Annotated in this window: 51 protein-coding genes and 1 pseudogene (2 of these 52 cut by a window edge); 27 read left to right on the forward strand and 25 right to left on the reverse strand. The window is 65.4% G+C overall.

The features are described from left to right. Both CAL26_RS26680 and CAL26_RS26685 read right to left on the reverse strand, forming a co-directional pair. A protein-coding gene (locus CAL26_RS26680; RefSeq protein ID WP_094849595.1) for an aldehyde dehydrogenase family protein crosses the window boundary here: on the reverse strand, positions 1-1,325 show its 5' portion. Its footprint begins 64 nt before the window's first position; only the first 1,325 of its 1,389 coding nucleotides appear in the window; the start codon lies at positions 1,323-1,325; its stop codon lies off the left edge, out of view. Positions 1,326-1,344: 19 nt separating this feature from the next. Next, entirely contained in the window at positions 1,345-2,730 is a 1,386-nt protein-coding gene (locus CAL26_RS26685) for a glutamine synthetase family protein (RefSeq protein ID WP_094849596.1), read from the reverse strand. 188 nt (positions 2,731-2,918) lie between these two features. On the opposite strand from CAL26_RS26685, the gene CAL26_RS26690 reads away from it, so the two are divergent. Further along, the gene (locus CAL26_RS26690) at positions 2,919-3,689 is read left to right on the forward strand and encodes a DeoR/GlpR family DNA-binding transcription regulator (protein WP_094849597.1); all 771 of its coding nucleotides are present in this window, start codon (positions 2,919-2,921) and stop codon (positions 3,687-3,689) included. A 47-nt stretch (positions 3,690-3,736) separates the two neighbouring features. Here CAL26_RS26690 and CAL26_RS26695 read toward each other — a convergent pair whose 3' ends face one another. The 7 genes from CAL26_RS26695 to CAL26_RS26725 form a co-directional block, all read right to left on the reverse strand. After that, a complete protein-coding gene (locus tag CAL26_RS26695) occupies positions 3,737-4,744 on the reverse strand; it encodes an asparaginase (RefSeq protein WP_094849598.1) in 1,008 nt (335 codons plus the stop codon). Continuing rightward, positions 4,737-5,654, reverse strand: a complete 918-nt coding sequence (locus CAL26_RS26700; protein ID WP_094849599.1) for a ParB/RepB/Spo0J family partition protein — start codon at positions 5,652-5,654, stop codon at positions 4,737-4,739. The genes CAL26_RS26695 and CAL26_RS26700 overlap by 8 nt, the downstream gene beginning before the upstream one ends. Before the next feature lie 33 nt (positions 5,655-5,687). Beyond that, positions 5,688-6,479: a GNAT family N-acetyltransferase gene (locus tag CAL26_RS26705; protein WP_256988595.1), complete on the reverse strand. Its 792-nt coding sequence runs from the start codon at positions 6,477-6,479 to the stop codon at positions 5,688-5,690. Between the two features lie 4 nt (positions 6,480-6,483). Then, complete coding sequence (locus CAL26_RS26710) at positions 6,484-7,284, reverse strand: ParA family protein (protein ID WP_094849600.1); 801 nt, start codon at positions 7,282-7,284, stop codon at positions 6,484-6,486. Continuing rightward, positions 7,281-7,973 carry a 16S rRNA (guanine(527)-N(7))-methyltransferase RsmG gene (gene rsmG, locus CAL26_RS26715; protein ID WP_094849601.1) on the reverse strand — a complete coding sequence of 231 codons (693 nt, stop codon included), beginning with the start codon at positions 7,971-7,973 and terminating at the stop codon, positions 7,281-7,283. The genes CAL26_RS26710 and rsmG overlap by 4 nt, the downstream gene beginning before the upstream one ends. Beyond that, complete coding sequence (gene mnmG / locus CAL26_RS26720) at positions 7,970-9,886, reverse strand: tRNA uridine-5-carboxymethylaminomethyl(34) synthesis enzyme MnmG (protein ID WP_094849602.1); 1,917 nt, start codon at positions 9,884-9,886, stop codon at positions 7,970-7,972. Before mnmG ends, rsmG begins: the two co-directional genes overlap by 4 nt. 1,051 nt (positions 9,887-10,937) lie before the next feature. Further along, the gene (locus CAL26_RS26725; RefSeq protein WP_066641842.1) at positions 10,938-11,144 is read right to left on the reverse strand and encodes a cold-shock protein; all 207 of its coding nucleotides are present in this window, start codon (positions 11,142-11,144) and stop codon (positions 10,938-10,940) included. A 396-nt stretch (positions 11,145-11,540) separates the two neighbouring features. On the opposite strand from CAL26_RS26725, the gene CAL26_RS26730 reads away from it, so the two are divergent. Both CAL26_RS26730 and CAL26_RS26735 read left to right on the forward strand, forming a co-directional pair. After that, the gene (locus CAL26_RS26730; RefSeq protein ID WP_094849603.1) at positions 11,541-12,707 is read left to right on the forward strand and encodes a pyridoxal phosphate-dependent aminotransferase; all 1,167 of its coding nucleotides are present in this window, start codon (positions 11,541-11,543) and stop codon (positions 12,705-12,707) included. Positions 12,708-13,799: 1,092 nt separating this feature from the next. After that, a complete protein-coding gene (locus CAL26_RS26735; RefSeq protein ID WP_094849604.1) occupies positions 13,800-14,081 on the forward strand; it encodes a hypothetical protein in 282 nt (93 codons plus the stop codon). Positions 14,082-14,137: 56 nt separating this feature from the next. Here CAL26_RS26735 and CAL26_RS26740 read toward each other — a convergent pair whose 3' ends face one another. Beyond that, positions 14,138-14,596, reverse strand: coding sequence for a MarR family winged helix-turn-helix transcriptional regulator (locus CAL26_RS26740; protein WP_094849605.1), 459 nt, complete (start codon positions 14,594-14,596; stop codon positions 14,138-14,140). A 181-nt stretch (positions 14,597-14,777) separates the two neighbouring features. Between CAL26_RS26740 and CAL26_RS26745 the strand changes: the two genes are divergently transcribed. Next, a complete protein-coding gene (locus CAL26_RS26745; protein ID WP_256988597.1) occupies positions 14,778-16,151 on the forward strand; it encodes an MATE family efflux transporter in 1,374 nt (457 codons plus the stop codon). Between the two features lie 40 nt (positions 16,152-16,191). Here the strand turns inward: CAL26_RS26745 and CAL26_RS26750 are convergent, their stop codons facing one another. Further along, a complete protein-coding gene (locus CAL26_RS26750) occupies positions 16,192-17,406 on the reverse strand; it encodes an MFS transporter (RefSeq protein ID WP_094849607.1) in 1,215 nt (404 codons plus the stop codon). Between the two features lie 77 nt (positions 17,407-17,483). Here CAL26_RS26750 and CAL26_RS26755 point away from each other — a divergent pair, with 77 nt between their 5' ends. Further along, positions 17,484-18,479 (forward strand): AraC family transcriptional regulator, encoded by a 996-nt coding sequence (locus tag CAL26_RS26755; RefSeq protein WP_094849608.1) that lies wholly within the window; start codon positions 17,484-17,486, stop codon positions 18,477-18,479. Between the two features lie 9 nt (positions 18,480-18,488). Here CAL26_RS26755 and mnmE read toward each other — a convergent pair whose 3' ends face one another. Continuing rightward, positions 18,489-19,847, reverse strand: coding sequence for a tRNA uridine-5-carboxymethylaminomethyl(34) synthesis GTPase MnmE (mnmE, locus tag CAL26_RS26760; protein ID WP_094849609.1), 1,359 nt, complete (start codon positions 19,845-19,847; stop codon positions 18,489-18,491). A 106-nt stretch (positions 19,848-19,953) separates the two neighbouring features. On the opposite strand from mnmE, the gene CAL26_RS26765 reads away from it, so the two are divergent. The 7 genes from CAL26_RS26765 (at position 19,954) to CAL26_RS26795 (ending at position 27,701) form a co-directional block, all read left to right on the forward strand. Beyond that, positions 19,954-21,555, forward strand: a complete 1,602-nt coding sequence (locus CAL26_RS26765) for an ABC transporter substrate-binding protein (RefSeq protein WP_094849610.1) — start codon at positions 19,954-19,956, stop codon at positions 21,553-21,555. 78 nt (positions 21,556-21,633) lie between these two features. Further along, on the forward strand, positions 21,634-22,608 hold the full coding sequence (locus CAL26_RS26770) for an ABC transporter permease (RefSeq protein ID WP_086067568.1): 975 nt from the start codon (positions 21,634-21,636) through the stop codon (positions 22,606-22,608). Beyond that, positions 22,605-23,537 carry an ABC transporter permease gene (locus CAL26_RS26775; protein ID WP_094849611.1) on the forward strand — a complete coding sequence of 311 codons (933 nt, stop codon included), beginning with the start codon at positions 22,605-22,607 and terminating at the stop codon, positions 23,535-23,537. The genes CAL26_RS26770 and CAL26_RS26775 overlap by 4 nt, the downstream gene beginning before the upstream one ends. 9 nt (positions 23,538-23,546) lie before the next feature. Further along, a complete protein-coding gene (locus tag CAL26_RS26780) occupies positions 23,547-24,578 on the forward strand; it encodes an ABC transporter ATP-binding protein (RefSeq protein ID WP_373454509.1) in 1,032 nt (343 codons plus the stop codon). Beyond that, positions 24,575-25,636, forward strand: a complete 1,062-nt coding sequence (locus CAL26_RS26785; protein ID WP_094849612.1) for an ABC transporter ATP-binding protein — start codon at positions 24,575-24,577, stop codon at positions 25,634-25,636. The genes CAL26_RS26780 and CAL26_RS26785 overlap by 4 nt, the downstream gene beginning before the upstream one ends. Before the next feature lie 5 nt (positions 25,637-25,641). Then, positions 25,642-26,502 carry an N-formylglutamate amidohydrolase gene (locus CAL26_RS26790; protein WP_094849613.1) on the forward strand — a complete coding sequence of 287 codons (861 nt, stop codon included), beginning with the start codon at positions 25,642-25,644 and terminating at the stop codon, positions 26,500-26,502. Then, complete coding sequence (locus tag CAL26_RS26795) at positions 26,499-27,701, forward strand: M20 aminoacylase family protein (RefSeq protein WP_094849614.1); 1,203 nt, start codon at positions 26,499-26,501, stop codon at positions 27,699-27,701. The genes CAL26_RS26790 and CAL26_RS26795 overlap by 4 nt, the downstream gene beginning before the upstream one ends. 34 nt (positions 27,702-27,735) lie before the next feature. Here the strand turns inward: CAL26_RS26795 and CAL26_RS26800 are convergent, their stop codons facing one another. After that, a complete protein-coding gene (locus CAL26_RS26800) occupies positions 27,736-28,170 on the reverse strand; it encodes a winged helix-turn-helix transcriptional regulator (RefSeq protein WP_094849615.1) in 435 nt (144 codons plus the stop codon). A 96-nt stretch (positions 28,171-28,266) separates the two neighbouring features. On the opposite strand from CAL26_RS26800, the gene CAL26_RS26805 reads away from it, so the two are divergent. Further along, positions 28,267-29,112, forward strand: a complete 846-nt coding sequence (locus tag CAL26_RS26805) for an SDR family oxidoreductase (protein ID WP_094849616.1) — start codon at positions 28,267-28,269, stop codon at positions 29,110-29,112. Between the two features lie 23 nt (positions 29,113-29,135). On the opposite strand, the gene CAL26_RS26810 is transcribed toward CAL26_RS26805, so the two are convergent. The 8 genes from CAL26_RS26810 to rpmH form a co-directional block, all read right to left on the reverse strand. Beyond that, on the reverse strand, positions 29,136-30,293 hold the full coding sequence (locus CAL26_RS26810; RefSeq protein ID WP_094849617.1) for an acyl-CoA dehydrogenase family protein: 1,158 nt from the start codon (positions 30,291-30,293) through the stop codon (positions 29,136-29,138). 115 nt (positions 30,294-30,408) lie between these two features. Further along, entirely contained in the window at positions 30,409-32,487 is a 2,079-nt protein-coding gene (locus CAL26_RS26815) for an acetate--CoA ligase family protein (protein ID WP_094849618.1), read from the reverse strand. 16 nt (positions 32,488-32,503) lie between these two features. Then, positions 32,504-33,859, reverse strand: a complete 1,356-nt coding sequence (locus CAL26_RS26820; RefSeq protein ID WP_094849619.1) for an MmgE/PrpD family protein — start codon at positions 33,857-33,859, stop codon at positions 32,504-32,506. Between the two features lie 138 nt (positions 33,860-33,997). Further along, positions 33,998-34,882, reverse strand: a complete 885-nt coding sequence (locus CAL26_RS26825; protein WP_094849620.1) for a LysR family transcriptional regulator — start codon at positions 34,880-34,882, stop codon at positions 33,998-34,000. Between the two features lie 22 nt (positions 34,883-34,904). Then, positions 34,905-36,608, reverse strand: a complete 1,704-nt coding sequence (gene yidC / locus CAL26_RS26830; protein WP_094849621.1) for a membrane protein insertase YidC — start codon at positions 36,606-36,608, stop codon at positions 34,905-34,907. Between the two features lie 48 nt (positions 36,609-36,656). After that, entirely contained in the window at positions 36,657-36,929 is a 273-nt protein-coding gene (gene yidD, locus CAL26_RS26835; protein ID WP_094849622.1) for a membrane protein insertion efficiency factor YidD, read from the reverse strand. A gap of 22 nt (positions 36,930-36,951) precedes the next feature. Further along, positions 36,952-37,329 carry a ribonuclease P protein component gene (locus CAL26_RS26840; protein WP_094849623.1) on the reverse strand — a complete coding sequence of 126 codons (378 nt, stop codon included), beginning with the start codon at positions 37,327-37,329 and terminating at the stop codon, positions 36,952-36,954. Positions 37,330-37,397: 68 nt separating this feature from the next. After that, the gene (rpmH, locus tag CAL26_RS26845; protein ID WP_057654304.1) at positions 37,398-37,532 is read right to left on the reverse strand and encodes a 50S ribosomal protein L34; all 135 of its coding nucleotides are present in this window, start codon (positions 37,530-37,532) and stop codon (positions 37,398-37,400) included. A gap of 362 nt (positions 37,533-37,894) precedes the next feature. Here rpmH and dnaA point away from each other — a divergent pair, with 362 nt between their 5' ends. From dnaA to gyrB, 3 genes are all read left to right on the forward strand, one after another. Further along, positions 37,895-39,436, forward strand: coding sequence for a chromosomal replication initiator protein DnaA (dnaA, locus tag CAL26_RS26850; RefSeq protein WP_094849624.1), 1,542 nt, complete (start codon positions 37,895-37,897; stop codon positions 39,434-39,436). 2 nt (positions 39,437-39,438) lie between these two features. Further along, positions 39,439-40,548 carry a DNA polymerase III subunit beta gene (gene dnaN / locus CAL26_RS26855; protein ID WP_179283492.1) on the forward strand — a complete coding sequence of 370 codons (1,110 nt, stop codon included), beginning with the start codon at positions 39,439-39,441 and terminating at the stop codon, positions 40,546-40,548. A 103-nt stretch (positions 40,549-40,651) separates the two neighbouring features. After that, positions 40,652-43,105, forward strand: coding sequence for a DNA topoisomerase (ATP-hydrolyzing) subunit B (gyrB, locus tag CAL26_RS26860; RefSeq protein WP_094849625.1), 2,454 nt, complete (start codon positions 40,652-40,654; stop codon positions 43,103-43,105). Positions 43,106-43,114: 9 nt separating this feature from the next. Here gyrB and CAL26_RS26865 read toward each other — a convergent pair whose 3' ends face one another. Beyond that, positions 43,115-43,501, reverse strand: coding sequence for a mobile mystery protein B (locus CAL26_RS26865; RefSeq protein WP_094849626.1), 387 nt, complete (start codon positions 43,499-43,501; stop codon positions 43,115-43,117). Between the two features lie 314 nt (positions 43,502-43,815). On the opposite strand from CAL26_RS26865, the gene CAL26_RS26870 reads away from it, so the two are divergent. Then, a complete protein-coding gene (locus tag CAL26_RS26870; RefSeq protein ID WP_094849627.1) occupies positions 43,816-44,628 on the forward strand; it encodes an SDR family NAD(P)-dependent oxidoreductase in 813 nt (270 codons plus the stop codon). Here the strand turns inward: CAL26_RS26870 and CAL26_RS26875 are convergent. Continuing rightward, positions 44,625-45,548, reverse strand: coding sequence for a LysR family transcriptional regulator (locus CAL26_RS26875; protein ID WP_094849628.1), 924 nt, complete (start codon positions 45,546-45,548; stop codon positions 44,625-44,627). The two genes, CAL26_RS26870 and CAL26_RS26875, sit on opposite strands and share 4 nt — an antisense overlap. 311 nt (positions 45,549-45,859) lie before the next feature. On the opposite strand from CAL26_RS26875, the gene CAL26_RS26880 reads away from it, so the two are divergent. The 3 genes from CAL26_RS26880 (at position 45,860) to CAL26_RS26890 (ending at position 47,838) form a co-directional block, all read left to right on the forward strand. After that, complete coding sequence (locus CAL26_RS26880) at positions 45,860-46,543, forward strand: hydrolase (protein WP_094849629.1); 684 nt, start codon at positions 45,860-45,862, stop codon at positions 46,541-46,543. Between the two features lie 28 nt (positions 46,544-46,571). Further along, on the forward strand, positions 46,572-47,276 hold the full coding sequence (locus tag CAL26_RS26885; protein WP_094849630.1) for a pirin family protein: 705 nt from the start codon (positions 46,572-46,574) through the stop codon (positions 47,274-47,276). Positions 47,277-47,517: 241 nt separating this feature from the next. Next, positions 47,518-47,838, forward strand: a complete 321-nt coding sequence (locus CAL26_RS26890) for a DUF4148 domain-containing protein (RefSeq protein WP_179283493.1) — start codon at positions 47,518-47,520, stop codon at positions 47,836-47,838. 253 nt (positions 47,839-48,091) lie between these two features. Here CAL26_RS26890 and CAL26_RS28775 read toward each other — a convergent pair. Beyond that, positions 48,092-48,472 (reverse strand): annotated as a pseudogene (locus CAL26_RS28775) (MerR family transcriptional regulator); the annotation flags it as partial. A 278-nt stretch (positions 48,473-48,750) separates the two neighbouring features. Here CAL26_RS28775 and CAL26_RS26900 point away from each other — a divergent pair. The 5 genes from CAL26_RS26900 (at position 48,751) to CAL26_RS26920 (ending at position 53,553) form a co-directional block, all read left to right on the forward strand. Next, positions 48,751-49,074 (forward strand): DUF4148 domain-containing protein, encoded by a 324-nt coding sequence (locus tag CAL26_RS26900; protein ID WP_179283494.1) that lies wholly within the window; start codon positions 48,751-48,753, stop codon positions 49,072-49,074. Between the two features lie 192 nt (positions 49,075-49,266). Continuing rightward, entirely contained in the window at positions 49,267-50,145 is an 879-nt protein-coding gene (locus CAL26_RS26905; protein WP_094849633.1) for an FAS1-like dehydratase domain-containing protein, read from the forward strand. A 42-nt stretch (positions 50,146-50,187) separates the two neighbouring features. Further along, positions 50,188-51,345, forward strand: a complete 1,158-nt coding sequence (locus CAL26_RS26910) for an acyl-CoA dehydrogenase family protein (RefSeq protein WP_094849634.1) — start codon at positions 50,188-50,190, stop codon at positions 51,343-51,345. A 19-nt stretch (positions 51,346-51,364) separates the two neighbouring features. Further along, complete coding sequence (locus CAL26_RS26915) at positions 51,365-52,531, forward strand: CaiB/BaiF CoA transferase family protein (RefSeq protein ID WP_094850108.1); 1,167 nt, start codon at positions 51,365-51,367, stop codon at positions 52,529-52,531. 92 nt (positions 52,532-52,623) lie between these two features. Beyond that, entirely contained in the window at positions 52,624-53,553 is a 930-nt protein-coding gene (locus CAL26_RS26920) for a LysR family transcriptional regulator (RefSeq protein ID WP_094850109.1), read from the forward strand. Here the strand turns inward: CAL26_RS26920 and CAL26_RS26925 are convergent. Then, entirely contained in the window at positions 53,528-54,433 is a 906-nt protein-coding gene (locus CAL26_RS26925) for a LysR family transcriptional regulator (RefSeq protein ID WP_094849635.1), read from the reverse strand. The genes CAL26_RS26920 and CAL26_RS26925 overlap by 26 nt on opposite strands. A gap of 116 nt (positions 54,434-54,549) precedes the next feature. Between CAL26_RS26925 and CAL26_RS26930 the strand changes: the two genes are divergently transcribed. Both CAL26_RS26930 and CAL26_RS26935 read left to right on the forward strand, forming a co-directional pair. Then, positions 54,550-55,716 carry an iron-containing alcohol dehydrogenase family protein gene (locus tag CAL26_RS26930; protein ID WP_094849636.1) on the forward strand — a complete coding sequence of 389 codons (1,167 nt, stop codon included), beginning with the start codon at positions 54,550-54,552 and terminating at the stop codon, positions 55,714-55,716. Between the two features lie 17 nt (positions 55,717-55,733). Then, positions 55,734-56,545, forward strand: partial view of a TauD/TfdA dioxygenase family protein gene (locus CAL26_RS26935; protein ID WP_094849637.1) — the 5' portion only. Its footprint extends 76 nt past the window's final position; only the first 812 of its 888 coding nucleotides appear in the window; its start codon is at positions 55,734-55,736; its stop codon lies beyond the right edge, outside the window.

Raw genomic sequence — 56,545 nt, forward strand, 5'->3', positions numbered from 1 at the left:
GATACGCCGCGACCGCTGTCCTTGACGCCGGTCCAGGCCAGGCCCGGGTCCAGGTAGTCGCAGCGATTCATGAAAATGGTGCCCGCGTGAACCTGCCCGCCGATGGTCACGGCGGCATCGCGATCGCGTGTGTAGATCGCGGCGGTCAGGCCGTAATCGCTGTCGTTGATCAATGCGACCGCGTCGTCGTCGCCATCCACCGGCATGATGCCGACCACCGGCCCGAAGCATTCCTCGCGCATCACGCGCATGGTGTGGTCGACGCCGGTCAGGACAGCCGGCGCGACGTAGGCGGTGTCGTCGCGCGCGGCGGGGAAGTAGGCAGCGTCGGCCGCGTTGCGCGCACCCATGTCCAGTGCGTCGGCGACCACGTCGCGTACCGACGCCGCCGCCGATCGCCGCACCACCGGACCCAGCGTGGTTTCGGCCGCCCGCGGATCGCCGAGCACATAGCGGTTCGTCAGGTCGGCCGCCTGCTCCACGAAAGCGTCATACAGGCGGCGGGCCACGTAGATACGCTGTATGCCGCAACACGACTGCCCCGCATTGAAGAACGCGCCATCGACCAGCGATTCCACCGCGGCTTCGATATCGGCGTCGCCGCGCACGTACGCCGCGTCGTTGCCGCCGAGTTCCAGGCCTACGCCGATGAAGCGGCCGCAGGCGCTATCTTCCACCGCGCGGCCGCCGCGCACCGAACCCGTGAAGGAAACGAAACGGACCGCCGGCGCGCGCACCAGTCGCTGCGTGGTGTCGTGGTCGGCATGCACATAGGAAAACAGGCCTTCCGGCAAGCCCGCGTGCACGAACGCCTGGTGCAGCAGCTCCGCGCACAAGGGCGTCTGGTCGGAGTGCTTGAGCACCACCGCGTTGCCCGCCATGAGGGCGGGAACGATGCTGTTGACGGCCGTGAGCAACGGGTAGTTCCATGGCGCGATGGTGAGGGTCACGCCCAGCGGTTCGCGGCGGATGAAGCGATCGTGTTCGGTGCCGGGTTCGGCCGCGATGGGACGCAGCGCTTCGGGTGCGATGGCGATCATGTGGCGCGCGCGTTCGGCGAAGCCATCCACTTCCGACGGCGCATGCCGCGCGGGCCGGCCCATCTGCACAGTGATCGCCTGCGCGATGTCCTGTTTGGCGGCAAGCACCTGATCGACGGCGGCGCCAAGCAGGCGCGCGCGTTCGCCCAGATCGGCGTCGCGCCACTGCCTCTGCGCGCCCTGCGCGGCCTGCAGCGTGCGCTGTATCTGCGACTCCGTGGCATAGGGCCTGCATACCACTTCGCGGCCGTCGATGGGACTGATGGTGATTAGTTCGCTGGACATGCCTGGAGCTCCAATGGCCTCAGATGATTTCGAAGTAACGCGCCAGCTCCCAGTCCGTCACATGGCGCCGGAACATGCGTTCTTCCCACTCGCGCGTGGCGGCGTAATGATCGACGAAGAGATCGCCGAAGCAGGCCCGTGCCGCCTCGGATTGCTTCAGGCGCTGCGCGGCTTCCCATAGCGTGGTGGGCAGCTTCAAGTGATCGGGGAACTGCTGTTCATAGGCATTGCCCGTGACGGGCGCTTCGGCCCGCAATTGCTCTTCGATGCCGCGCAGCCCTGACGCAAGCGCCGCCGCCACGGCCAGATAAGGATTCGCATCCGCCGCGCCGATACGCAGCTCCACGCGTTGCGACTTGTCGCTCCCGGGAATGACGCGCAATGCCGTCGTGCGGTTTTCGACGCCCCAGGTCGCATCCAGCGGCGCCCAGAATCCGGGCACCAGGCGAGAGTAGCTGTTGATGGTCGGCGCGTACAGTGCCATGAATTCCGGAAGATAGCGCTGCAGGCCCGCGACGAAGGCGCTCTGGGTGGCGCCGACGCCGTGCGGCTGCGCGGGATCGAGGAATGCCGACTTGCCGGTGGCGCGGTCGCGCAGCGATAGATGGATGTGGCCGCTCTGGCCGGAATGGTGATGCGACCATTTGGCCATGAAGGTCGCCATCAGCCCGTTCTGCTGGGCCAGCGCCTTGGTGAAAGTCTTGAACAGAAAGCCCTTGTCCGCGGCCGCCGCGGCGCGGTCCACGGCGAGCGCGGCTTCCAGCACGCCCGGACCCGTTTCCGTATGCAGGCCTTCGATGGGCATGTTCATGCACTCGGACAGTTCCAGCAGCTGGCGATAGAAGTCGCTATTGACCGTGCTGCGCAACATGGAATAGCCGAAGTTGCCGGGCGTCCAGGTCCGCAGGTCGCGATAGCCTTTTTCGCGCGCGGACTGCGGGGTTTCCTGGAACATGAAGAATTCGTATTCCAGTGCCGCATATGCGTCGTAGCCCATGTCCTCCGCGCGCTGGATGACCCGCTGCAGGAGTTGCCGCGGACAGACTTCCGCCGCCGGGCCGGTGAAGTCCGCCAGGAACAGCAGCATGTCCTCTCCGCCATATCCCTGTTCCAACGGCAGCCGGCGGCAGGTGGCCGGATCGATGCGCATCTGCGCGTCCGGGTAGGCGGTGTGCCATCCGGTGTAGCGCCCATTGTCGTAGAGCTGGTCTTCGACGTCCCAACCGAACACGACGTCGCAGAACGCCAAGCCGGAATTCAGCGCCGACAGGAATTTTTCCTTGCGCAGATACTTGCCGCGCATGACCCCGTCGATATCCGAAAGACCGACCTTGATATGGGTCAGCGCGCTGGACTGGACCAGCCGTGCGGCGTCGTCCGCGTTTTTTACCCCTTCTGCCTGCATGGTGCGACCCTCCCTGGCTGAGTCGAAACCATAAGCGTCGCGGCGACGAGGCGGCACTGGTGTGGCCGTCTGTGGCCTTGTGTGAAGCTTTGTGTATCGGGCGTCCGGCGGGCGGCCGCCCGCGATCGAGTCTGGACACCTCGCCGCAAGTTTGCAAACATAGCCCCGACGCAATGAGACGGGTCATCATGTGGCAGGAAGAACGGTATCAGCGGATACGCAAAATGCTCGAGGCCATGCGTAGCGTGTCGACGGATCGCATCATCGATGAACTGGGCGTATCGCGCGAAACCGTGCGGCGCGATCTGATCGCATTGGAAGAACTGGGTGCATTGCGTCGGTCCCACGGCGGCGCGGTACTGCCGGAGGACGTCGCACCGGGCACCGGCCCGCGCCCGACGGATGGCCGTCATGCGCGCAGTATCGCGCGCGCGGCGGCCGCCAGCCTGTCCAACGAGCAGACGGTGTACATGGAGGCCGGCCCCATGGCGGCGCAGCTGGCCGACGCCCTGGGCGTCCTGCATGGCATCACGCTGATCACGAACTCCTTCGAAGCCGCCACGCGGGTGGCAACCGGCGAGGACCATGCCGCGCACGGCAACCGCGTGTTCGTGCTGGGCGGCGCGGTATTGCCGACCCTGGCTGGAACGCAGGGGGACCGCGCGATCGCGGAAATCCACCGTTACACCGCGGACGCCGCCCTGCTCTTCCCTACGGGCTTCGACGCCCGGCATGGTGCAACGCACGCCGACCTTGCGCACGCGGAGCTGGGACGCGCGATGGCGGCCAATGCCAGCCGCATCCTGGTGATCGCCGAAGACGCCAGCATCGCCATCAACGCGCGGGCATCCTATTGCGCGGCCGATCGCGTCGCCATCCTCATCACCAACCGCAAATCCGAGGCCAAGGAAGGCTATGACATGCTGGCCGGCGCGGTCGGCAGCGTCGTGCTGGCGTGACGCCGTGGCGCCGAGCGCCTGTCAACCGGCCCCTGTCCTGCCGGGCCTCAGGCGTCTTCGAAGCAGCGGCATAGCGCTGCGCGGTCCGAGGTGGTCATCAGGGCCAGCATCAGCAGCACGCGCGCTTTTTCGGGATTCAGATCGCCCGCGGCGATGAAGCCCAGGCTATCGTCGTTCACCTCGACGTTGCGGGCCACGCGCCCGCGCCGGGTGCGGGACGCGCGCACGACCGCGACGCCCCGCGCGGCCGCCCTGGCCAGCGCTTGCAAGGCCGCCGCGCTGGCGTTGCCGTCGCCCACGCCGGCCATCACCAGTCCCTGGCAACGATCGGCCATGAAGTCGATCACGTCCACCTGCATATCGGCATGGGCGTAGACGATGCCGACGCGCGGCCACTGCTCGGGCGGCGGCAAGGCCGCGGTGCGCCAGGGCACGCTGGGCGGCGACGAAGGGAGCCCGCGATGGAAGCATGGCGCGCCCGCCTGCATGACGCCGGCGCGTCCGCGATCGGGTGAGGCGAACGCGGCAAGTCCGGTGGCTGCGCCTTTCTGCACGCCGCGCGCTTCGTGGATGTCTTCGTTCATCACCACCAGCGCGCCGCGTCCGCGCGCGGATTCATGCCCGGCCAGGGCCACCGCCGCATATAGATTGGCGGGCCCGTCGGCGCCCAGGGCGGTGGCCGGACGCATGGCGCCGGTCAGGACCAGCGGCTTGCCGGATGGCATGGTGAGGTCGAGGAAATACGCGGTTTCCTCGAGCGTATCCGTGCCGTGCGTGACCACGATGCCGTCGATGTCGCCATCGGCCATCAGTGCGCGGATGCGCGTCGCCAGCGCATGCCACACCGCGTGGTTCATATCCTGGCTGCCGACATTGGCGATCTGTTCCGGCCGCAGCTCGGCGATGCCGGCCAGCGCCGGCACGGCCGCCAGCAAGGTGGCGATGTCGTAAGAACCCGCGACGTAACCCACACCCTGCTGCGGCATGTGCGCGCCGGCAATGGTGCCGCCCGTCGCCAGGACCGCGATGGCAGGCAGGCCCGCGCGTTCAGGCATTGTCGAGGACGCCAGACAGGCCCTGTTTTTCCAGCAGGGCGTTGAGATGGTCCCAACCGTGGAAATCGATGACGATCTGGCCGCGCTCGCGCGCGCCTATCTTCAGGCTGACGCGGGTGCCCAGGAAATCCGAGATCGCCTCTTCCAGGCGCGCGACGTCGCGCGAACTCCCGATGCCTTTCTTGCGAACGACGGGATCCGATTCCTTCGCCGCCTTGGCGACGAGCTTCTCGGCCTCGCGCACGGACAGGCGCTTGGCAATGACCTGGTTCGCCAGCTGTATCTGCGTGGCGCCGTCGACGGCCAGCAGGGCGCGCGCATGCCCCATGTCGATATCGCCGGCGAGCAGCATGGTCTGCACCGCGGGAGCGAGATTCAGCAGCCGCAGCAGATTGCTGGTGGCGGATCGCGAGCGGCCGATGGATTGCGCGGCCTGCTCATGCGTCAGGCCGAATTCGTCCAGGAGGCGTTTGACCCCCTGCGCCTCTTCCAGCGGATTCAGATCCTCGCGCTGGATGTTTTCGATCAGCGCCATCACCGCGGCGTTTTCGTCCGGCACCTCGCGCACCAGCACCGGGACTTCCTTCAATCCCGCCAGTTGCGCCGCGCGGAAGCGACGTTCGCCCGCAATGATTTCATATTGGCCCATGGCGCCGTCGCTCAGCGGCCGGACCAGGATGGGCTGCATGATGCCCTGCGTGCGTATGGATTCCGCCAGCTCGTTCAGCGCGCCTTCGTCCATGCGCGTGCGCGGCTGATACTTGCCGGCGCGCATCACGGTGACCGGCAGCACATTGGGCGGTCCTTCCGGTTTGGGCGCGCTCTTGCCCAACGTTTCGATGGCGGGCATGTCGGCGCCGAGCAGGGCGTCAAGTCCGCGCCCGAGTCCTTTTGGTTTTTTGGTGGCCATAAGAAGATATTCCCAGCGTGCCGGTCGGGCCGCTCATTCGTGTTGATGCGTACGGTACCAATAGGTGTACCGGTCGGAGAAACCCAGCGATGCATAGAGCCGCCGCGCGGCGGCATTCCCCTGCTCGACCTGCAGATATGCGCGGGCGGCGCGGGCGACGTCGAACAGGCGGTGCATGATCTGGCGCGCATATCCGCGCCGCCGCGATCCTTCATCCACGACCACGTCGAAGACGCCAGCGAGGTCGCCATCGATCACCGCCATGCCCGTCGCCACGGTGCGGCCTTCATCGTCGCGTGCGACCAGCCTGACGCAGGGCACGGCCACGGTGGACAGGCGCTGCCGATGTTCCATCACATGTTCCGCCGCGGAGCCGCGCAGCATGCCGGCGATCGTCGCGAATCCGTCCGCGTCGGCCTGCTCGTATCGTAGCGTGCCCGGCGCCGCTGGATCGGGTGTCCCGCGCAGGGACGCAACCATGACGGCGTTCTCGGCATAACGATGCCATCCGCGCCCGGCGAGCTGCTCATCCAGGCCAGGGTCGGGGCTGGCCGATGTCAGGCGGAAGATCAGCGGCTGCCGCGCGCGACGGTAGAGCTCGCCGCAGAACCCCAGCTTTTCTTCCAGATCCCGATAGGGGGTGGCGATCACATTGATGCTGCGCGCGCGCTTGGCGATCGACGGCGCCCAGCGCACCAGCCAGCCATCGTAGAGCATCTGTTCGCGCACGGCCGTGGCATTCAGCGCGGCTTCTTCGACGCGCAACGCCAGCGCGTCGACGCTATCGACGGGACCGGATGACGGAATGGCGGCAACGGCGCACACGGCGTCAGTCCACCAGGGCCTGCACGCGTTCGATCATCTCCGCGCCAAAGGATATGTATGCCTGCGCACCGCGCGAGGCCCGGTCATACACCACCCCGGGCATGCCATAGCTGGGCGCCTCTGCCAGGCGCACGTTTCGCGGCACGACAGTGGCGAAGACCTTGTCGCCGAAATGCGCCTCGAGCTGCGCGGACACCTGCTGCTGCAGCGTCATGCGGGGGTCGAACATGACGCGCAACAAACCGATGACGCGCAGTTGCGGGTTGATGTTGCGGTGTACGCGCTTGATGGTGTTGACCAGGTCGGAAAGGCCTTCCAGCGCGAAGTATTCGCACTGCATTGGAATGATGACGCCATGCGCGGCGGCAAGGCCGTTCAAGGTCAACAGCGACAGCGTCGGCGGGCAATCGATCAGGATGAAGTCGTATTCCTGTGACACCGTGTCCAGCGCATGCCGCAACTGGCGTTCGCGCTCTTCCATCTGCACCAGATCGATTTCGGCGCCCGCCAATTCACGGTTGGCGGGAAGCACGTCATATCCGCCGACTTCGGAACGCACACGCGCGTCGGCGATGGTGGTGTCGCCGATCAGCACCTCGTACAGATTGGACTTCAGCCCTGCCTTGTCGATACCGCTGCCCATGGTGGCGTTGCCCTGCGGGTCCAGATCGACCAGCAATACGCGCTTGCCATGGGTGGCCAGGCCTGCCGCCAGGTTGATGGCCGTGGTCGTCTTGCCGACCCCACCCTTCTGGTTCGCGATGCAGAAAACGCGGGCGGTTGTACTGGGCTCAGTTTGGTTCATGGATTTCCTTGACTACCTGCGCCATCGCGGCGCATCCATATCAGGCATCGTTGCGCGTCGAGTTCAGGAACAGAGACCGGGTCGATACGAACGACGCGCCACGCGTGTCCGGCATGCAGCTGCTCGATTTCGTCGTCCGGGACTTTGCCCTTCAGGGCCAGCAGGGTACCACCGGGGGCGACGTGCTGTCCCGCAAGACGGGCGAAGTCCTGCAGGGAAGCGAAAGCGCGCGAGGTCACGACGTCGCAGCCGCCCGCCGAGAGTTGTTCCACCCGCTGATGCAGGGCGGCCAGATTGGGCAGCGCAAGCGCGGCCGCGACCTGGCGGACGAAGGCGGTCTTCTTCTCGACCGCGTCGATGCAGGTGATGCGCCAGCCTGGCCGCATGATGGCCAACACCACGCCAGGCAGGCCGGCGCCCGCGCCGACGTCGTAAAGCTGGCCATCGGGCGGCATCGCGCCGTCCAGCGGGGCCACCACGGCCAGGCTGTCGAAGAGATGCTGGACCAGCATCTGGGCCGGGTCCCTGACCGCGGTGAGGTTGTAGGTACGGTTCCACCGCTGGAGCAGCTGCAGATAGCCCAGCAGCCGGGCGGCCTGCTCATCAGTCAGGGCGAGTCCCAGCGCCGCGCAGGCTCGCCTGAGCCTGGCGTCGTGGTCGCCCTGTCCCGATACCTGCGCCGGCGTCATGCGGCGCGTTTGCGCGAGCCGTAGTGCAGGCGCTTGAGGTGGATCAACAGCAGGGAAATGGCGGCGGGCGTGACGCCGGATATCCGCGCGGCCTGGCCTATGGTTTCTGGCCGGTGCGCCTTGAGCTTCTGGCGGACCTCGAAGGACAGGCTGAGCACGGCGTCATAGTCCAGATCGTCGGGCAGGCGCTGGCTTTCGTGCGCCATGTGCTTCTGCACTTCGTCCTGCTGCCGGGCGATATAGCCCGCGTACTTGACCTGGATTTCCACCTGCTGGGCGGCGTCGCCGTCCGCCAGCCCCGGCCCACCCACGAGGGTGCCATCCGGCAGCGCGGCGGCCATCAAGGCTTGATAGCTGACATTCGGGCGCTTCAGCAGGTCTGATAGTGAGTACTCACGTTCAATCTGTTGCCCCAGCAGCGACTCGGCGACTTCCTGGGGCAGGTTCCGCGGCGTCACCCAGCTGGAGCGCAAACGCTGCACCTCCGCTTCGACCGAATCACGCTTGCGTTGGAAGGCTTCCCAGCGAGCATCATCGACCAAGCCGAGCTTGCGGCCGGCTTCGGTCAATCGCATATCCGCATTATCTTCGCGCAAGCTGAGGCGGTATTCCGCCCGTGACGTGAACATGCGATAGGGCTCGGTGACACCCCGCGTGATCAGGTCGTCCACCAGCACGCCCAGATAGGCCTCGTCGCGACGCGGCGTCCACTCTTCCCTGTCCTGGGCCGCCAGCGCGGCGTTCAAGCCAGCCAACAGCCCTTGCGCGGCGGCTTCTTCGTATCCGGTGGTCCCATTGATCTGGCCCGCGAAATAGAGCCCCGAGATGGCGCGGGTTTCCAACGTGGACTTGAGGCCACGCGGATCGAAATAGTCGTATTCGATCGCGTAGCCAGGACGCAGGATGTGCGCACTCTCCAGCCCAGGCAGGGAGTGGATCAATTCCAGCTGCACATCGAAAGGCAAGCTGGTGGAGACACCGTTGGGATAGACCTCGTGAGTGTCCAACCCTTCCGGCTCCAGGAACACCTGGTGGGAGGCCTTGTCGGCGAACCGATGGATCTTGTCTTCGATGGAGGGGCAGTAGCGGGGTCCGATACCTTCGATGACCCCGCTATACATCGGGGACCTGTCCAGTCCGCCGCGAATGATGTCGTGCGTGCGGGCGTTGGTGTGCGTGATCCAGCAAGGGAGCTGGCGCGGGTGCAGGGCCGCGCCGCCCATGAAGGAAAACACCGGGATGGGATCGAGGTCGCCGGGCTGCTCCTCCAGCACGCTGTAATTGATGGTGCGGCCGTCAATGCGGGGAGGCGTGCCGGTCTTCAAGCGGCCCTGCGGCAGCCTGAGTTCCTTCAGGCGCTGACCCAACGTCGTGGCGGGAGGATCGCCCGCACGCCCGGCCGTGTAGTTCTGCAGGCCGACGTGAATCAGGCCATTCAGGAAGGTACCCGCGGTAAGCACCACCTTCCTGGCACGAAACTTCAGGCCGATCTGGGTAACCGCGCCCACGACACGGTCGCCTTCCACCATCAAGTCGTCAACGGCCTGTTGGAACAGCCAGAGATTGGGCTGGTTCTCCAGCCGGGTGCGGATGGCCTTGCGGTATAGCACCCGGTCCGCTTGCGCCCGCGTCGCGCGGACGGCGGGGCCCTTCGAACCATTGAGTATGCGGAACTGGATTCCCGCCTCGTCCGTGGCCAGGGCCATCGCACCACCGAGCGCGTCGATTTCCTTGACCAGATGCCCCTTGCCAATGCCGCCGATGGACGGATTGCAGGACATCTGACCCAAGGTCTCGATGTTGTGGGTCAGCAAGAGGGTCTTGGCGCCCGTGCGGGCCGATGCCAATGCCGCTTCCGTGCCGGCATGGCCACCACCTACCACGATGACGTCGAATTCGCGCGGATAATCCATGGTACTGAAGAGAAGAAAGAGCTTTTAAGGGGCAATTATAGAGGCTGACGCCCTTACGAGTGTTTCTCGTGAAACTTGCTAATCGGCTGGTCGGTCGGTTTACACGGTCTGTTCCACGTGAAACAACGCCGTACGCGGGGAACGTCAACGCCCGAGCACCGAGACATCAGCGGGACTCATGTTCCTGATGTTTCACGTGGAACATCCCCTAGATCACGGTAGATCGTGAATGGCCTGAGCTCTTGTATGACTATAGATACTTGGATAGGTAGCGTCGTACGCCATTCCTCCCACCGTGGCCAACGCGCGACGGCTCCAGCTCCAAGCCGATTACCCAGTTCAGCGACCGTACATGCGTGAAGAGGATTATGTTCCACGTGGAACGTAGATCGGTTCTCCTAAGCCGTTTGAATCAAGCGCGTACATGGTGAGAACAAAACGGAGGAGAAGTCCCTGCGCCCGGCTGCTCACAGCAGGCGAATCAAAGGTGCAAAGCGTGACTCTGAAATCCGAGGAAAAGGCGACGCCGGGCGCCCAGCCGGAGGCCGAAACGACAAGGCGGCCACACCCTCGGCAAACGAGCTATCCACAGATGTACCCACAGCCGCGCCCCGCGCCGGGATCACTACTTCACCGCTGGGGATAGTTTTGTGAACAACCGTCAACCCTCGGCACGCCCGGCTGCAGCAGCCTCGTCGTCATTCCGCAAAAGGCGTGTGAAACTTACAAAAACCCAGGGAAAAAGGGGCGCGTATCTACAGGACGATATAAAAACTACCCATCCCAGGGGATTCCAACGAGAAACCCAGCCCGCGGAGCGTGCGAGCGCGCGCCTTCCAAATCTGTGAATAACCTGGCGCCAGGTGGTCCTGGCGCGCCCGAAGGACCGCCACCAGGGGGAGCCGTAGGGAATTCCCGTCAACCTATCCCGGGCTTATCCACAGGGTTATTCACCGCAAAAACATAACGCCCCGGTAGCCTAAGGCGACCAGGGCGATAAAGGCCAGCGGAGCTGGCACCGCACCAAGCGGTTCGGATAGTTAGGTACGGCCTAGAGCGGACGGATCTCAGCAGCTTGAGGACCTTTGGGGCCGTCCTTGACTTCGAACTCCACGTCCTGGCCTTCATTCAAGCTGCGATAGCCACGTCCCTGGATTGCCGAAAAATGCGCGAAGACGTCGACGCCGCCGGCGTCGGGGGTGATGAACCCGTAGCCCTTGTCGGCATTGAACCACTTCACTTTGCCCTTCTGAACCATTTCTATAACGTCCTATAAAAACACAATGCTGTGCGCAGATGTGATTCAAGGACGCTGACGCGAACGTGTTACGACCATATCGGGGGTCACGCGAAGCGGGTCCGGTACGGATAGGCCTGCAGCGAAACGAGACAGACACTCGACTTGAATACAACGGCGAAACGAGCATACTCAGCCGTGATGACCGGGACAAATAGTTGTTTACCCCAATGTCGTTTTTTTTTAACTTGGCTCACAAGTATCTGAGTCCCACCGCTTGAAAACCCCTCGCTTTCAGGGTCGTGCCACCGCATGACGCGGCGGCTGGCGGCGATGGTGGGATACTTCCAGGCCGGGGTTCCCCACCGAGTCCAGACCGCATAACCGCATCCACTTCAACGACCACCATTCGCCACCATGATCCGTTCCAAGCTGCCCGATATCGGCACCACCATATTCACCGTCATGAGCCGCCTGGCGATAGACCACAAGGCGATCAACCTCGGACAGGGATTTCCGGACTTCAACCCCGATCCCGCGCTGCTCGACCTGGTGACCAAGGCCATGGCCGACGGGCATAACCAATACCCCTACATGCCTGGCGTCGCGCCACTGCGGCAGGCAATCGCCGAGAAGACGCAAAACCTGTACGGACATGCCTACGATGCGGAAACCGAAATAACAGTCACCAGCGGCGCTACAGAGGCCTTGATGGCCACAATCCTGGCCGCGGTGAACACCGGGGACGAAGTCGTCGTGATCGAGCCCTGCTACGACTCCTACCTGCCGGGTATCCGGCTGGCGGGCGGCACGGCGGTGCCGGTGCCGCTACGTGCTCCGACGTCAGACGACCCTTACTATCGTATCGATTGGCAGCGGGTGCGCGACGCCATCACGCCGAAAACCCGCCTGCTGATGTTGAACTTCCCTCACAACCCCACAGGGGCCGTGCTGCAGGACGCCGACCTGGACGCGCTGGAAGCCATCGTCCGGGACACGGGGGTGCTGCTGGTATCCGACGAAGTCTACGAACATATCGTTTTCGACGGCCAGGAGCATGCAAGCCTGTCGCGCCGCCCCCTGCTGGCCGAACACGCGTTCGTGATCTCTTCGTTCGGCAAGACCTACCATACGACCGGGTGGAAGCTGGGGTATTGCTGCGCGCCTCGGCATCTGACTGCGGAACTGCGCAAGGTCCACCAATTCATGGTGTTTACCGTTCCGTCTCCCATGCAGTTCGCGTACGCCGAATACATGCGCGACCCTGCCCCCTATTTGCAGCTGCCGACGTTCTACCAAGCGAAACGGGATCGGCTGCATGCCGGGCTCGCCCGGAGCCGCTTCCGGCCGCTGCCCAGTCCCGGCACTTTTTTCATGATGGCGGACTACAGCGCCATCTCGGATCTGCCGGAAGCCGAATTCGCCCGTTGGCTGACGACCGAGCACGGGGTCGCGGTGATTCCCATCTCGGCCTTCTATCAATCCCCGGACGCACCAGAGTCCAACCACAAGCTCGTCCGGTTCTGCTTCGCCAAACGGGACGAGACGCTGGACCAGGCGCTGGAGCGCTTGCAAGGCGTCTGATCGCCTGGACCTTGGGCGACCAAGGGGAGTTGGAGTATGCGCAAGGCAGCCCTACGGGCTGCCTTTTCTTTTGGGAGCCTGGGGACTGCGCTGGATGCCATCTCTTTTTCTCTTCTTTTCTTTTATATAAAAAGAATGGTGGTGATGGGTGTCTGTGGATAACTGGACAAGTTCAGATTTGCTCGCGTGGTCATGGACTTACGGAGGTTTTTCGGTGTGCGCTAGCCATGTTCTGCTGGAGGGCTGAAGTTGAACAACTTTGCGCCTGCCTGGAAAAAGCGGGCTTGTTCGCTAGCCATCCACATCGTTTGCACAGCAGTCCTTCATAGTAGTTATGCACAGGAGACTTCACGCGCCCTCGGAATTTGGCCGTCCAGGCCCGATTTAGCCTCGGCAGACTTCCCGACCTACCTCGGTTCCGCCGTGCGGTCGACGCGGGCTGTGCCGTGGGAGTCCCGAAGGGGTCATACGGCGTCCAGAGGGCTCCAGGTGCGTTCCGGGATGCCGGGGCCACCAGGGGCGCATGCGTGGGTTGCTGCGGAGCCTGGGCGAGGCTGTGGGGCCGCGGCGCCGGTCCCATGCAAGACCCATCAGCCGCGCTGACCCGTGGGGGTTAGTGCCACGTGGGATTCGTGGCGGAGTTCCGGAAAGCTCGGTGTCCCGGTGGGCGTTGTGTGGGGGGCTTGCCGCGGCGCTGGGTGAGAGAAGATCTTTTCATATCTTTTCTTCTATATATAAAGACTAATAATGATGGGTGTCTGTGGATAACTGCACAACCGGAAGAAAAACCAATCGTGGCAATGACTTGGCGGGGTTTTTTTCTGTGCAGGAGTTCTGTGTGGCAGGCGGGGAAAACATGAGCAACTTTTCCTGCCGCAGCGAAAGGGCTGCTTATGCCCAAGCCATCCACATGGTTTGCACACCGCGCGTTCATAGAGGCTGTCCACAGGACGGCGGACGGTGATTACCGCGTGCTATGGAACAGAGTTTCCAGTTTTAAGGGTTTACCCTAGTCGTCTGCTGCGCAAAAATCTCACCATTCCAGCGGCAAGGCCGCGGAGCCCCTGGGGGCTCTTTATTCCGGAGAATGTCATGAGAACCTTTGCGACTTCCTTATTTCTAGTTTTCGCTCTGATCGGCGGCGGTGCGCAGGCCGGCCAGGACACGCTGGCGGCAGGCGGCGGCTCGGACGACGCGGGCCAGACGATGCTGGCGAGCGGTGACGGCAGCAACGACGCCGGCCAGACGTTGTTGGCCAGCGGCGACGGCAGCGAAGATGCCGGCCAGACGATGCTGGCCACTGGCGGCGTCGACGACAATGGTCGGACCCTGCTCGCGACCGGCGGCGACGACCAGACCACCCAACTGGCCTGAGGCCAGCTACACCCTGGACGGCAGTCCTACAGCGGGGTAAGCCGGGCGGTCATCGATCAGGCCTGGTTGAATGCTTCGGCGAACTCGTCGGAGAAGATGTCCGCGAGGGCAACCCGCAGCGCGGCGGCGCGTTCCGCACCGTACGCGGCTTCGAAACGGTTCTGTGCCTGGCGCCAAAGCCGGTTGGATTCGGCCAGCTTGCGACGCCCGTCGGGGGTCAGCTGGACGCGGCGGCTGCGGCCGTCATATTCATCGCGGATCTGCACCAGATACCCATCGCGCTCCAGCGGCTTCAAGTTGTGCGCGAGCGCCGACCGGTCCAGCACCATCGCATGTGCCAGTTCCGACATGGTCGGCGTACCCGCGCGATCGACGTGCAACAGGATCGAGCGCTGCGACACTTTCAGGCCGCAGGGCGCCAGTACGGTGTCGTAGAGCTGCGTCACGCGGCGCGTCGCCTTGCGCAAGGCGGCGCCATTGCATACACCGGGGTCTTTGGAATCTGGTTTGGACATGGCGGGCTGGAGCTGGAACGTCGTGCATCGCAGTGGCGCGCATACGTGCGCGCCTGCTCATATTCTATTCCCGCGGCGAATGGCCGGCCGCCGGCATCGTTGACCTTATGGGCGTATGCAAGTAAATTGCCGAGATAGTTGCATATGCCAGTATAAGCCCACCTCGCCATCGCCGTCCCACATGACAACCGCTACTTCCAGCAGCACCGTTGCTGGCGCGAATCCTCGCCTGCAAGCCATGCTGCAGGCGCCGGTCGCCGCCACGCTCATCCGCCTGAGCTGGCCCAACATGCTGATGATGCTGGCGCAGTCGTCGACCGGCCTGATCGAAACCTGGTTCCTCGCCAAGCTGGGCACCAACGTGCTGGCTGGGGTCGCGGTCGTGGTGCCGGTCCTGATGCTGATGCAGAACATGTCGCAAGGCGCCATGGGCGGCGGCATATCTTCGGCGATCGCCCGCGCCCTGGGCGCCGGCCGCCGGGACGATGCCAATCATCTGGTGCGCCATGCGGCCGCGCTGAACGCCGCCATCGGCCTGGTGTTCACGGTACTGCTCCTGATATTCGGCCGGCAGCTGTATCACCTGCTGGGCGCGGATGGGCCCGCGCTGGACGCGGCCAGCGACTATGGCCACGTGGTGTTCGCCGGCTTGACGCTGATGTGGACGATGAACGCGCTGGCCAGCGTGATACGCGGCACGGGGAATATGCTGGTCCCGGGCGCGGTCATCTGCGGCGGCGCCGTATTGCTGATACCGCTCTCGCCCTGCTTGATTTTCGGCCTGGGCCCCTTGCCGCCGCTGGGCGTGGTCGGCGGCGCCTGGGCGCTGGTGGTGTACTACGGCGCCGGCACGCTGATACTGGGCGCGTACTGCCTGAGCGGCCGCAACCCGGCAAGGCTGGTGCGCGGTGGGCTGCAATGGCGGATGATGCGCGGCATCCTGACGGTCGGTGGCCTGGCCTGCCTGAATCCGGTACTCACCAATGCCATCATCGCGGTTACCGGCGCATTGGTCGGCGCCTATGGTGGGACGGCGGCGCTGGCCGGCTATGCGACCGCGGCGCGCCTGGAGTATCTGTTGATGCCCCTGGCCTTCGGACTGGGCGCGCCCATGGTGGCCATGGTCGGCTCGAACATCGGGGCGGGACAACCGGAAAGGGCCAGGCATATTGCGCTGGCTGGCGGCGCGATGGCATTCGTGCTGGCCGAAGTGGTGGGCTTGCTGGCCGCCACCTTCCCTTATGCATGGCTGCGCCTGTTCGGGACGGATGCCCATCTGCTGGAGGCCGGCGCGGCGTATCTGCGGCTGGTGGGGCCCTTCTACGGCTTCTTCGCGTTGGGATTCTCGCTGTACTTCGCCTCGCAGGGCGCGGGCAGGTTGAAGTGGCCGCTGACCGCCGGCGGATTGCGCCTGTTTTTATACGTCGGTGTGGGCGGCGCGGTACTGGCGGCGACCGGATCGCTGACGGCGTTCTATATCCTGGGCGCCATCGCGATGGTGACCTACGGGCTCGTGGTGGTCTGGTCGGTCGCCGCGCGTACCTGGTTCCGCTAGCCGCGCCGCCTGACCGGCGGCGCGCATCGATGGCGGGGCGTCAGGCGGCCACCGCCAGGGCACGGGACCGCAGGCCCAGAAATACCAGCAGCGTGGCCAGCAGGAGCGCCAACCCGCTGCTTGTGAACACACCCAAAGCGCCGGTCGTATCGAACACCGCGCCTCCCACCGCCGCGCCCAGCGTGATCGCCATCTGCACGGCCGCCACGATCAGGCCGCCGCCGCTTTCGGCTTCGTCGGGGGCGCGTTGCGTGATCCAGGTGGACCAGCCTACCGGCACCGTACCAAAGGCGAATCCCCACAACGCGACCATGATGGCGTCCGCGAACGGGGCGCTGCCCAGGGCCGCCAGGGCCAGGGCCAGGCCGCCCATCAGCAAGGGCATCAATGCCAGCGTCAGACGCAGGTTGCGCTCGAGCATGAAACCCGCCGCCGACGTGCCGATGAAGTTGGCCACGCCGAAACCGAGCAGGATGGCCGACAGTCCGTTCACGCCGACACCGGTCACGGTTTCCAGGAACGGCCTCAGGTAGGTGAAGAACGCGAAGTGTCCCGTGAACACCACGATGACGGCCAGCATGCCCATGCTTATGCCTGGCCGCTTCAGGACATCGAGCAAGGTGCCGAGCCGGGTGTGCCCCGACGGCGCCATGCGTGGCAATGTCGCCAGCTGCCACACCAGCGCCAGCAGCCCCAGCGCGGAGGCGACCAGGAAGACGTTGCGCCAGCCGATGGTGCCGCCCAGGTAACTGCCCACCGGCGCGGCGGCGACGGTGGCGGCCGAGACGCCGCTGAACATGACGGATAACGCGCGCGGGATCAGCGAGACCGGCACCAGCCGCATGGCCGTCGCCGCCGACATGGTCCAGAAGCCGCCGATGGCGACACCCAGCAGTACGCGCCCGAACAGCAGCGCCGCCAGGCTGGATGCGAAGGCGACGAACAGGTTGGAGACGATCAGCAGCACCGAAAACGCCAGCAGCACATAGCGGCGATCGATGCGCCGGGTAGCCGTGGCGATCAGCAGGCTGGTTACCAGCGCCACGGCGGCCGTCGCGGTGACGGCCTGCCCGGCCATGCCTTCGGTGACTTGGAGGTCCGCGGCCATCGGGGTCAAGAGGCTGGCGGGCAGGAATTCCGCCGTCACCAGTCCGAATACGCCCAGGGTCATCGAAAACACGGCCTGCCAGGCCGGGCGTTCGGGCGGGCCGCCATGGGCGGGGTTCTTTATTGTCGGGACTTCACCTGCGTGCATGATGGCTTCTCGTATCGCTTTCAATGGCAAGCAGAATAAGCTAGAGTTTCCGGACGATCCATGTCATTGAATCCGAAATGTTTGATCAAAGCTCCGACCCGGGCCCGCCGGTGTTGTCCGACGATGGCCACCCTGGCGACGTCGTCAGCGAATTGCTGCTGGGCATGCGCCTGTTCGGCATCCAATACCGCCGGATGCAGTTCGCGCCGCCTTTCGGGGTCGAATTCGCGGCTGCCGCGGGCCGGGCGCAGTTTCACTTCATCGCACGCGGAACCGCCTTCCTGCGTACCGATAGCGGCGCCCTGCATCGCCTGAGGGCGGGTGACGCCGTGCTGCTGCCGCATGGCCGGGCGCATGAGCTGCTCTCCGACCCCGAGCGCGCGACGCGCGATATCGCCAGCTTCGATACGCAGAAGCTGTGCGAAACCGTATGCGCGGTGCTGGCCAGCGGCGAGGTCTGCGACCATTCCAATGACGCCTTGATATTCAGCGGCTGCATGGCGTTCGACCTGGGCGGCATGCATACGCTGGTGACGTCCATGCCGGAAGTCATGCGCGTCGATACGCTGCTGGATCGCTATCCCGAAATCCTGCCCATGCTGGAAGCCATGGCGCGCGAATCGTGCGAAGAACGCGCGGGCTATGCAGGCATCCTGGCGCGGCTGGCCGATGTGGTTTCCGCGTTCATCGTGCGCGGATGGGTCGAATGCGGCTGCGGCGACGCCAAGGGTTGGGTGGAAGCGCTGCGCGATCCGCGCCTGGGCCGCGCCATCGTCGCCATGCATCGCGAGCCCGGGCGCGATTGGACGGTGGCGGAACTGGCGGAACGCATGGGCAGTTCGCGTTCGGTATTCGCCGAACGCTTCCTGGCGGTCACCGGCATGACGCCGGTACGCTACCTGACGGAACTGCGCATGCGGCTGGCGGCGCAATGGCTGCGCGACGGCCGCATGTCTATCGAGGGCGCCGCCTATGAATTGGGATATGGATCGCAGGCCGCGTTCAGCCGCGCGTTCAAGCGCATCGTCGGCCATACGCCAGGGGCCGCGCGCGGGGTGAGTCTTCCACAGTGATACGCGGCATCACTTGCCGATGCAGAACCGCGAAAAGATTTCGCCGAGCAGGTCGTCGCTGGTGAATTCGCCGGTGATGGACGACAGGCTTTCATGCGCGAGCCGCAGTTCTTCGGCAAACAGGTCCAGTACGCGGTCGTCCATCGCGGCATGGCCGGCCGCGATGGCGAGATGTTCTTCGGCCTGGTTCAAGGCGCGCAGATGGCGCTCGCGCGCCAGCCAGGGCGATTCGGCGCCGGGGTTCCAGCCCGCGATGTCGAGCAGCGCCTTGCGCAGCGTGTCCAGGCCCGCGCCGGTGCGGGCGGAGATGGGTAGCACTGCGCCGGCCGCCGGCGTCGCCGCGAGCAGGTCGATCTTGTTCACGACCTTCAGTACCGGGGTATCCGGCGGCAGCCTGGCCGAGATATCCGCGTCCAGCGCCTGTTCCTCGCCTGACGTCGCATCGAGCAGGTGCAGGATGACGTCGGCGCGTTCGATTTCCTGCCACGTGCGCTGGATGCCGATGCTCTCCACCGGGTCGTCGGTTTCGCGCAGGCCCGCGGTGTCCACGATGTGAAGCGGCACCCCGTCCAGATGGATTTCCTGCACCACTTTGTCGCGCGTGGTGCCGGCGATGGGCGTCACGATGGCGACTTCATCGCCGGCCAGCGCGTTCAACAGGCTGGACTTGCCCACGTTGGGCCGGCCGGCCAGGACCACGTGCAGGCCTTCGCGCAGGATCACGCCCTGGCGCGTCTGCGCGATGATGGCGCGCAGATCGCCGGACAGCGCATCCAGCATCGGCCTGGCCTGGTACTTTTCCAGGAAGTCGATCTCTTCTTCGGGAAAATCCAGCGTGGCTTCCACCAGCATGCGCAGATGGACGATGCGGTCGGCCAGGGCATTCACCTTCTCCGAAAACACGCCCGACAGCGACGCCATTGCGCCGCGCGCCGCGGCGACGGACGTGGCTTCGATCAGGTCCGCGACCGCTTCGGCCTGCGCCAGATCGATGCGTCCGTTCAGGAATGCACGCTGCGTGAATTCGCCGGGCTCGGCGATGCGCAATCCCATGTCGCGGCCGCCATCCAGGCACAGTTGCAGCACGCGCCGCAGCACGGCGGGACCGCCGTGCCCTTGCAGTTCGAGGACGTCTTCACCGGTGTAGGAATGCGGCGCCGGAAAGAACAGCGCAAGGCCTTCGTCCAGGGTTTCGCCGGCTTCGGTCTTGAATGGCAGCAGATGCGCGTGGCGGGGTGTCAGCTCGCGCTGAAAAAGGCGACGCACCAGTTCGGCGAGCGATGCACCGGAAACGCGCACGATGCCCACGCCACCTCTGCCGGGTGCCGTGGCGATCGCCGCGATGGGCACTGACGGTATGAGGGACATATAACCGGATCGTCTAGGCAATAAGGGAATATAACCGTTGCGCGAGGCATCTTTGCTGGGTATGTTGCGCCGTGGAGTTCAAGTACAACTTGATCAGGAGCTATTTATGTCTCGATGGTTTACCCGCGCCGTTGCTGGGGGTTTTACCGCCATGGCGATTGCCCTTGGCGCACACGGCAGCGCCGTGGCCAGGGACCTGGTCGTCGGTCTCAAGACCGAACCCAGTTCGCTCGACCCCCAATACCATTCGCTGACGCCGAACACGCAGATCGCGTTGACCATTTTCGATCCGCTGGTGGCCGCCGACAATCAACTCAAGCCGCGTCCCGCGCTGGCGGAATCGTGGACGGTGGACGGCAATGTATGGACGTTCAAGCTGCGCCCCAATGTGAAGTTCTCCGACGGCACGCCGTTCACGGCTGACGATGTGGTATTCACTTTCGACCGCGTGCCCAAGGTGCCTAATAGTCCATCGCCCTTCACGCTGTATCTGAAGGACGTCGCCAAGACCGAGGCGGTCGATCCCCTGACGGTGCGCATCACCACCAAGGGTCCTTCGCCGCTGCTGCTGCCCAACCTGGGCCAGTTGCCCATTCTGTCGAAGAAGGCCGCGTCCGGCGCCGCGCCGGAAGGCAAGACCACCACCGAGCTGAACGCCGGCGACGGCCTGATCGGCACCGGCCCGTACAAGTTCGTGTCGTGGAGGCGCGGCGCCGAACTGGTCCTGGCGCGCAACGACAACTACTGGGGCAAGAAACCGGTGTGGGACAAGGTCGTCTACAAGCCCATGACCAATGCGGCCAGCCGCGTGGCGGCCCTGCTGGCGGGCGACGTGGACATGATCGAGGATCCCCCGACCGACGACCTGCCCAAGCTCAAGTCGGACAAGAACCTGTATGTGCAGCAGACGCCTTCGGTGCGTGTGATGTACATCGCGATGGACCAGTTCAATGAAGTGAGCCCCGGCATCACGGACGCCGAAGGCAAGCCCCTGGCCAAGAACCCGTTGAAAGACATGCGCGTGCGTGAAGCGCTGTCGCTGGCCATCGACCGCAAGGCCATCGAAGATCGCGTGATGGGCGGCGTTTCCAAGCCGGCGGGCAACCTGCTGCCCTACCCCATGTTCGGCGCGTCGAAGACCTACGCCGAAGCGCCCAAGGCCGACGTCAACAAGGCCAAGAAGCTGCTGGCCGATGCCGGGTACGCACAGGGTTTCAACATCACGCTGGGCGCGCCCTCGGGCCGTTATATCAACGACTCCAAGGTGGCGCAGGCCATTGCATCGATGTGGAGCCGCATCGGCGTGAAAACCAATGTGGAAGCTTCGGCGCCGCCGGTGTTCTTCAAGAACCGCGACTCCTACAAGTACAGCGCCTACCTGGCTGGCTGGTCGGTGACCAGCGGTGAAATGTCCAACGCGCTGGGTTCGCTGGCGGTGACGTCGGACCCGGCCAAGGGCCTGGGCACGACCAACCGCGGCCGCTATTCGAATCCCGCGATGGACAAGCTGTACATGGAAGCGGCGACCACGATGGACGACGCCAAGCGCGCCGAGCTGCTGTCCAAGGCGGCCGATATGGTGATGGCCGACTACGGCTTGCTGCCTGTCCATTTCGAATTGTCCGTGTGGGCGATGAAGAAGGACATCCGGTACGCGGGCCGTTCCGACCAGATGACCGAAGCACAGGATGTCACGCTGAAGCAATAGCAGCCGGCGAGCGCGTCCGCCGGACGGGCGCGCTGCCCTTCTTTTGGGGGAGGCATGGCATAGCGGCAGGAGAATTGTTTGTTAGCGACCATCATCCGCAGATTGCTGCAGACCGTCGTCGTCATGCTCGTCATGTCGGCGCTGGTGTTCGGCGGCATCTATCTGGTCGGCGATCCGGTGTCCATGATGGCCAGCCCGGACGCCACCGAAATCGAACGCGCGGCCATACGGCAATCGCTGGGGCTGGACCAGCCCCTGTGGCACCAGTACCTGATCTTCGTCGGCAAGGCCATCCACGGCGATTTCGGCAATAGCTTCCTGACCGGCGAACCCGCCATGCGGCTGATCCTGGACCGCATGCCGGCCACCATGGAGCTGGCGGTGGTGGCCATGCTGATGTCGCTGCTGATCGGCATACCGCTGGGCATCCGCGCCGGGCTCAAGCCCAATGCCGCGGGCTCGCGCGCCATCATGACGGGATCGGTGCTGGGCTTTTCCCTGCCCAACTTCTGGGTCGGGCTGATGCTGATCATGATTTTCGCCGTGACGCTGGGCTGGCTGCCGGCCAGCGGCCGCGGCCCGACGGTATCGCTGGGCGGCCTGCGCCTGAGCATCCTGACGCCGGGCGGCTGGGCCAACCTGATCCTGCCGGCGGCCACCATCGCGCTCGCGAAGTGCGCGACCATCATACGGATCACGCGGGCCGCCACGCGCGAAGCGCTGCCGATGGACTACATCAAGTTCGCGCGCGCCAAGGGCCTGTCGGAATCGCGCGTCATGCGCGTGCATCTGCTGAAGAACATCCTGATTCCCATCGTGACGGTGGCCGGGCTGGAGTTCGGCCAGGTGGTGGCCTTCGCGGTGGTGACCGAATCGGTGTTCTCCTGGCCCGGCATGGGCAAGCTGCTGATCGATTCCATCATCAACCTGGACCGCCCCGTGGTGGTGGCCTATCTGCTGCTTATCGTGTTTTTCCTGGTCATGCTGAACCTGGTGGTGGACATCATCTACACCGTTCTGGACCCGCGCGTACGATTGGACGGAAGACGATGACGACAACGACGACACCCGAGACGACCGCCGCGCCGGCGACGCCGGCCGTCAAGGAAGCGGGCCCGTGGCGCCGCTTCGCGGAAGATTTCTTCGCCAGCAAACTGGCCACGCTGGGCCTGGTGATCCTGGTGGCCTTGATATTGGCGGTGCTGCTGGCGCCGTGGATCGCGCCGCAGAATCCCTACGACATCGGCAACCTGGACATCATGGATTCCAAGCTGCCGCCGCTGAGTGAAAACGGCGCGGGCGACATGCACTACTGGCTGGGCACCGACGGCCAGGCGCGCGACATGTTGTCGGCGATCCTCTACGGCCTGCGCACCAGCATGATGGTGGGCTGTATTTCGGTGTTCTTCGCTTTCGTCATCGGCGCCACGGTGGGCCTGGTGGCAGCCTATTTCGGCGGCCGTGTCGACGCGCTGCTGATGCGCATCGCCGATATCCAGCTGTCTTTCCCGTCCATCCTGGTGGCGCTGATCCTGCTGTCCATATTGGGCACCGGCGTGGACAAGGTGATCATCGCGCTGATCGTCGTGCAGTGGGCGTATTTCGCGCGCACGGCGCGCGGCGCCGCGCTGGTCGAACGCGGCAAGGAGTATGTCGAGGCCGCGCGCTGCATGTCGCTGGGATCGTGGCGCATCCTGCGCCGGCATCTGCTGCCGAACTGCATGCCGCCGCTGATCGTCGTCGCCACCATAGACCTGGCCCACGCCATCGCGCTGGAAGCCACCTTGTCCTTCCTGGGCGTGGGCGTGCCGGTGACCGAACCTTCCCTGGGCATGCTGATCTCCAATGGCTTCGAATTCCTGATGTCCGGCCGCTACTGGATATCGTTCTTTCCCGGCGTGGCCCTGGCCATCGCGATCATCGCCATCAATCTGGTCGGCGACCATCTGCGCGACGTGCTGAACCCGCGCAATGCGAACTAGGGGGCATCGATGACGACGACGATGAACCCAGGCGCGCCGGCGTCCCTGCAAGGCGGGCGCGACGCGTCGGCGCCGGTGTTGGACGTCGCGGGCCTGCGCACGCACTTCTACACTCGCGCCGGCGTGGTCAAGGCGGTCGACGGCGTGGACCTGCGGCTGGGCCAGGGCGAGATCCTGGGCCTGGTCGGCGAGTCGGGATCGGGCAAGAGCATCACCGGTTTTTCCCTGATCGGCCTGATCGACGAGCCGGGGCGTATCGTGGATGGTTCGATCCGCTTCGATGGCCGCGAATTGCGCGGCGCGCCACCCGCGCAGATGCGGGCGCTGCGCGGCAATGACATCGCGATGATCTTCCAGGATCCGATGATGACGCTGAATCCGGTCCTGCGTGTCGATACGCAGATGATCGAGGCGATCCAGGCGCATCGCAAGATGGACCGCGCCGCGGCCCGCACGCGCGCGCGCGACGTGCTGGCCATGGTGGGTATCCCGTCGCCGGAGGAAAGGCTGCGCGCCTATCCTCACCAGCTGTCGGGCGGCATGCGCCAGCGCGTGGCCATCGCCATCGCGTTGTTGAACGCGCCGCGCGTGATCATCGCCGACGAACCGACCACCGCGCTGGACGTGACCATACAAGGGCAGATCCTGTACGAAGTGCAGAAGCTCTGCCGCGAGACCGGTACGGCGTTGCTGTGGATCACCCATGACCTGGCCGTGGTATCGGGCCTGGCGGACCGCATCGCCGTCATGTACGCGGGACGCGTGGTGGAAACGGGCTCGACGGCCGACGTCATCGGGCGCCCATTGCATCCCTATACCCATGGCTTGATGATGTCCATTCCCACGCCGGAAACGCGCGGGCACGATCTGGCTTCGATACCCGGCATGACGCCGTCGCTGCTGAAACTGCCGCAGGGCTGTGCCTTCCGCACGCGCTGTCCGCGCGCCACCGAGACCTGTCTGCAGGAGCCCCAGTCCGTGGAATGGCGCCCCGCGCATTGGGTGCGTTGCTGGCATGCCGGCGAACCGGAGGCACGATGAGCACGCAGTCCACACCCATACTGTCGCTGCGCGGCGCCGAGATGCGTTTCGTGCAGCCCGTCGACCTGGCGGGCCGCATCGCCAACCTGTTCGGCGCGGGTTTGCGCAAGACGGTGGTGCATGCCGTGGCCGGCGTCGACCTTGACGTGATGCCGGGCGAAGTCATCGGCGTGGTCGGCGAATCCGGCTGCGGGAAGTCGACGTTGGGCCGCATGATCAGCGGCATCCTGCCGCCGACCGCGGGCAGCATCGCCTACGCCGGCCAGCCCGTGGCGGCCATGGACGACAAGCAGCGGCGCGCCTACGAGCTGGGCGTGCAGATGATTTTCCAGGACCCGTATGCATCGCTGAACCCGCGCATGCGCGTGGAAGAAATCATCGGTGAAGCGCCCATGGTGCACGGCCTGGTCAGCCGCCGCGACCGCAAGGCCTACGTCGCCGAATTGATGCGCCAAGTGGGCCTGGATCCTGCCTATGCGCAACGCTATCCGCATCAGTTTTCCGGCGGGCAGCGGCAGCGTATCGGCATCGCGCGGGCGCTGGGACTCAAGCCCAGGGTCATCGTCTGCGACGAAGCCGTGGCCGCGCTGGACGTATCCATTCAGGCGCAGGTGCTGAACCTGTTCGCGCAGCTGCGCCGCGAGCTGGACCTGACGTATCTGTTCATCAGCCACAACCTGGGCGTGGTCGGGCATATCTCCGATCGTGTCGCCATCATGTACCTGGGCCGTGTCGTCGAACTGGCGCCCACCGATCAGGTGTTCAAGCGCCCCAACCATCCGTACACGCAGGCGCTGCTGAAGGAATTGCCCACGCTGAATCCGGAACGGCGCAGCTTCAAGCCCATACAGGGCGAATTACCTTCGCCGTTGGCGCCCCCGCCCGGCTGTACCTTCCATCCGCGTTGCCCGCAGGCGATGGACCGTTGCCGCCAGGAGCGCCCCGTGCTGCGCGAGATCGCGCCCGGGCAGTTGAGCGCCTGCCACCTGAACGACCTGCCGGCCGCCGCGGCGCGGCCGGTCGACTTTCACGCCCGTCCCGTCGCCATGCAGAGCTGAACACCATGCGCACCACAGACCAGCCTTTCGACCCTTACATCCGCATCGAGCCGCGCGCGGCGGCCTTGCCGCTGGTCTGCGATTCGCCGCACAGCGGCGTGGTCTACCCCGCGGATTTCGGCTATGCCGTCGATGCCCAGGTATTGCGCACCGGCGAAGACACGCACGTGGATGCGTTGTGGCGCGGGATCCCCGAGGTGGGCGGCACGCTGATCCTGGCGCAGTTCCCGCGTACCTATATCGACCCCAATCGCGAACCCGACGACATCGATCCCGCGCTGTTGGCCGGGCCGTGGCCCGATGCGATCCATCCTTCGGAAAAAAGCCGCATCGGGCACGGATTGATCTGGAGCAAGGCCGGCGGCCGGCCCATCTACGACCGCAAGCTGTCGGTGGAAGAAGTGCGGCATCGTATCCAGGCCTATCACCGGCCTTACCATGCGGCGCTCAGCCGCGACATCGAGGCGGCGTACAAGCAGTTCGGCGCGGTGTGGCATCTGAACCTGCACTCGATGCCGTCGAATTCGTATGAAGTGCTGCAGGTACCTGGCAATCGTCAGCTGGCGGATTTCGTGCTCGGGGATCGCGATGGCACCACCTGCGAACCGGAGCTGGTGGACGTGGTCGAGCACTCGCTGCGCGCAAGCGGCTACACCGTGGCGCGCAACGATCCCTTCAAGGGCGTTGCGCTGATCGCCCGTCTCGGCAAGCCCGCGCAGCGGCGCCACAGCCTGCAGATCGAGATCCATCGCGGGCAATACATGAATGAACAGACGTTCGAAAAGAACGAGAAATTTCCGGCCATGCAGGCCGCACTGACCAAGGCGGCGCAGGACGTCGCGCAATATATTCAAAGGCAATTATGAAAACCCTGGACGAAATCGAGCGCGCGCATGGCGAGCTCACGGCGATACGCCGCGATATCCATGCACATCCCGAACTGGCTTTCGAGGAAACCCGTACGTCATCGCTGGTCGCCGAAAAACTGCGCGGCTGGGGCATCGACGTGCATACCGGCTTCGGCAAGACCGGCGTGGTGGGCGTGCTGCAAGGCAAAGGCGGCAAGGGCCGGACGATAGGCTTGCGCGCCGACATGGATGCCCTGCCCATGCCGGAGAACAACCGCTTCGCCCACAAGTCCACCATCAGCGGCCGCATGCACGGCTGTGGCCATGACGGCCATACCGCCATGCTGCTGGGCGCGGCGCAGTACCTGTCGCGGCATCGCGACTTCGCCGGCACCGTGGTGTTCATCTTCCAGCCCGCCGAGGAAAACGGCAACGCCGGCGCGCGCGCGATGATGCAGGATGGCCTGTTCGACAAGTTCCCCTGCGACGCGGTGTTCGGTATCCACAACATGCCGGGCATGCCCGTCAACGAGTTCGGGATCCGTCCCGGGCCGACGATGGCGTCCAGCAATCGCTTCACCATTACCATCAAGGGCGTGGGCGGCCATGCCGCGCAGCCGCACAAGACGGTCGATACCATCGTGATCGCATCGGAAATGGTCGGCGTGCTGCAGACCGTGGTGTCGCGCACCAGGAACCCGCTGGATACGGCGGTGCTGACGGTGACGCAGATCCACGCGGGCGATTCCTTCAACGTGATCCCCGCCGAAGCCGTCATCCGCGGCACGGTGCGTACCTATACCACCGAAGTCCTGGACCTGATCGAGGACACCATGCGGCGCATCGTCACGACGCTGCCGCAGGTGTACGGGGGCTCGGGTGAACTCGATTTCGTGCGCGCCTACCCGCCGCTGGTGAACTGGGAGAAGGAAACCGAGTTCGCGGCGCAGGTCGCGGAAGCGGCGTTCGGCAAGGACAGCGTGAACCGCGCGGTGCCGCCCTTCATGGGCGCGGAGGATTTTTCCTTCTTCCTGCAGAAGGTGCCGGGCTGTTATATCTTCCTGGGCAACGGTGAAGGCGATCACCGCCTGGAGTCATACCACGGCATGGGGCCCTGCACCCTGCACAATCCCAATTACGACTTCAACGACGCGCTGCTCCCGGTGGGTGCGACGTATTGGGTCAAGCTGGTGGACACCTTCATGAAGCAGGCGTAGCGGTCGCGCCGCGGCCCGCCCGGCCACCGCCCGCCTACTCCGCGGGCGGCGAGGCGGCGGCATGTATCCGTGGCAGGTTGACTTCGATCCAGTCCGCCAGCAGGCGGACTTTTTCCGCGCATTCCAGGCCTAGCGGCGTGAGCCGGTATTCGACGTGCGGCGGCACGACCTGGTAGGCCTTGCGATCGACCAGGCCATCGGCTTCCAGCCATTGCAAGGTCTGCGCCAGCATGCGTTCGCTGACGCCGCCGATGGTGCGCTTCAGTTCGCTGAAGCGATGCATGCGCTGCTCCAGGGTGATCAGGACCAGCACGCCCCACCGGCTGGTGACGTGCTTGAGGACGTCGCGCGACGGGCAATCGGCGGCGAGCAGGTCGCCGCGCAGCAGGCGCTCGGACAGCGAACCGGCCGACGCTCCCGATGGGGGCTGATCGGACGATGTGGCTGAGCTGGGCAGCGCGGAGGTCATATCCCGGGCACTCATACTTACCTTTATGTACGTACTTACGAAAGATAAGTAATACTGCTAGATTGGCTCCGTCGTCAATCCAAACGGAGTTTTCCCATGACTATCGCCATTACGGGCGCCACCGGCCAACTGGGCCGCCTGGTCGTCCAGGAATTGCTGCGCACGGTTCCCGCCGGAGAACTCGTGGCGCTGGTCCGTACGCCCGCCAAGGCCGCGGACCTGGGCATCGCGGCGCGCCCGGCCGACTACACGCGGCCGGAGACCTTGCCGGCTGCCCTGGCCGGCGTCGATACGCTGTTGCTGATCTCGGGCAATGAAGTGGGGCAGCGCATCGCCCAGCACCGCAACGTGGTCGACGCCGCGCAGCGCGCCGGCGTGCGGCGCATCGTCTATACCAGCCTGCTGCATGCCGACACGTCGCCCCTGAGCCTGGCGCCGGAGCACCTGGAAACCGAGAACGCCATCAAGGCATCCGGCCTGGCCTACACGCTGCTGCGCAACGGCTGGTACATCGAGAACCATACCGGCGCGATCGCGCCGGCCCTGGCCACCGGCGTGCTCGCCGGCGCTTCGGGCGAAGGCAAATTTTCCGCCGCGGCGCGGGGCGATTACGCGCTGGCGGCCGCTACCGTGCTGACGGGCTCGGGCCATGAGGGCAAGACCTATGAACTGGCCGGCGACGACCCCTATACCCGCGCCCAGTTCGCCGCCGAGGTCGCCCGCCAGGCCGGCAAGCCCGTGGTCTACCGCAACATGACGGAGGCCGAGTATGCGCAGGCCCTGGCCGGCGTCGGCCTGCCCGCCCCCATTGCCCAGGCCGTGGCCAGTTGGGACGCCTTGGCCGCCGATGGCGCGCTCTACGACGACAGCGGCGTGCTGGCGAAGCTGATCGGCCGGCCGACGACGCCGCTGTCCAAGGTGATCGCCCAGGCCTTGGCCTGAGCCGGCTGGCCGCCGCGCCGGATTCACTCGGCGCGCGGCGGACGCTGGGAAAAGCTGCGTTCGAATACGCCTTCGGCGATGCGGTTCTTCAGGATCTCGATCGAGCCGCCCGCGATCATCCAGCCACGGCAGCGCCGCACGCAGTATTCGACCAGCGATTCGCGGCTGTAGCCCATGCCGCCCAGCACCTGCAATGCCTCGTTGGCCACGTCGAAACCCGCCTGGTTGCAATACGCCTTGGCGATGGCGGTTTCGGTGGCCGACGGGAAACCGGTATCCGCGTTGGAAGCCGCCCGGTACAGCAGCAGCTGGCCGGCATCCAGCTTGATGCGCATGTCGGCGAACTTCCATTGCAGCCCCTGGAACTCGCAGAGCAAGCGCCCGAACTGCTTGCGCTGCATCGCCCACTCGCGCGCTTCTTCATAGGCATAGCGGCCCAGGGCCAGCGAGCGGGCGGTGTTGCCGATGCGTTCGACGTTGAAGCCCGCGATCTGCTTCTTGAAGCCGCCTTCGCCCAGCACCACCATATCGTCCGGCACGAAGACATTGTCGAAGTAGATTTCCACCCATTCTTCGTCGGACATGAAGGCCGAGCGCTTGCCCAGCCTGACGCCTTCGCTCTTCGTATCGATCAACACCGAACCGATGCCATGCGTGCCGGGACCGAAGCGCACATAGGCCAGGATGACGGTGGCGTGGGGTCCGTGCGTGGTGAAGATCTTCGAGCCATTGATGCGCCAGCCATCGCCGTCGCGAGTCGCGGCGGTTTTCAATTCGGTGACCGCCGATCCTGCTTCCGGTTCGGTCATGCCGACGGAGATGAGCATGTCGCCGGCCAGCAGCGGCGTCAGGTACTTTTCCTTCTGCATGGCATTGCCGTATTCGCCCAGCACGCGGATGGGGCCGAAGTTGCCGGCCTGCACGACGTCGGCACTGCGCGGGCAGACGGACGCGATCGTCTGGATGGCGATGACGGCATCCATCAGCGAGCCGCCGATGCCGCCATTGGCTTCGCTGATGGTGATGCCCAGCAGCCCTTGTCGCGCCATCGAGCGCGCCACGTCCCAGGGATATTCGCGTGAATGGGCGCGATCGCGCGCGCCGGCGCGCAGCTCGTTTTCCGCATAGCGGCGCACGGCATCCTGGAAGTCGCGCTGTTCGGGGGTCAGATTGAAATCCATAGTGTGATGGGTCCTCGTGATGTGTCTCGCGCCCATGTCACAGGGCGCATTGTTCCGTGCCGCGTCCGCGCGCTGCGCGTGGCTGCAGCGTGGCTGCGTCCGGCCTGCATGGGCGTCATTCGAAGCGCAGCAGGCCGTCCACCGCCACGACGCCATCGGCGCGCACGAACAGGGGATTGATCTCCGCTTCCGCCACCCTGACGCCTTCCACCTCCCCCAGGCGGGAGAAGGCGGCGATGGCATGCGCAAGCGCCTCGCAATCGCCGCGCGGAAGGCCGCGGAAGCCGCGCACCAGACGTGTCGCGCGCACCTCTTCGATCATGGCGCGGGCTTCCTCGACGCTGATGGGCGCCAGGCGTATGGCGAAGTCGGGATTCAGTTCCGCCGCGATGCCGCCCGCGCCCAGCACGACCGTCGGTCCGACCAGGGGATCCAGCCGGTAGCCCAGGATCAGCTCCAGCAAACGCCCTTCCATGGCCTGCACCAGGATGCCGTCGATGTCGGCGGCGGGCGCGTGGACGCGCACGTTCTCCAGCATCTGATCGACCGCATCGCGCAGCTGCGCGTCATCGGCGATGCCGATACGGACGGCGCCGGCATCGGTCTTGTGCGGCACGTCGCGCGACGACACCTTGGCCACGACGGGATAGGACAGGCCGTGCGCGAGATCGTCGGTGGGGACCAGGCGCGAGGCCGCGACCGGCACGCCCAGGGCCTGGAACACACGGCTGGCTTCATGCTCCGTCAGGGCGCCCGTGCGCGGGATTTCGGGCGGCCAGGGCAAGGCGGCCCGTGGCGGGACGGGCGCCGGCTTGCGCTGGAATAGCACCGCGAGCGCGTCGGCGCAGGATTCGGGCGTGCGGAAGGCGGCAATGCCGTGCTTCCTGAGCAGGGCCAGCGATGCGGGCGCTTCGGGCGCGAGGAAAGCCGCCATGGGCTTGTCGTCGGGCTTGTCGGCCTGCACCAGCGGATTGACGGCGAAGTCGGGATGAAACTGGGCCGACGAACCGATCACGCTGAGCACCGCGTCGCACCAGTCCGCCAGCAACAGCTGTTCGAGCAGATCCTTGTACTGCGCCGGCGTGGCGGCCAGGGTCAGGTCGATGACGGGCGTTTCGCGTATGCGCAGGCCGCGTGCCGCCATATGCTCGACGAAGGCCGGTGGCGGCGCCGCCGCCACCAGTCCGCGTGTGCCCAGGTTGTCGACCACGGTGGCCGCGCCGCCGCCCGTGGTGGTGATCACCGCGACGCGCGGCGCCTGGTCGCGCGATCGCGCGTCGCCATAGCGCGCCGCCAGCGGCACGATTTCGAACAGCGTTTCCAGCTGCTGCACGCGCAGCACGCCATGCGCACGAAAGAAGGCATCGACGGCGGCGTCGTTGCCCGCCATGGCGCCCGTATGGGATTGCGCCAGCGCGTCGCCCTGCTCGGAGCGGCCGAGCTTGTACGCCACGACGGGCTTGCCCGCCTGGCGCGCGCGGGCCAGCGCCGCGGCCAGCACGGGCGCTTCGCGCAACGTTTCCAGGAACAGCAGGATGACGCGCGTGTTCGGATCGTCCACCAGCGCGTCGACGACTTCGCCGACGGTGATGTCGCTTTCATTGCCCACCGATACGGAGCTGGCGAAACCGAAGCCGCGCGCCGCCGCGCGCGACAGCAAGGAACCCATCATGGAACCGCTTTGCGACACCATGCTGATATCGCCCGCGACCAGGTCGTCGGCCTCGAAGGCGGCATTCACGGAGATCACGCCGCCCGTGTGCAGGTTGGCGCTGCCGATGCTGTTGGGACCCAGTATGCGCACGCCGAGTTCACGCGCGCGCGCCACCAGGGCCTGCTGGCGCGCCATGCCTTCCGGTCCGGCTTCAGCGAAACCATCGGAATAAACGGTCAGCACGCGCGCGCCCGCCGCGGGACATTGTTCCAGCACGGACAGCACCTGTTCGCCAGGGATCATGACGAAGACGTGGTCCACCGGTTCGGGCAGCGCCGCCAGCGATGGATAGGCGCGTTCGCCCATGATTTCCGTGCGCCCGGCATTGATCGGATGGATGCGGCCGGCATAGCGGTGCTTGCGCATGAAACGCAGCGGCCGCGCGGTGTTCTTGCGTTCATCGCCCGACGCGCCGACCAGCGCGATGGCGCGGGGCGCGAGCAGCGCCTGGCCCAGGGAGGTGGATGATTTCACGGACATGATTGGGTAGCGTTTCTCAGGCGATGGGGCGGTCGGCCGCCAGGGCCAGGTCGCTGACCTGGTTGCCATCCAGCTTCCAGACCGCGGCGCGCAACTGGCGGGTGCGTTCCACGCCCAGCACCGGCCCGGCGAGCTCGTCGAACTTGTCGTTCAATTCGGCGTCCGACAGCGGCGCTTCCGGATCGCCCTTGCGATAGGGCGCGAACTGCTCGTGCCGCATGCCGTCGTCGGTCACGATGGCCACGCGCGCCGCGCGCATCTTGGGGAACCCGGCGGTCAGCTGCGGATCTTCGATGAGCGTGACCTTGCGCATCAGCGCGCGCGTCGCTTCGTCGTTCAGCGCTTCCGGTTCGAAGGCCGCCAGCCGCACCGAACCCTGGCGCATCGCATGCGCCAGCACGTATTGCGTGCTGAAGCGCGCCTCGAACGCTGTGGTGGGGTCGGGATTGCCGGCGACCTCCAGCGTCGCGCGATAGCCTCTGACCTCGATGGCGCGCACGCGATCGGCCTGCACGCCTTTGTCGCGCAACGCCAGGGCGGCGTCGATGGCCGCGAAGGTATGGCCGCAACAGCCATGGTTCTTCTGCGTCATGCGGGTGATGTTGTACTGCTCGCCCAGTCCTTCCAGGACGCTGTCCCAACGCACGTTCTCGGCCAGCGCGGCGCCGAAGCCGACCTCGCCTTCCAGGATGTCCCATACGCCCGTCACGCCATGGGCCGCGCCCTGTCCCGCGCGCACGCCGGCCGCCGCCGCGTGACCCGCGTGCAGGGCCTTGCTCATGGCGTCGGAACGGAAGGCCTGCTGCAGCGCCGCGGCCATGGTGGCGGACGTCGCGATGGCATGCCCCATGACGTCGGCGTGGCCCGGCGCTGCCAGGGCGGCCGCGGCCGCCGCGGCACCCAGCGTGCCGACCGTGCCCGTGGTGTGGAAATAGCGGTAGTGTGAAGGCTGCATCGCCGCCGCGATGCGGGTGGATATCTCGTAGCCGACCACCACCGCGTTGAGCAGCTCGCGGCCGCTGGCGCCCCTGTGCTCCGCCATCGCCAGCGCCGCGGCGATCACCGGGCAGCCGGGGTGGTAGGCGCCGTCACGGAAGATGTCGTCGAACTCCGGCGCGTGGGACGCGCTGCCATTGATCCAGGCCGCGGTGGCGGGAAAGGCTGTCGTGCCGTTGCCGGGCAGGCTGGAGCGCCCGATGCCCAGCTCTTCCGCGTGCGCCGCCACCAGTTCGCGGCAGGGCGAGATACGGGTCCCGGGATAGAGGGCGGACAGCCAGTCCAGGACCGCGCGCTTGGCGTAGTGCAGGACCTCGTCGGGCAGGCGCGCGACGGTATCGCGCGCCCCGTAGGCGGACAGGGATTCGAGCAGCATGGGCGTCTCCGGTATCGCGGCGCGGTGATACGCCGCTATGGTGTATCCGCCACTCTAGCCCGTGAGGCGCCGGTCCGGTTTGAAAAAATGGCAAGCGAGCGATCACTGAATCCGCAGGCTGCCGCGCGGCAGCCGGGATCAGGGACGCAAGGCCGCCAGCAGATCCGCCATCAGCGGGCTCATCGTCGCCGCATCGCGGACGCAGACGAAGAACTGCCGCTCGGCCCAGGCGTCTTCCAGGGCCACCAGGACCAGCCCCATTTCGCTCAGGTAATTGCGCGCGATGCCTTCGGGCACCACGGCGATGCCCAATCCTTCGCGGATCATCCGGCAGCGCGTCTCGAAATTGGAAACCTGCAGCTTGACCCTGGGCGGCCGCGACACCGTCTGGCCGATGTAGTCCAGGAACTGGTCCAGGGAATGGCGCGGAAAATAGCCCAGGAGCTCGTAATCCAGCGCTTCTTCCAGCCGCAGGGAGGCCCGGCTGGCCAGCGGATGCCCGCGCGGTACGACCAGGCCCACCCGATCGCTGCGGAAGGGGAACGACGACACGCCGGCGGCGGCGCGATCGGCGTGGTAGATGCCCACGTCCACCGTGGCGTCCGCCACCATGCGCGGGATGTCGAAGCTATGGGCTTCCAGCAGGTCCACCGCGACGTTGTCGCGGCCCGCCAGGAAGCGCGCCATGGGCGCGGGCAGGAACTGCAGCAGGGTGGAAGGATTGGCCGCCAGCCGGATCTTGGCCTGGCCGTCGGCCGAATAGCTGTCGATGGCCTGCTCCGCCAGCTGGACGCTGCGCAGGATGGCCTTGGCGCGCTGGTAGAGCAGCACGCCCGCGGGGGTCGGCTCGACCCCCCGGCCGTGGCGGTGCAGCAGCGTGCGGTGCAGGTGCCGTTCCAGGTCGGCGATCCGCCGGCTGGCGGCGGATGCCACGACATTTTCCCGTTCGGCGGCACGCGAGAGGCTTTTTTCCTCGACGGCGGCGACGAAGATCTCCAGCGCCGGGACGTCGAGTTTCTTCATGGCCGGCCGCCCCGCCGCGCGATCAACGCTTGGCGGTTTCCGTTTCGACGCGCAGTTTGCGCGTGATGTACCACTGCTGCAGGATGGACAGCGTGTTGTTGACGCACCAGTACAGCACCAGGCCGGCCGGGAACATGAACATCATGCCGCCGAACACCAGGGGCATGATCATCATGACCTTGGCCTGGACGGGATCGGGCGGCGTCGGGTTCAGCCTGATCTGCAGGAACATGGTGGCCATCATGATCGCCGGCAGGATGAAGTAGGGGTCATGCACGGACAGATCGTGGACCCAGCCCAGCCACGGGGCGCCGCGCATCTCCACGCTGGCCAGCAGCACCCAGTACAGCGAGATGAACACCGGAATCTGCACCACCATCGGCAGGCAGCCGCCCAGGGGATTGATCTTTTCGGTGCGGTACATCTCCATCATGGCGGCGTTCAGCTTCTGCTTGTCGTCGCCGAACTTTTCCTTCAGCGCCTGCAGCCGCGGGGTAACCTGCTTCATGCGGGCCATCGAGCGATAGCTGGTGGCGGCCAGCGGATAGAACAGCAGCTTGATCAGCACCGTCAGGGCCACGATGGTCCAGCCCCAGTTGCCCAGGATGGAGTGCAGCCACGTCATCAGCGAGAACAGCGGCTTGGCGATGATGGTCAGCCAGCCGTAGTCGACCACGAGTTCCAGCCCGGGCGCCAGCGCGGCCATGGCCTTCTGGTCCTGCGGGCCGACCCACAGGTGGGCGTCGACGCTGGCCGACGCGCCGGGCGCGATGTCGCCCACGCCTTCGATGGTGCGCGCGGCGTAGAGGTTGTCGCGCACCTGCAGCAGTTCATTGGTGCGCGCCTTGCCCTGCGGCGGAATCCAGGCGGTGGCGAAGTAGTGCTGCACCACGGCGATCCAGCCGTTGTCGGCCTGCTTGATGTAGCTGGCTTTCTTCTTTTCGATATCCGAGAACGTCGCCTTCTGGAACTTGTCCTGGTCCGAATACACCGCCATGCCGGTGAAGGTGTGATAGAAACTGGACGTATCCGGCGGATTGTTGCCGTCGCGCTGCAGCTGCAGGTACAGCGACGGGCGCGCCGGATTGGCGCTGGTGTTCGTCATGTCGTGACGGACGTCGATGTCGTAGCGGCCGCGATGCAGGGTGTAGGTCTTGGTGACCTTCATCCCGCCCGATTCGGCTTCGAACACCACGCTCAGCGTGTCGCCGGTCATGCTGCGCTCGGACGACACCATGCGGAAGGGCGTCTGGTGCGTCGGGAAGCCGGGCTGGCCCGGGGCGCCCACCACGCCGGATTGCACGACATAGTGCAGGTCGGGCGTATCGTCGAGCAACACCGTAGGCTGGTCGCCGCGGTTGGCGTCCGGATACTTCAGCAGCACCGCCTGCACCAGCTGCGCGCCGGTGGTGTCGAAGGTCAGGCGCAGCACGTCGGTGGTGATGACGATTTTCTGCGAGTCCGCCTGAGCCTTGGCGGCCGACGCCGGCACGCCGCCCGGCGCCGCCGAGGCGGGCTGGCCAGCCGCGGGCACGCTGGGAACGGTCGTGTTGCCGGCGGGCTGCGCCGCGTCGCCGGTGGCGGGCTTGGCCGCTTGCTGGGCCGGCGTGGCCGCGGGCGGCACGCCGAACAGCGACGGCTTTCCGTTATGGACTTGCCAGTTGTTCCAGAGAAGCAACAGCGAGAAAGAGAAGATCATCCAGAGGATGGTTCGTCGGATATCCATGGTGCCTACAAGGTAAGAGCGGGACCGGCAAAGCCCGCCAGTTTAGCGTCAATCCTGCCGGGCGCGGTGGCCGTGGCCGCAGGAGCAGTGGTCGCCGGGCCGCGGCGCGGGGGGAACCGGGTCGAGTCCACCCGGGCTCCAGGGGTGGCATCGGCCGATGCGCCGCGCCGCCAACCACAGACCGTGCAAAGGTCCGTGAGTTTCAATGGCTTCGATGGCGTAGGCCGAGCAGGTGGGCGTGAAACGGCATTGCCGTCCCATCCAGGGGCTCAGGAAGAACCGGTAGAACCGGATCGGCGCGATCAGCAGGGTCTTGATCATGGACGCGCTCACGCGGGCACCTTCAGGAAGAACAACGGACCAGCCGTGCGAAGTGAGTATCTACTTCTGCCCGGGCCGCGTGTTTCAGGGCCGTCAGGGACAGCTCGGGGACGCGCGCGTGGAGTCGGACCACATAGTCGGCCGGCGGCAAGGCCAGGCGGCGGGCCCGGAACGATTCCCGGATGACGCGTTTGAGGGCGTTGCGGGTCGCGGCGCGCGCGGCATGCCGCTTGGCGATGACCATACCCAGCCGCGCCTGGGCCGGCACGACGTCCGCGGGTGCGGCGGTGGACGTGATCATGAAAAACGCCCCTCGCGCCAGCCGGCGGCCTTTCAGCGCGGCGGCGAATTCCGAGGGGCGATGCATCCGCGCCTCCGGTGGAAGCGTGGTGCGCGGCATGACGGGCAACTGCGCGGCCGGGGCGGTCGTCAGACCGGCCGGGGCAGGCGCAACGCCTGGCGCGGCGTTCAGACCGCCAGACGCTTGCGGCCCTTGGCGCGGCGTGCGTTCAGCACGGCGCGGCCGCCACGGGTCTTCATGCGCACGCGAAAGCCATGGGTGCGCTTGCGGCGGGTAACGGAGGGTTGGAAAGTGCGTTTCATGGGCGGTCCACAAAAGAACAATTAATACGGATGGGCATGGAAGCAGATGACGCGCTTCGCGGGCCCACGGGGGCGATTCTTCGTATAGCTCGGGGCGATTCGTATACGGGCACACGCGTACGAGTAAACGTGTTCCGGATAAATCCGTCCCGTACAACGCGTACAGAACGACGCGTCAATACGGTACCTATGGGAAGGGTACGGGGCGAACGAAGCCACCCGACCTCAGCCGAGCCCGCCATTTCAGCAAGTTTCTTCTCTGTTGTCAAACAGTTAGCGGGGGGCGCGCGATGTCCGGCACCCCCAGCCTGTGGATAACCACAGCCCAGGCAAGGTAGAATCGAGGTTTAGACAAGACCGACATGAAAGAATTCTGGCAGACCTGCGTCAGTCGTCTTGAGCAGGAGCTCCCCCCTCAGCAGATCAGTGCGTGGATCCGTCCGCTGGTGCCTCTCTCCTACGACGAGGCCCAGGCGGTGCTGCGCATTTCCGCGCCCAATCGCTTCAAGCTCGATTGGGTGCGCAAGAACTTTGCCCACCAGATAGAGTCCCTGGCCGCCGAGTGGTTCCAACGGCCGGTGCAGGTCCAGTTCGAGCTGCCGGCTGGCGCCGCGGCGCCGCGCATGCCCGTCGCGCCGCGGGCGGGCGCGCCCGGCGCCGGGGCCATGAACGCCACGAACGGCGTCAATGGCGCCAATGGCGCCGGCGGGCCCATGGCGGCGCCGGGTTCGGGCGCGATTGCCTCGGGCCATGCCGCATCGGGCCCCGCCGCCGAAATGCTGGCGCTGTCCGGCATGTCGGCGCCTCCGGCGACCACCGCTGCCGCGGCTGCCGCGGTGGCCGCCGCCGTCAATGCGGATGCCGCCAATGTCGTCTACGAACGCTCGCGGCTGAACACCGACCTGACGTTCGAAAACTTCGTCACCGGCAAGGCCAACCAGCTGGCGCGGGCCGCCGCGCTGCAGGTCGCGGAAAACCCCGGCATTTCCTATAACCCGCTGTTCCTCTATGGCGGCGTGGGACTGGGCAAGACGCACCTGATACACGCGATCGGCAACGCCATGGTCGCGGCGGGCACCGGCGTGCGCGTGCGCTACGTGCATGCCGACCAGTACGTCTCCGACGTGGTCAAGGCCTACCAGCGCAAGGCGTTCGACGACTTCAAGCGCTACTACCATTCGCTGGACCTGCTGCTGATCGACGATATCCAGTTCTTCTCCGGCAAGAACCGCACGCAGGAAGAATTCTTCTACGCGTTCGAGGCGATGGTCGCGCAGCGCAAGCAGATCATCATCACCAGCGATACCTATCCCAAGGAACTGGCCGGCATCGACAGCCGCCTGATCTCCCGCTTCGATTCCGGTTTGACCGTGGCCATCGAGCCGCCCGAGCTGGAAATGCGCGTGGCCATCCTGCTGCGCAAGGCGGAATCGGAAGGCGTGCCCATGCCGGAAGAAGTCGCCTTCTTCATCGCCAAGCATCTGCGCAGCAACGTGCGCGAGCTGGAAGGCGCCCTGCGCAAGGTGCTGGCGTACGCGCGCTTCCATGGCCGCGACGTGGTCACCGTCGACGTCTGCAAGGACGCCTTGAAGGATCTGCTGTCGGTATCGAACGGGCAGATCACGGTCGAAAACATCCAGAAGACGGTGGCCGATTTCTACAAGATCAAGGTCGCCGACATGTATTCGAAACGGCGCCCCGCCAATATCGCCCTGCCTCGCCAAGTGGCCATGTACCTGGCCAAGGAGCTCACGCAAAAAAGCCTGCCTGAAATCGGCGATCTGTTCGGTGGCCGCGACCACACCACCGTTCTTCATGCCGTTCGCAAGATTTCAGACGCGCGCGGCAAGCTCGCCGAGCTCAACCATACCCTGCACGTGTTGGAACAAACTCTAAAAGGATGAACATGCAACTCGTACAAACCACACGCGATGCATTGCTGAAACCGCTATCGACTGTGGCGGGCATCGTCGAAAGACGCCATACCCTGCCCATCCTGGCGAACATCCTGATGCGCAAAGAGGCCAACAAGGTATCGTTCATCGCGACCGACCTCGAAGTGCAGATCACCACGCATGCGGATTTCGGCGTGGGTTCCGACAACGAATCGACCACCGTCGCCGCGCGCAAGCTGCTGGACATCCTGCGCGCCCTGCCGGATACCGGCGATGTCAAGATGGCGCTGGCCAGCAACAAGCTGTCCGTGCAGACGGGCAAGAGCCGTTTCGCGCTGCAGACGCTGGCGGCCAGCGAATTCCCCACCGTGGCCCAGCCCGAGCAATGGGACGTATCGCTGACGCTCACGCAGAAGAACCTGCGGCATCTGCTGAACATGGTGTATTTCGCCATGGCGCAGCAGGACATCCGTTATTACCTGAACGGCATGTTGATGGTGTTCGAACCGGGCCGCGTGCGCGCCGTGGCGACCGACGGCCACCGCCTGGCGCACTGCGCCACCGACGCCGAAGGCATCACCGAGAAGCATGAGGTCATCGTGCCGCGCAAGACGGTGCTGGAAATGCAGCGCCTGCTGGAAGATTCCGACCAGCCGGTGTCGGTGGACGTGGCGCCCGGCCAGATCCGCTTCCGCTTCGGCGATGTCGAGCTGGTGTCCAAGCTGGTGGAAGGCAAGTTCCCCGACTTCACGCGCGTGATCCCCACCAACTACACGCGCCACTTCGTCGTCAGCCGCGAAGCCCTGCAGGGCAGCCTGCAGCGCGCCGCCATCCTGACCACCGACAAGTTCAAGGGCGTGCGCCTGCAACTGGCGCAGAACGTGATGAAGATTTCTTCCTCCAACGCCGAGCAGGAAGAGGCGCAGGAAGAACTCGATATCGATTACGGCCATGAGCCGCTCGACGTCGGCTTCAACGTGAGCTATCTGCTGGACGTCCTGAGCAACGTCAAGGTGGACGAAATCAAATGGTCCGTCATGCCGGACCAGAACGCGTCCGCCCTGATCACCCTACCCGATGACGACAACTTCAAGTACGTCGTGATGCCGATGCGCATCTGACCCGACCTGTCCGTCATTCCTGGCCTCGGCGACCGGACGGGCAACCGATCCGGCGCGGCCAGGCCGCAAGCCGGCCGCTTTACACGTGCAATCACAGAGATTTATGTCCGACACTCCGAATACCAATCCCGAGAATACCGGCTACGGCGCCGATTCGATCAAGATGCTCAAGGGGCTGGAGGCCGTGCGCAAGCGCCCCGGCATGTACATCGGCGATACCTCCGATGGCACGGGCCTGCATCACATGGTGTTCGAAGTGGTCGACAACGCCATCGACGAAGCGCTGGCGGGCTATTGCGACGACATCGTCGTCACCATCCACACGGACAACTCCATTTCGGTATCGGATAACGGGCGCGGCATTCCCACCGATATCCACAAGGACGACGAATTCGGCCGCAGCGCGGCGGAAATCGTCATGACCGAACTGCACGCGGGCGGCAAGTTCGACCAGAACTCGTACAAGGTGTCCGGCGGCCTGCACGGCGTGGGCGTGTCCTGCGTGAACGCGCTGTCCGAATGGCTGCGGCTGACCATCCGCCGCAACGGCGAAGTGCACGAAATGGAGTTCCGCCAGGGCCAGCGCGTGAACCCGCTGGCGGTGACCGGCAAGACCGAAAAGCGCGGCACCGAAGTGCGCTTCCTGGCCGATCCGGAGATCTTCAATCACATCGAATACCACTACGACATCCTGTCCAAGCGGCTGCGCGAGCTGTCGTTCCTGAACAATGGCGTGAAGATCCGCCTGATCGACCAGCGCCAGGGCAAGGAAGAAAACTTCGCGTTCTCCGGCGGGGTGAAGGGTTTCGTCGAATACATCAATCGCAGCAAGACGGTGCTGCATCCGAACGTGTTCTCGGTCAGCGCGGAATCCAGCGCGGGCGGCGTGCCGGTGACGGTGGACGTCGCCATGCAGTGGAACGACAGCTATTCGGAAAGCGTGCTGTGCTTCACCAACAACATCCCGCAGCGCGACGGCGGCACCCACATGACGGGCCTGCGCGCGGCGATGACGCGTGTCATCAACAAGTACATCGCCGACAACGAGATGGCCAAGAAGGCCAAGGTCGAAACGTCCGGCGACGATATGCGCGAAGGCCTGACCTGCGTGCTGTCGGTCAAGGTGCCCGAGCCCAAGTTCAGCAGCCAGACCAAGGACAAGCTGGTGTCCAGCGAAGTGCGCCCGGCGGTGGAAGATGCCGTGGGCCGCACGCTGGAAAGCTGGCTGCTGGAACATCCCGCCGATGCCAAGGCGCTGTGCGCCAAGATCGTCGAAGCCGCCCGTGCCCGCGAAGCCGCGCGCAAGGCGCGCGAAATGACGCGCCGCAAGAGCGTGCTGGAAGGCGCCGGCCTGCCCGGCAAGCTGGCGGACTGCCAGGAAAAGGACCCGGCGCTGTGCGAGCTGTACATCGTGGAAGGGGACTCGGCCGGCGGCTCCGCCAAGCAGGGCCGCGACCGCAAGTTCCAGGCCGTGCTGCCGCTGCGCGGCAAGGTGCTGAACGTCGAGAAAGCACGCTTCGACCGGCTGATCGCCAGCGAGCAGATCGCCACCCTGATCACCGCGCTGGGCACCAGCATCGGCCCTGATTTCAACGTCGACAAGCTGCGCTATCACCGCCTGATCATCATGACGGACGCCGACGTCGACGGCGCGCACATCCGCACGCTGTTGCTGACGCTGCTGTACCGCCAGATGCCGGAACTGGTGGCGCGGGGCTACGTCTACATCGCGCAGCCGCCGCTGTACAAGGTCAAGGTCGGCCGCGACGAACGCTATTTGAAGGACGACGCGGAAGAAGCGGTCTTCATGCTGCAGCTGGCCCTGAAGGAAGCCGTGCTGATCCCGGCCGAGGGCGCCGAGCCCATCACGGGCGATGCGCTGGCCGCGCTGGCGCGGCAGTACACGCTGGCCGACGCCGTGATTGCGCGGGCCTCGCGCATGATCGACGAAGCCGCGCTGTCGGCCATGGCCGAAGGCGTGGAGATCAACCTCGATACGGCGGAAGCCGCCGCCGCCTCGGCCGAACGGCTGGAAAGGGCGCTGTTCGATCCGCTGCATCCGAACGCGGTGAAGGCCTATGCCGAAGTGGATCCCGCCACCGAAAAGCAGCGCGTCGTCGTGCAGCGCATGCGCCATGGCAATGCGCGCAACAGCCTGATCGACGCCACCTTCATCGAAGGCGCCGACTATGGCGTGCTGTCGACGGCGGCCCGGACCTTCCTGGGCCTGATCGGCACGGGCGCGGTGATCGCGCGCGGCGAAGGCGACAAGCGCAAGGAAGCCCCGGTCTCGGACTTCCGCGAAGCCATGCGCTGGCTGCGCAACGAAGCCGAACGCAGCGTCTCCAAGCAGCGCTACAAGGGCCTGGGCGAAATGAATCCCGAGCAGCTGTGGGAAACCACCATGGACCCCAAGGTGCGGCGCCTGCTGCGCGTGCAGATCGAGGACGCCATCGCGGCGGACGAAGTCTTTACCACCCTGATGGGCGATGAAGTCGAACCGCGCCGCGCGTTCATCGAGACGCATGCGTTGACGGCGAGCAATATCGATATCTGACGGGGCTGTTCAGCTGCGAACGAACGCCAGGAGCGACTGATAGTCTCCTTGGTCTGCCGCTCGCAGTGCGGCCAAGTACCTCGACCGCAGCTCGTTGGCGGCGACCAGATTGCCGCCATTCCCCCAGGTGAATGCTGGTTGGCCAAGGCTGCGAAGCAACGCGTCGGCCATCATGCGTGATTGCCGGCCGTTGCCATTGGGAAAGGGGTGAATCCAGACCAGGTCGCGGTGAAAGCGCGCTGCGATTTCGTCTGGCGGGAGCGTCGCGTTGTCGACCCACCAGCGTACGTTGCCGAACAGCGTGTTAAGCCGTACCGCGATCTGCGTCCAGTCGCAGCCGATGTTCTTGTCTGACTTGCGGAACGTGCCCCCCCATGACCAAGTCAGGTCGAACATCTTCGCGTGCAGAGTCCGACAGACCCCTCGCTGAGCACGTCCGGCGAACGCGCCGTGAGGGGGCTTGCCGATTCACCAGGTCCGCGTAACTGGACAAGGTGGACTGCAGGTGCTGCATTCTAGGGAAGCAAATAGATATCGATTGCTTCATCAATGGGAAGCAGGCGGAGGGTGACGTTCGGCACCGGGCGCGAACCAGCTTGTCGGGGCCAGGGTCGCATCCACGCGGCCCCTTCCAAGAGAATATAGTTGCGTATCGCAACCTTTGGGGTTATGTTGGAGCCGGCGCTGTGCCACGGACCGGAGGCTCCTACATGGCAACGATTCCATCTCTATACGAACTCGCGGGACCCGCTCCGGCTCCGCCTTCCGGCCAGCGCTTAAAGGGCCGGATCTGCCTGGTCGTGGGGGGCACCAGCGGCATCGGGCGCGCTGCGGCCCTGCGCATGGCGGGCGAAGGCGCCGCGGCGGTGATCGTGACGGGCCGGCGCGAGCCGCTCGGGCGAGATCTGGCTGCGGAAATCGGACGCACAGGAGTGGAAGGGCTTTTCATTGCGGCCGATGCGACGGTGGAGGCGGAGCTTGCTGCCGCAATAGCGCAGGTGATACAGCGCTTCGGACGCCTGGATGCGGTGTTCAACAACGCCGGCTACCAGGAACGGCGCGCGCCGCTGGCCGAGCAGACCGACGACGTCTACACCCGGGTGTTCGACACGAACGTCCGCGGCGTCTTCAATGCCATGCGCCATGAGATCCCGGCGCTGCTGGCCTCGGGCGGAGGCAGCATCATCAACAACACGAGCGTCAGCGGGATACGCAACCCCAATCCCGGCCTGTCCCTATACGGCGCGTCCAAGGCCGCCGCGAACGCGCTGACGCGCGCGGCGGCGATGGAGTATGCGCCGCAGGGTATACGCATCAACGGCGTCGCGCCCGGGCGCGTGGTGACGGACATGATGCTCGGGTCCGGCATTGCCGATATGAATGCCGTGAAGGCCGGGCTGCCGTTGCGGCGCATGGGCCATCCGGAAGAAGTCGCCGCCGCTGTTGTGTGGCTCATGTCGGCGGAGGCGGGTTATGTGGTTGGCCATATCCTGGCCGCGGATGGCGGATTCCTGGCCAGCTAGCCCTGCACGTGGGACGCCCAGGGCTGCGCATTCAGCCGTTCGGCAAGAAAATCCATGAGCGCCTGCACGCGCGCGGGACGCCTGCGTCCCGGTGGCGTGACGATGTGCAGCGCGATGCTGTCCACCTGCCAGTCGTCCATGGCCGTTTCCAGTGCGCCGGATCGCAGGTCGTCCCACACCAGGAATTCCGGCTGCAGCGCGAGTCCCAGGCCGGCGCGCAACGCGGGCGTGAGCGCTTCGGCGTTGTTGACGTTCAGGAGCACAGGCAGCGTCTGGGAGAATTCGCCGTGCTCGTCATGCCGGAAACGCCAGCTCGCGCCGTTGCGGGCGTACATGTACTGCAAGGCAGTGTGCTGGGCCAGATCGCGCGGATGCGCGGGCCGCCCCGCACGCTTGAAGTAGGCCGGCGCGCCCACCAGCAAGATGCGCACGGAGCACAGGCGCCGCGCCAACAGGCTGGAATCCACCAGGTTGGAGATGCGCAGCGCGAGATCGAATCGCTCGGATACCAGATCCACCTGTTTGTCGTTGAACTCGATTTCCAGGCCGACATCGGGATGCGCCTGCATGAAGGGCGGCAGCATGGGCGCCAGGTGCGTGATGCCGAAGGACATCGGGCAGGTGAAGCGGATTTTCCCGTGCAGGCTGCTGGATTTTTCCGTGACCTCGGCTTCCACCGATTCGCCTTCTTCCAGGATGCGCGCGGCGCGTTCCAGCGCCGCATAGCCCGCGTCGGTCAGCGACATGCTGCGCGAGGTGCGGTGGAACAAGGTGGTTTTCATGCGCGTTTCCAGGCGCGTGATGGCCTTGGATATGGTGGCCTGCGACAGCGAGAATTCGGCCGCCGCCTTGGCGAACGAACCTGTTTCGGCGACCTTGGCGAAGATCGCCCAGCCTTCCAGATCTGGCAACTTATTCATCTGTTTTCCCCGCGCAATTTGCGGTCGATGATAGCGGCCGTGCATGGCAGGGACAAGCAGGGTCCGGGCGATCATGCATAAAACGGAAAGGATGGAATTCGGTTCCTTGGATTCTCAGGGCAGGTGCCCTTCCCTAATATGCACCTACCGACAGACGACGTGTACGGCAGAACGCAAACGCAGATGCGAACGCAGACGCAAATGCAGAAGCAAACAGCGCTTCACGTACGACTGATCGGGGCAAGCCCCGGACGGCCTGCCACCTGATTCGAATTCATCTTTCAACGCACCATTCCAAAGAGAGCCTAGCCATGTCGAACAAATACCTCGAAGTCCTGACCCCGCAGAACAGCCAGATCATCTTCATCGACCAGCAACCGCAAATGGCCTTCGGCGTGCAGTCGATCGATCGCCAGACACTGAAGAACAACGTGGTGGGCCTGGCGAAGGCGGCGCGCACGTTCAATATTCCGGCCACGATCACGACGGTGGAGACCGACGGTTTTTCGGGAAACACCTATCCTGAACTGCTGGCGGTGTTTCCGGAAAACAAGATCCTGGAACGCACGTCCATGAACTCCTGGGACGACCAGAACGTACGCGACGCGCTGGCCGCCAACGGCCGCAAGAAGATCGTCGTGGCGGGCCTGTGGACCGAGGTGTGCAATACGACGTTCGCGCTGTGCGCCATGCTGGAAGGCGACTACGAGATCTACATGGTGGCCGATGCGTCGGGCGGCACGTCGATGGACGCCCACAAGTACGCGATGGACCGCATGGTGCAGGCCGGCGTGGTGCCGGTCACCTGGCAGCAGGTGATGCTGGAATGGCAGCGCGATTGGGCCCGCCAGGAAACCTATGACGCCGTGACCTCCATCGCGAAGGAACATTCGGGCGCCTACGGCATGGGCATCGACTACGCGGTGACGCACGTTCACAAGCTGGCCGAACGGGTCAAGCATGGTGAGCGTATCGGCCCCAACCCCGCCAAGTAATGACGGCGCATCAATAACTGGAACTGCCATGATCGAACGCCGAGCCCTCGCCAGCCTGAACCCCGCGGAACGCGGGAGGCCCGGCGCGGGACATGGCTTGTCGCCGGCGGGGACACGGTCCCGCGCCCGGTCGGGTTGGGGCGTGCTGCGCGGCTGGCGCGACGAAACGATCGCGCCGGGCGCGGGCTACCCCGCCGTCATGCACGCGGATGTGGACATCATTACCTGCGTGCAGGAAGGCGTCCTGACGCACGAGGACGATCTGGGCAACCGTGAACGGGCCCGCGCCGGCGATGTGCAGGTGATGAGCGCGGGCAGCGGCCTGACGTACGCCGAATTCAATATGGAGCGCGAGCCCGCACGGGTGCAGCAGATCTGGATCGAGCCGGATCGGCGCGGGTCCTTGCCCAGCTGGGGCAGGAAATCCTTCGCGTCCGGCACCGGCAGCGGGCGCTTCGTGACGCTTGCCAGCGGCATGGAGGGCGACCGGGACGCCTTGCCGATACGCAGCGGCGTGCGTGTGGTCGCCGTCGCCTTGAAGCCCGGAGAGGCGGCGGAGTACCGGTTCGCGCCGGGCGGGCGGCGGGGCTTTCTGGTGGCCTCGCGCGGGCGCCTGCGGGTCAACGACCTGGCGATCGAGGCCGGGACGGGCGCCGCCATCCGGGAGGAGTCCAGCGTGCGTCTCACGTCCCTGGAGGGCGCCGACGCGCTGTTGGTGGATATGCCCGCCTGAGGATGAGGGGGCAGCGGCGGCCTCCATAGATTGCATTTATGGATTCCATAGGTAACGACCTCCAATAAAGGAGGATTGCTCTTGAAAATGGAAAGGTGATTTTCGGCGATCAGGGTTTATCCCTAGGTCTTGGCGGCGCAGAATGCAGTCATCGGGAACAGCAACGGACATCGCGAAGTTCTCTACACAGCAAGTCGCGATGCACGGCCCGGATCACTTAACCAGGACTAGGAGTACTGCCATGAAGACCAAGACCATCGTTTCCGCTTTGATTCTTTCCTTTGCCGCCATCGGCGCTGCCCAAGCGACGCCCCGTGGCGATTCGGACAACACGCCCTTCCAAGGCGTCTACGGCCAACAAGCCAGCAGCACGAGCCGCGACCAGGTCGTCGCGCAACTCGAACAAGCCCGCGCCGCTGGCCTGACCGCCAACGCCGACAGCGACAACGCGCCCTTCACCGCGCAAGCCGACGTGGCTTCGGTGCCCGCGGTTGCCCAAGGCGGCGGCGTGCATGGCGACATCGCCTTCGGCGACATCGACAACCAGCCCTTTGAAGGCTGATCGCCGAGGCTGATTGCCAAGTTTGATCACGAACCAACGGTGATACGACCGAAGGCGGTCGGGTCACCAGGAAGTCCGGCCGTTCATGCCCGCACGGATGAACGGTTTCCCCGGCGAGAGGCGGGGATGCTGTAGTGGCAGTCCTCTCGGTGTGGTGCGTAGTACGGTCGGCCCCCTGCAGTCTAGGGGGCCGATTGCTTTGTGCGGGGCGCCGTTGTGCTCGCCTCGTTTGCCTCGTTCGTGCCGATGTCGTTCAGCCGCCGGGGCGTTTCGCTATCCGCTCGCGTACCTCGGGCGGTGCCAGGCATGTCGCGACGGCTTCGTAGCCCGGCGCGCCGGGATAAGGCGCTACGCGACTCGGGGGCTGTGATTCGCGGGGCAAAGCAGGATGGCCTCGTCCGGTCCCACCGCCGCGAGATCCAGAATGGCTGAAGAGCGCGTCGGATCCTGTTGCGCCTTCTTCCGCGAGCCATGCCAGCGCCTGGGCGACGCGCAATTCGAGCGCGCGGTCATTTGCCAGCCGGGTCTTCGCTGCAGCGCATTCATCATTCAGCCGATCCAGGCCAAGGAAACTCGCGTTCGGCAGCGTCTCGGCGAGTTGCCGGGCCAGTATGGTCCTTCCGCTGCCCATCGAACGGTATCCCGGCGCCGTGCGGCCAGGTTTCATCAGGCCGTGTTGCTCGTATAGCCGCAGCGCCTTGATTGCACATCTTGCCGCTTCGTGGGCAGGGAATGTGCATGGATTGTGCGAGCGAATGGAAAGGTGATTCTCGTGAATACGGGTTTATCCCTAGCCCCTGGAAGCACAGAATACGTCTCATCGGGAACAGCAACGGACATCGCGAACTTCCCTGAACCCTCAGAACCGCGATGCACGGCCCGGATCACTTAACCAGGACTAGGAGTACTGTCATGAATGCCAAGACCATCGTTTCCGCTTTTGTTCTTTCCTTTGCCGCCATCGGCGCCGCGCAAGCCGCGACGCCCCGTGGCGATTCGGACAACACGCCGTTCCAAGGCGTCTACGGCCAATCGGCCAGCAGCGTGAGCCGCGACCAGGTCGTCGCGCAGCTGGAACAAGCCCGTGCCGCCGGCCTGACCGCCAACGCCGACAGCGACAACGCGCCTTTCACCGCGCAAGCCGACGTGGCTTCGGTGCCCGCGGTTGCCCAAGGCGGCGGCGTGCATGGCGACATCGCCTTCGGCGACATCGACAACCAGCCCTTCCAAGGCTGATCGCCACCGAGCGGCGTCAAGACCAGGTCGGCCCCCTGTATCCCAGGGGGCCGATCGCTTTTGGAGCCGGCGCTGGGGGGCGCGCAGTCGTTTCGCTTAACCCGCCCCTAACCCCGCCTTAAGCAAAAGCGACTTCGCGAAAGCGGCCGGCGGGCGCATAGTGAGGGCATTGCCACGCGAGGAGCCCCGCGCATGCCCAATGATCATGCACCGCTTGAAGACTGGCTGGACAAGACCGAGACGGTCCAGGATCTGATCACGCCTTTCCCCTTGGCCGCGCTCGCCGCCACGCTGGGACGGGACGATCCCCGCGGTGTGGTGCCGCCCTTGTGGCATTGGCTGTACTTCCTGCCGGTTACGCCCATGGATGACGTCGGGCCCGATGGGCATGCGAAGCGCGGCGGCTTCCTGCCGCCGGTGCCGCTGCCACGGCGGATGTGGGCGGGCGGCCGGTTGACCTTCCGGGCGCCGCTGCGTGTGGGCGAGCGGGCGACGCGGGAGTCGACGATCACGCACATCGAGGACAAGACGGGGCGCAGCGGCCGCCTGGTGTTCGTGACCGTGCTGCACCGCTACTCGGTGGACGACGAGATCCGTGTCGAAGAAGAACACGACATCGTTTATCGCGATGTGTCGTCTTCGGCCGGCGCCCCTGCCGGCGCCCCTGCCGCCGCGGCAGCGCGTCCGCCAGGTTCCCAGGCCGCCGCCGCGCCGGATGGCGAAACGTGGTCTCGCACCCTGCGTCCCGACCCGGTGCTGCTATTCCGCTATTCGGCGTTGACCTTCAACAGCCATCGCATCCATTACGATCATCCGTACGTCACGGGTGAGGAAGGCTACCCCGGCCTGATCGTGCATGGTCCCTTGATCGCCACGCTGCTGGTCGACCTGCTGCACCGGGAGCTGCCGGACGCGAAGCTGCGTAGCTTCGCGTTCCGCGCCATGCGCCCGTGCTTCGCGGACAACGCCTTGACCGTATGCGGCAGACCGCAGGGCAAGGGCGAAGTCGGCCTGTGGACCAAGGACCACGACGGCAAGCTCGGCATGCAGGCCACTGCCACGATAGATTGATGGGGCCAACAAGGGGCCAACAAGGGATCGACGATGGCAGCCATGAATCCGCAAGAGTCCTTCCAGGATATACGCGAAGCGGTGCGCGATCTGTGCGCGCAATTTCCGCCCGAGTACTTCCGCGAGATCGACGAGGCGCGCGGTTATCCCGAGGCCTTCGTCGATGCCTTGACGAAGGCCGGTTGGCTGGCCGCGCTGATCCCGCAGGAGTACGGGGGTTCCGGCCTGGGCCTGACCGAAGCCTCGGTCATCATGGAAGAGATCAACCGTTCGGGCGGCAATGCCGGTGTGTGCCACGGACAGATGTACAACATGGGCACGCTGCTGCGCCATGGTTCCGACGAACAGAAGCGCGCCTATCTGCCGCGGATCGCCAGCGGCGAGTTGCGCCTGCAGTCGATGGGGGTGACCGAGCCCACCACCGGCACCGACACCACCCGGATCAAGACCACCGCGGAACGCCGTGGCGATCGCTATGTCGTGAATGGGCAGAAAGTCTGGATATCGCGTGTGCAGCATTCCGACCTCATGATCCTGCTGGCGCGCACCACGCCGCTGGCCGACGTGGCGCGCAAGTCCGAAGGCATGTCCATTTTCCTGGTCGACCTGCGCGACGCGGTGGGCAAGGGGCTGACGGTGCGGCCCATCCGCAACATGGTCAACCACGAAACCAACGAGCTGTTCTTCGAGAACCTGGAGATTCCGGTCGAGAATCGCATCGGCGTGGAAGGCCAGGGATTCAGGTACATCCTGGACGGTTTGAACGCCGAGCGCACCCTGATCGCGGCGGAGTGCATAGGCGACGGCTACTGGTTCGTCGACAAGGTCAGCGCGTATGCCAGGGAACGCGTGGTGTTCGGCCGCCCGATCGGGCAGAACCAGGGCGTGCAGTTTCCGATCGCGCGCGCCTTCGTCAATGTGGAGGCCGCCAGCCTGATGCGTTTCGATGCCGCGCGGCGCTTCGATGCGCACGAACCCTGCGGGGCGCAGGCGAACATGGCCAAGCTGCTGGCCGCCGATGCTTCCTGGGAAGCGGCCAATGCCTGCCTGCAATTCCACGGCGGCTTCGGTTTCGCCAGCGAGTACGACGTCGAACGCAAGTTCCGCGAGACGCGGCTGTACCAGGTGGCGCCCATATCGACCAACCTGATCCTGTCGTACATCGCCGAGCACGTCCTGGGACTGCCCAGGTCTTTCTAGCATCGTGAAGGAGCCGATCATCAGACCGCTGGATGGCATCAAGGTAATCGCGTTGGAGCATGCGATCGCGGCGCCTTTCTGCACGCGGCAACTGGCCGACCAGGGCGCGCGCGTCATCAAGATCGAACGGCCTGGCGTGGGCGATTTCGCGCGCCGCTACGACGAGCGCGTGCACGGGCAGGCGTCCCATTTCGTCTGGACCAACCGCTCGAAGGAAAGCCTGACGCTGGACCTCAAGCAGGAGGAGGCGCGCCGCATCCTGCGCGCGCTGGTCGCCGATGCGGATGTGCTGGTGCAGAACCTCGCGCCCGGCGCGGCGGACCGCATGGGAATGAGCTACGACGCCTTGTCCGCAAGCCACCCGCGCCTGATCGTCTGCGACATCTCGGGCTATGGCGCGGACGGCCCTTACCGCGATCGCAAGGCCTACGACCTGCTGATACAGAGCGAATCGGGCTTCCTGTCCGTGACCGGCACCGCCGACGAACCGGCCAAGGCCGGTTGCTCCATCGCCGATATCGCGGCCGGCATGTATGCCTACAGCAATATCCTGAATGCGCTGCTGCTGCGCGGGCGCACCGGCAGGGGCTGCCGCATCGACGTGTCCATGCTGGAAAGCATGGTGGAGTGGATGGGATACCCTCTGTACTACGCGATGGACGGCCAGCCCGCGCCGCCGCGCGCCGGTGCGTCGCATGCGACCATCTATCCCTATGGGCCCTTCCCCACGGGCGATGGCAAGGCGGTCATGCTCGGGTTGCAGAATGAGCGTGAGTGGAAGGTCTTCTGCGCGGAAGTGCTGCGGCAGCCGGCGCTGGCGGACGATGCGCGCTTCGCCACGAATTCCGCGCGCTCGGCCGCCCGCGACGACTTGCGCGCGCTGATCGTCGAGGCCTTTGGCGCACTGACGGCGGAACAGGTCGTGCAGCGGTTGGACGGCGCCGGTATCGCGAATGCCAGGATGAACACCATGCACGATGTGTGGACGCATCCGCAACTGCGCGCGCGCGACCGCTGGCGCCAGGTGGATGCGCCCGGCGGTGCCATCGCCGCCCTGCTGCCGCCGGGGATGCCGGCGCGCATGGACGCCGTGCCCGCGCTGGGCCAGCACACGGACGCCATCCTGGACGAGCTGGGCTATGACGCCGCAGCCATCGCGCGACTGCGCGCCGCGAACGTCATCTGACGCGCCGGCGATCCAGCCGCGCGCCAGGCCGGGCACGCGGGGCGACCTGCTCGGTTACCATGCGGGTATCCATACTGTCCGGCCGCGCGGATATGCATTTCGATTTCGTCGACCTGCGCCTACTCGTACACCTTTCCGATACCCACAACCTGGCGCGCGCGGCCGAACGATCGCATCTGTCGGCGCCCGCGGCCAGCGCGCGCATCCGCAACCTGGAGCGCGACCTGGGATTTCCCCTGCTGTATCGCAGCAGCCAGGGCATGACGCCCACGCCGGCGGGAGAGTCCTTCGTGCACCATGCCCGCCTGGTGCTGGAGCGTGTCCAGCATCTGGCCGGCGACATGCAGGAATACGGCGAGGGCATCAAGGGCCACGTGCGCATCTGGGCCAACACCACCGCCATCAGCGAATTCCTGCCCGACGGGCTGAGCACGTTCCTGCGCGACCATCCCGACGTCAATGTGGACCTGCGGGAGGTGCTGAGCGCCGAGATCGTCAAGGGCGTGGCGGACGGCGCGACCGATATCGGCATCGTCGCGGGCAACGTGCATGCCGGCGCGCTGGAGATGCTGCCCTATCGCGACGACCGCCTGGTGCTGGCGACCTCCATGCAGCATCCGATGGCGCGGCTGGCTTCGGTGGATTTTGCGCAGACCCTGCACGACGACTACGTCAGCCTGACCACGTCCAGCGCGATCCACATGTTCATCGACAACGCAGCACAGGCGCTGGGTAGCCGCATCAAGCTGCGCATCCAGGTGGGGAACTTCGAAGCGGTGTGCCGGATGATAGAGGCCGGGGTCGGCATCGGCGTGGTGCCGGAATCCGTGGCGCGGCGCCATGCGCGCGCCATGAGTCTCGCCATCATTCCCTTGAACGATCCCTGGGCCGAGCGCAAGCTGAAGATCTGCGTGCGCGCGCTCGGCGATCTGCCGCCGTTCGCGCGCGCCCTGGTGGAAAGGCTGATGGCGGACGCGCCGGCGTCGGCCGCTGATCCTACTGCTTCCATTCCGCGTCCTTGAACCAGCGCCGCAGGTGTTCGACGAACAGCCTGACCTTGTAAGGCAGGTGCCGCTTGCTCTGCACGATGGCGTAGATGTCCAGGCCTTCCGGCCGGTATTCCGGCATGACGACCTGCAGCGTGCCGGCTCTCAGCGCGCTCTCCACCATGTAGCGCGGGTGCATGGAAATGCCGTGGCCCAGCTTGGCCATATGCATGATGGATTCGCCCAGGTTGGAATTGAAGGTGCCAGACACGTGCGCCACCTGAGTGTTGTTGCCGGCATCGGTGAAGGTCCACATATTCGTCGGCGCCTTCAGGCTGTGCACCAGGCAGTTGTGCTGCTCCAGGTCCTTGGGCGTGGCGGGCGTGCCGTTCGCCTGCAGGTAGGCGCGCGTGGCGACGATGACCTGCGGCACCACGGTAATCAGGTACGCGATCTGGTTGGTGTCCTTGAGCCGTGGGGCGATGCGCACGGACAGGTCCATGTTCTCCGCGATCAGGTCGCTGCGGCCGTCATCCAGCAGCAGCGATAGCTTGATGGCGGGATAGCGGCGCAGGAACTCGTCGATCGCGGGCGCCAGGTGTACCGCGCCGAAAGACGGCGGCGTGCCCAACCGGATGCGGCCGGTCGGGGTACGTACGGGACCCTGCACCAGTTCCTTCAGGTTGCGCGTCGCCAGCGCCAGCGTATCGGCGTTTTCCAGCAGCAGCCGGCCGCTTTCGGTAAGGCTGACGTGCTTGGTGTTGCGGTTGAACAGCTGCACGCCGAAATAGCTTTCCAGCCAGGCGATCTTCTTGGTGACCGACGAACGGCTGGATGCCCTGCTTTCGGCCGCCTTCGAAAAGCTGAGGCTCCTGCCGACCTCCTGGAAGACCTCCATGCATTCGATCAGGTCCATCGACTGTTTCCAATATGGAAAAAATGATTTCGTTCGCCGGCTCTTATGCGCCAGCCGGGCGCTCACTAAACTGATCCATCCCGAATCGAGAGCCGCTTTCCACCGGCCCGCATCGCATGATCCCCGTCGACTTCGACTACCACCTGTTCGGCACGCACGTACGCTTCGGCGAGGGCGCCGCGCATGCCTTGGGAGACGAGCTGCGCGCGCGTGGATTGAAGCGCCCGGCGGTCCTGACGCAGGATCGGATCGCCAGCGCACCGCCCTACGTCGCCCTGCTGCGCTCGCTGGACGGCATGGCCGTGCTGCAGCGCGCCGGCATCCCGGCACATTCCAGTGTCAGTTTAATAGAAACAATGGCGCCGGAAATCGCGGCTTTCGGCGCCGATTGCCTGGTTGCCGTTGGCGGCGGCAGCGTGGCCGACACGGCGAAGGCCTTGGCCTTGCTGCTGGCGGAAGGCGGACGCCTGGCGGATCATGTGACGGTGTTCCAGCCGCCGTCGACCGTGTACATACCGCGCCGCATCGAAGCCAAGCTGCCCATCATCGCGGTCCCCACCACCGCGTCCGGCGCGGAGACCACGTCTTCCTTCGGCGTGCGGGACGGTGGCCATGACAAGCTGATGTTCTGGAACCGCCAGGTATCGGCCGCGGCGATCCTGATCGATCCTCTGCTGAGCCAGGACGTGCCGCTGGCCACCATGCGCTACACGGCGATGAATGGCGTCGCGCATTGCCTGGAAAGCCTGTATTCGAAAGGCCGGTCCGTCGTGTCCGACGGCATGGCGATGCAGGGTGTGGCGCTGTTCGCCCAGGCCTTGGGCTCGCCCCTGCCTGAAGAGACGGTACAGCGCCGCCTGATCCTGGCCGCTGCCCACGTCTCCGGCATGGCGTTGGCGATGGCGCGCAGCTGCCTGCATCACGCCATCTGCCACGTGGTGGGCGCGCGCCTCAATCTGCCGCACGGCCTGGTCAATACCGTCATCCTGCCGCATGCCCTGCGTTTCAACGAAACCGTGGCCGGGCCATTGCTGGCGCCCGCGCTGGACTGCGTCAATCGTAGCGGCGCGCGGTCCGCGCGCCGCTACGACAGCCTGTCGGATTGGCTGGCGCGGACGGCCGACGACCTGGACTTGCCACGCCGCCTGCGCGACCTGGGTGTCCCGGCGGACGTGCTGCCGGATATTGCCGGGCATGTGATGACGGAGCGAGGCCTGGCGCTCAATCCCCGGCCTGTTGCTGTCGCGAGCGACGTGCTCGCGATCTTGCGGCAGGCCTTCTAGATACAGCAGGAGACAACATGGAAATCGTCGAAAGCGGCGCCACGCTGGGCGCGCGCATCGAAGGCATGGACCTGGCCCGGCCGCTGTCGCCGGAGGCCTATCGCGCGATAGAGCAGGCACTGGGCCGCTACGGCGTCGTGTGCTTTCCGCGCCAGCAGCTGGACGCCGTATCGCTGAAGCGCTTCGCGCGGAACTTCGGCACGCTGGAAGTGAACGTGGCCAATCTTTACCACGAGCCGGATATCCCCGAGGTCATGATCCTGTCGAACATCGTCGAGGACGGCAAGCCGATAGGCCTGAGCGACGCCGGGCAGGACTGGCACACGGATATGTCGTACAGCCGCACCATCGCGTTCAGCAATGTGCTGTATGGCATACGCATTCCGGTGCGCGACGGCCGATCGCTGGGCAATACCGAGTTCTGCAATATGCACGCGGCCTACGATGGCCTGCCGCAGGCCTTGAAGGACGAGCTGGACGGCATGACCGTCACCCACGACTTCAACAAGTTCTGGGAGATGATGCGGCGCGAAAAAGGCAGCACGCGGCCGCCCTTGACGGAGGAGCAGCGCCGCCGCAAACCGCCGGTTTCCCATCCGGTGTTCCTGACGCATCCCATCACCGGCCGCAAGGTGCTGTATGCGAATCCCGGCTATTCGATGCGCATCAACGAAATGACCGAGGCGCGCAGCGCCGAAGTTCTGGCCTTCCTGTTCCAACACCAGCTGCAGGACAAGTACCGCTATCGCCACAACTGGACCGAAGGCGATGTGTTGATGTGGGACAACATGGGCACCATCCATAACGCGGTGGCCGACTACCGGCCCGA

Origin of the sequence: Bordetella genomosp. 9 (assembly GCF_002261425.1) — a bacterium.
GTDB lineage: Bacteria > Pseudomonadota > Gammaproteobacteria > Burkholderiales > Burkholderiaceae_B > Bordetella_C.

Coding starts and splice junctions, on each gene's coding strand:
- CAL26_RS26685 (WP_094849596.1), bottom strand. CDS start 2,730: ATGCAGGCAGAAGGGGTAAAAAACGCGGACGACGCCGCACGGCTGGTC.
- CAL26_RS26690 (WP_094849597.1), top strand. CDS start 2,919: ATGTGGCAGGAAGAACGGTATCAGCGGATACGCAAAATGCTCGAGGCC.
- CAL26_RS26695 (WP_094849598.1), bottom strand. CDS start 4,744: ATGCCTGAACGCGCGGGCCTGCCTGCCATCGCGGTCCTGGCGACGGGC.
- CAL26_RS26700 (WP_094849599.1), bottom strand. CDS start 5,654: ATGGCCACCAAAAAACCAAAAGGACTCGGGCGCGGACTTGACGCCCTG.
- CAL26_RS26710 (WP_094849600.1), bottom strand. CDS start 7,284: ATGAACCAAACTGAGCCCAGTACAACCGCCCGCGTTTTCTGCATCGCG.
- rsmG (WP_094849601.1), bottom strand. CDS start 7,973: ATGACGCCGGCGCAGGTATCGGGACAGGGCGACCACGACGCCAGGCTC.
- mnmG (WP_094849602.1), bottom strand. CDS start 9,886: ATGGATTATCCGCGCGAATTCGACGTCATCGTGGTAGGTGGTGGCCAT.
- CAL26_RS26725 (WP_066641842.1), bottom strand. CDS start 11,144: ATGGTTCAGAAGGGCAAAGTGAAGTGGTTCAATGCCGACAAGGGCTAC.
- CAL26_RS26730 (WP_094849603.1), top strand. CDS start 11,541: ATGATCCGTTCCAAGCTGCCCGATATCGGCACCACCATATTCACCGTC.
- CAL26_RS26735 (WP_094849604.1), top strand. CDS start 13,800: ATGAGAACCTTTGCGACTTCCTTATTTCTAGTTTTCGCTCTGATCGGC.
- CAL26_RS26740 (WP_094849605.1), bottom strand. CDS start 14,596: ATGTCCAAACCAGATTCCAAAGACCCCGGTGTATGCAATGGCGCCGCC.
- CAL26_RS26745 (WP_256988597.1), top strand. CDS start 14,778: ATGACAACCGCTACTTCCAGCAGCACCGTTGCTGGCGCGAATCCTCGC.
- CAL26_RS26750 (WP_094849607.1), bottom strand. CDS start 17,406: ATGCACGCAGGTGAAGTCCCGACAATAAAGAACCCCGCCCATGGCGGC.
- CAL26_RS26755 (WP_094849608.1), top strand. CDS start 17,484: ATGTTTGATCAAAGCTCCGACCCGGGCCCGCCGGTGTTGTCCGACGAT.
- mnmE (WP_094849609.1), bottom strand. CDS start 19,847: ATGTCCCTCATACCGTCAGTGCCCATCGCGGCGATCGCCACGGCACCC.
- CAL26_RS26765 (WP_094849610.1), top strand. CDS start 19,954: ATGTCTCGATGGTTTACCCGCGCCGTTGCTGGGGGTTTTACCGCCATG.
- CAL26_RS26775 (WP_094849611.1), top strand. CDS start 22,605: ATGACGACAACGACGACACCCGAGACGACCGCCGCGCCGGCGACGCCG.
- CAL26_RS26780 (WP_373454509.1), top strand. CDS start 23,547: ATGACGACGACGATGAACCCAGGCGCGCCGGCGTCCCTGCAAGGCGGG.
- CAL26_RS26785 (WP_094849612.1), top strand. CDS start 24,575: ATGAGCACGCAGTCCACACCCATACTGTCGCTGCGCGGCGCCGAGATG.
- CAL26_RS26790 (WP_094849613.1), top strand. CDS start 25,642: ATGCGCACCACAGACCAGCCTTTCGACCCTTACATCCGCATCGAGCCG.
- CAL26_RS26795 (WP_094849614.1), top strand. CDS start 26,499: ATGAAAACCCTGGACGAAATCGAGCGCGCGCATGGCGAGCTCACGGCG.
- CAL26_RS26800 (WP_094849615.1), bottom strand. CDS start 28,170: ATGACCTCCGCGCTGCCCAGCTCAGCCACATCGTCCGATCAGCCCCCA.
- CAL26_RS26805 (WP_094849616.1), top strand. CDS start 28,267: ATGACTATCGCCATTACGGGCGCCACCGGCCAACTGGGCCGCCTGGTC.
- CAL26_RS26810 (WP_094849617.1), bottom strand. CDS start 30,293: ATGGATTTCAATCTGACCCCCGAACAGCGCGACTTCCAGGATGCCGTG.
- CAL26_RS26815 (WP_094849618.1), bottom strand. CDS start 32,487: ATGTCCGTGAAATCATCCACCTCCCTGGGCCAGGCGCTGCTCGCGCCC.
- CAL26_RS26820 (WP_094849619.1), bottom strand. CDS start 33,859: ATGCTGCTCGAATCCCTGTCCGCCTACGGGGCGCGCGATACCGTCGCG.
- CAL26_RS26825 (WP_094849620.1), bottom strand. CDS start 34,882: ATGAAGAAACTCGACGTCCCGGCGCTGGAGATCTTCGTCGCCGCCGTC.
- yidC (WP_094849621.1), bottom strand. CDS start 36,608: ATGGATATCCGACGAACCATCCTCTGGATGATCTTCTCTTTCTCGCTG.
- yidD (WP_094849622.1), bottom strand. CDS start 36,929: ATGATCAAGACCCTGCTGATCGCGCCGATCCGGTTCTACCGGTTCTTC.
- CAL26_RS26840 (WP_094849623.1), bottom strand. CDS start 37,329: ATGCCGCGCACCACGCTTCCACCGGAGGCGCGGATGCATCGCCCCTCG.
- rpmH (WP_057654304.1), bottom strand. CDS start 37,532: ATGAAACGCACTTTCCAACCCTCCGTTACCCGCCGCAAGCGCACCCAT.
- dnaA (WP_094849624.1), top strand. CDS start 37,895: ATGAAAGAATTCTGGCAGACCTGCGTCAGTCGTCTTGAGCAGGAGCTC.
- dnaN (WP_179283492.1), top strand. CDS start 39,439: ATGCAACTCGTACAAACCACACGCGATGCATTGCTGAAACCGCTATCG.
- gyrB (WP_094849625.1), top strand. CDS start 40,652: ATGTCCGACACTCCGAATACCAATCCCGAGAATACCGGCTACGGCGCC.
- CAL26_RS26865 (WP_094849626.1), bottom strand. CDS start 43,501: ATGTTCGACCTGACTTGGTCATGGGGGGGCACGTTCCGCAAGTCAGAC.
- CAL26_RS26870 (WP_094849627.1), top strand. CDS start 43,816: ATGGCAACGATTCCATCTCTATACGAACTCGCGGGACCCGCTCCGGCT.
- CAL26_RS26875 (WP_094849628.1), bottom strand. CDS start 45,548: ATGAATAAGTTGCCAGATCTGGAAGGCTGGGCGATCTTCGCCAAGGTC.
- CAL26_RS26880 (WP_094849629.1), top strand. CDS start 45,860: ATGTCGAACAAATACCTCGAAGTCCTGACCCCGCAGAACAGCCAGATC.
- CAL26_RS26885 (WP_094849630.1), top strand. CDS start 46,572: ATGATCGAACGCCGAGCCCTCGCCAGCCTGAACCCCGCGGAACGCGGG.
- CAL26_RS26890 (WP_179283493.1), top strand. CDS start 47,518: ATGAAGACCAAGACCATCGTTTCCGCTTTGATTCTTTCCTTTGCCGCC.
- CAL26_RS26900 (WP_179283494.1), top strand. CDS start 48,751: ATGAATGCCAAGACCATCGTTTCCGCTTTTGTTCTTTCCTTTGCCGCC.
- CAL26_RS26905 (WP_094849633.1), top strand. CDS start 49,267: ATGCCCAATGATCATGCACCGCTTGAAGACTGGCTGGACAAGACCGAG.
- CAL26_RS26910 (WP_094849634.1), top strand. CDS start 50,188: ATGAATCCGCAAGAGTCCTTCCAGGATATACGCGAAGCGGTGCGCGAT.
- CAL26_RS26920 (WP_094850109.1), top strand. CDS start 52,624: ATGCATTTCGATTTCGTCGACCTGCGCCTACTCGTACACCTTTCCGAT.
- CAL26_RS26925 (WP_094849635.1), bottom strand. CDS start 54,433: ATGGACCTGATCGAATGCATGGAGGTCTTCCAGGAGGTCGGCAGGAGC.
- CAL26_RS26930 (WP_094849636.1), top strand. CDS start 54,550: ATGATCCCCGTCGACTTCGACTACCACCTGTTCGGCACGCACGTACGC.